The sequence below is a fragment of the Mycetocola sp. Y719 genome, from assembly GCF_056713205.1.
This window is the reverse complement of sequence record NZ_JBWYGY010000004.1, coordinates 56,773-112,788: the sequence shown is the minus strand read 5'-3', so window position 1 is coordinate 112,788 and position 56,016 is coordinate 56,773. Positions and strand designations below refer to the sequence as shown.

The 56,016-nt window shown below is 67.4% G+C and carries 52 protein-coding genes and 1 pseudogene (2 of these 53 cut by a window edge); 20 read left to right on the top strand and 33 right to left on the bottom strand.

Going from position 1 to position 56,016, the window contains the following annotated elements:
* The 3 genes from AC1M0F_RS15000 to AC1M0F_RS14990 all read right to left on the bottom strand — a co-directional run.
* Positions 1-894, bottom strand: partial view of a carbohydrate ABC transporter permease gene (locus AC1M0F_RS15000; protein ID WP_480239064.1) — the 5' portion only. Its footprint begins 87 nt before the window's first position; the window shows 894 of its 981 coding nt (coding positions 1-894); it begins with the start codon at positions 892-894; its stop codon lies off the left edge, out of view.
* A 14-nt stretch (positions 895-908) separates the two neighbouring features.
* Positions 909-2,207: an ABC transporter substrate-binding protein gene (locus AC1M0F_RS14995; RefSeq protein ID WP_480239063.1), complete on the bottom strand. Its 1,299-nt coding sequence runs from the start codon at positions 2,205-2,207 to the stop codon at positions 909-911.
* A 66-nt stretch (positions 2,208-2,273) separates the two neighbouring features.
* Positions 2,274-3,503, bottom strand: a complete 1,230-nt coding sequence (locus AC1M0F_RS14990) for an aminotransferase class V-fold PLP-dependent enzyme (protein WP_480239062.1) — start codon at positions 3,501-3,503, stop codon at positions 2,274-2,276.
* A 243-nt stretch (positions 3,504-3,746) separates the two neighbouring features.
* Here AC1M0F_RS14990 and AC1M0F_RS14985 point away from each other — a divergent pair, with 243 nt between their 5' ends.
* The gene (locus tag AC1M0F_RS14985; protein ID WP_480239061.1) at positions 3,747-4,436 is read left to right on the top strand and encodes a FadR/GntR family transcriptional regulator; all 690 of its coding nucleotides are present in this window, start codon (positions 3,747-3,749) and stop codon (positions 4,434-4,436) included.
* A 93-nt stretch (positions 4,437-4,529) separates the two neighbouring features.
* On the opposite strand, the gene purD is transcribed toward AC1M0F_RS14985, so the two are convergent.
* Entirely contained in the window at positions 4,530-5,819 is a 1,290-nt protein-coding gene (gene purD / locus AC1M0F_RS14980; RefSeq protein ID WP_480239060.1) for a phosphoribosylamine--glycine ligase, read from the bottom strand.
* Between the two features lie 19 nt (positions 5,820-5,838).
* Here purD and AC1M0F_RS14975 point away from each other — a divergent pair, with 19 nt between their 5' ends.
* Positions 5,839-6,207 (top strand): sterol carrier family protein, encoded by a 369-nt coding sequence (locus AC1M0F_RS14975; RefSeq protein ID WP_480239059.1) that lies wholly within the window; start codon positions 5,839-5,841, stop codon positions 6,205-6,207.
* 52 nt (positions 6,208-6,259) lie between these two features.
* Here AC1M0F_RS14975 and AC1M0F_RS14970 read toward each other — a convergent pair whose 3' ends face one another.
* Positions 6,260-7,063: an EI24 domain-containing protein gene (locus AC1M0F_RS14970; protein ID WP_480239058.1), complete on the bottom strand. Its 804-nt coding sequence runs from the start codon at positions 7,061-7,063 to the stop codon at positions 6,260-6,262.
* Between the two features lie 81 nt (positions 7,064-7,144).
* On the opposite strand from AC1M0F_RS14970, the gene AC1M0F_RS14965 reads away from it, so the two are divergent.
* The 5 genes from AC1M0F_RS14965 (at position 7,145) to AC1M0F_RS14945 (ending at position 10,908) form a co-directional block, all read left to right on the top strand.
* Complete coding sequence (locus AC1M0F_RS14965; protein ID WP_480239057.1) at positions 7,145-7,624, top strand: hypothetical protein; 480 nt, start codon at positions 7,145-7,147, stop codon at positions 7,622-7,624.
* Complete coding sequence (purM, locus tag AC1M0F_RS14960) at positions 7,621-8,742, top strand: phosphoribosylformylglycinamidine cyclo-ligase (protein ID WP_480239056.1); 1,122 nt, start codon at positions 7,621-7,623, stop codon at positions 8,740-8,742. Before AC1M0F_RS14965 ends, purM begins: the two co-directional genes overlap by 4 nt.
* A 30-nt stretch (positions 8,743-8,772) precedes the next feature.
* On the top strand, positions 8,773-10,230 hold the full coding sequence (gene purF, locus AC1M0F_RS14955) for an amidophosphoribosyltransferase (RefSeq protein ID WP_480239055.1): 1,458 nt from the start codon (positions 8,773-8,775) through the stop codon (positions 10,228-10,230).
* A 141-nt stretch (positions 10,231-10,371) separates the two neighbouring features.
* Positions 10,372-10,530 carry a hypothetical protein gene (locus AC1M0F_RS14950; protein ID WP_480239054.1) on the top strand — a complete coding sequence of 53 codons (159 nt, stop codon included), beginning with the start codon at positions 10,372-10,374 and terminating at the stop codon, positions 10,528-10,530.
* Between the two features lie 33 nt (positions 10,531-10,563).
* Positions 10,564-10,908 (top strand): TIGR02611 family protein, encoded by a 345-nt coding sequence (locus AC1M0F_RS14945; protein WP_480239053.1) that lies wholly within the window; start codon positions 10,564-10,566, stop codon positions 10,906-10,908.
* Between the two features lie 18 nt (positions 10,909-10,926).
* Here AC1M0F_RS14945 and AC1M0F_RS14940 read toward each other — a convergent pair whose 3' ends face one another.
* The 5 genes from AC1M0F_RS14940 to AC1M0F_RS14920 form a co-directional block, all read right to left on the bottom strand.
* Positions 10,927-11,121, bottom strand: coding sequence for a DUF3073 domain-containing protein (locus tag AC1M0F_RS14940; protein WP_196833165.1), 195 nt, complete (start codon positions 11,119-11,121; stop codon positions 10,927-10,929).
* A gap of 165 nt (positions 11,122-11,286) precedes the next feature.
* Entirely contained in the window at positions 11,287-13,359 is a 2,073-nt protein-coding gene (locus AC1M0F_RS14935) for an APC family permease (protein ID WP_480239052.1), read from the bottom strand.
* Between the two features lie 84 nt (positions 13,360-13,443).
* Positions 13,444-14,070, bottom strand: coding sequence for a PadR family transcriptional regulator (locus tag AC1M0F_RS14930; RefSeq protein WP_480239051.1), 627 nt, complete (start codon positions 14,068-14,070; stop codon positions 13,444-13,446).
* Positions 14,067-14,930, bottom strand: coding sequence for a DUF4097 family beta strand repeat-containing protein (locus AC1M0F_RS14925; protein WP_480239050.1), 864 nt, complete (start codon positions 14,928-14,930; stop codon positions 14,067-14,069). The genes AC1M0F_RS14930 and AC1M0F_RS14925 overlap by 4 nt, the downstream gene beginning before the upstream one ends.
* A gap of 123 nt (positions 14,931-15,053) precedes the next feature.
* A complete protein-coding gene (locus tag AC1M0F_RS14920; RefSeq protein ID WP_480239049.1) occupies positions 15,054-15,353 on the bottom strand; it encodes a rhodanese-like domain-containing protein in 300 nt (99 codons plus the stop codon).
* 143 nt (positions 15,354-15,496) lie between these two features.
* On the opposite strand from AC1M0F_RS14920, the gene AC1M0F_RS14915 reads away from it, so the two are divergent.
* Complete coding sequence (locus tag AC1M0F_RS14915; protein ID WP_480239048.1) at positions 15,497-16,240, top strand: MerR family transcriptional regulator; 744 nt, start codon at positions 15,497-15,499, stop codon at positions 16,238-16,240.
* An 85-nt stretch (positions 16,241-16,325) separates the two neighbouring features.
* On the opposite strand, the gene yczE is transcribed toward AC1M0F_RS14915, so the two are convergent.
* A complete protein-coding gene (gene yczE / locus AC1M0F_RS14910; RefSeq protein WP_480239047.1) occupies positions 16,326-16,979 on the bottom strand; it encodes a membrane protein YczE in 654 nt (217 codons plus the stop codon).
* 62 nt (positions 16,980-17,041) lie between these two features.
* Between yczE and yczR the strand changes: the two genes are divergently transcribed.
* Positions 17,042-18,472: a MocR-like transcription factor YczR gene (yczR, locus tag AC1M0F_RS14905; RefSeq protein ID WP_480239046.1), complete on the top strand. Its 1,431-nt coding sequence runs from the start codon at positions 17,042-17,044 to the stop codon at positions 18,470-18,472.
* 148 nt (positions 18,473-18,620) lie between these two features.
* Positions 18,621-22,085: an efflux RND transporter permease subunit gene (locus AC1M0F_RS14900; protein ID WP_480239045.1), complete on the top strand. Its 3,465-nt coding sequence runs from the start codon at positions 18,621-18,623 to the stop codon at positions 22,083-22,085.
* 112 nt (positions 22,086-22,197) lie between these two features.
* Here AC1M0F_RS14900 and AC1M0F_RS14895 read toward each other — a convergent pair whose 3' ends face one another.
* Together AC1M0F_RS14895 and AC1M0F_RS14890 are read right to left on the bottom strand one after the other, a co-directional pair.
* Entirely contained in the window at positions 22,198-23,685 is a 1,488-nt protein-coding gene (locus AC1M0F_RS14895) for a pyridoxal phosphate-dependent decarboxylase family protein (protein WP_480239044.1), read from the bottom strand.
* Positions 23,682-25,061 (bottom strand): MFS transporter, encoded by a 1,380-nt coding sequence (locus tag AC1M0F_RS14890; protein ID WP_480239043.1) that lies wholly within the window; start codon positions 25,059-25,061, stop codon positions 23,682-23,684. The genes AC1M0F_RS14895 and AC1M0F_RS14890 overlap by 4 nt, the downstream gene beginning before the upstream one ends.
* A 170-nt stretch (positions 25,062-25,231) precedes the next feature.
* Between AC1M0F_RS14890 and AC1M0F_RS14885 the strand changes: the two genes are divergently transcribed.
* Positions 25,232-26,137: an arginase family protein gene (locus AC1M0F_RS14885; protein WP_480239042.1), complete on the top strand. Its 906-nt coding sequence runs from the start codon at positions 25,232-25,234 to the stop codon at positions 26,135-26,137.
* A 95-nt stretch (positions 26,138-26,232) separates the two neighbouring features.
* Here AC1M0F_RS14885 and hutI read toward each other — a convergent pair whose 3' ends face one another.
* From hutI to hutH, 3 genes are read right to left on the bottom strand one after another with little or no spacing between them, the layout of a single operon-like run.
* Positions 26,233-27,399: an imidazolonepropionase gene (hutI, locus tag AC1M0F_RS14880; protein ID WP_480239041.1), complete on the bottom strand. Its 1,167-nt coding sequence runs from the start codon at positions 27,397-27,399 to the stop codon at positions 26,233-26,235.
* Complete coding sequence (gene hutU, locus AC1M0F_RS14875) at positions 27,399-29,054, bottom strand: urocanate hydratase (RefSeq protein ID WP_480239040.1); 1,656 nt, start codon at positions 29,052-29,054, stop codon at positions 27,399-27,401. The genes hutI and hutU overlap by 1 nt, the downstream gene beginning before the upstream one ends.
* A gap of 2 nt (positions 29,055-29,056) precedes the next feature.
* Entirely contained in the window at positions 29,057-30,628 is a 1,572-nt protein-coding gene (hutH, locus tag AC1M0F_RS14870) for a histidine ammonia-lyase (RefSeq protein WP_480239039.1), read from the bottom strand.
* A gap of 181 nt (positions 30,629-30,809) precedes the next feature.
* Here hutH and AC1M0F_RS14865 point away from each other — a divergent pair, with 181 nt between their 5' ends.
* On the top strand, positions 30,810-31,565 hold the full coding sequence (locus AC1M0F_RS14865) for an IclR family transcriptional regulator (protein WP_480239160.1): 756 nt from the start codon (positions 30,810-30,812) through the stop codon (positions 31,563-31,565).
* 134 nt (positions 31,566-31,699) lie between these two features.
* On the opposite strand, the pseudogene AC1M0F_RS14860 reads toward AC1M0F_RS14865, so the two are convergent.
* The 4 genes and pseudogenes from AC1M0F_RS14860 to AC1M0F_RS14845 form a co-directional block, all read right to left on the bottom strand.
* A pseudogene (locus AC1M0F_RS14860) lies at positions 31,700-32,161 on the bottom strand (DedA family protein); the annotation flags it as partial.
* A gap of 120 nt (positions 32,162-32,281) precedes the next feature.
* The gene (locus AC1M0F_RS14855) at positions 32,282-32,782 is read right to left on the bottom strand and encodes a GNAT family N-acetyltransferase (RefSeq protein WP_480239038.1); all 501 of its coding nucleotides are present in this window, start codon (positions 32,780-32,782) and stop codon (positions 32,282-32,284) included.
* Between the two features lie 53 nt (positions 32,783-32,835).
* On the bottom strand, positions 32,836-33,126 hold the full coding sequence (locus tag AC1M0F_RS14850; protein WP_480239037.1) for a hypothetical protein: 291 nt from the start codon (positions 33,124-33,126) through the stop codon (positions 32,836-32,838).
* A gap of 169 nt (positions 33,127-33,295) precedes the next feature.
* Positions 33,296-33,565 carry a GlsB/YeaQ/YmgE family stress response membrane protein gene (locus AC1M0F_RS14845; protein WP_480239036.1) on the bottom strand — a complete coding sequence of 90 codons (270 nt, stop codon included), beginning with the start codon at positions 33,563-33,565 and terminating at the stop codon, positions 33,296-33,298.
* Positions 33,566-33,947: 382 nt separating this feature from the next.
* Here AC1M0F_RS14845 and AC1M0F_RS14840 point away from each other — a divergent pair, with 382 nt between their 5' ends.
* Together AC1M0F_RS14840 and AC1M0F_RS14835 are read left to right on the top strand one after the other, a co-directional pair.
* Entirely contained in the window at positions 33,948-36,044 is a 2,097-nt protein-coding gene (locus AC1M0F_RS14840; protein ID WP_480239035.1) for a DEAD/DEAH box helicase, read from the top strand.
* Between the two features lie 77 nt (positions 36,045-36,121).
* Positions 36,122-36,550 carry a GNAT family acetyltransferase gene (locus AC1M0F_RS14835; RefSeq protein WP_480239034.1) on the top strand — a complete coding sequence of 143 codons (429 nt, stop codon included), beginning with the start codon at positions 36,122-36,124 and terminating at the stop codon, positions 36,548-36,550.
* Here the strand turns inward: AC1M0F_RS14835 and AC1M0F_RS14830 are convergent.
* From AC1M0F_RS14830 to AC1M0F_RS14795, 8 genes are all read right to left on the bottom strand, one after another.
* On the bottom strand, positions 36,537-37,139 hold the full coding sequence (locus tag AC1M0F_RS14830) for an antibiotic biosynthesis monooxygenase (protein WP_480239033.1): 603 nt from the start codon (positions 37,137-37,139) through the stop codon (positions 36,537-36,539). The two genes, AC1M0F_RS14835 and AC1M0F_RS14830, sit on opposite strands and share 14 nt — an antisense overlap.
* A gap of 64 nt (positions 37,140-37,203) precedes the next feature.
* Positions 37,204-38,301 (bottom strand): Rv2578c family radical SAM protein, encoded by a 1,098-nt coding sequence (locus AC1M0F_RS14825; protein WP_480239032.1) that lies wholly within the window; start codon positions 38,299-38,301, stop codon positions 37,204-37,206.
* 187 nt (positions 38,302-38,488) lie between these two features.
* The gene (locus AC1M0F_RS14820; protein ID WP_480239031.1) at positions 38,489-39,289 is read right to left on the bottom strand and encodes an energy-coupling factor transporter transmembrane component T family protein; all 801 of its coding nucleotides are present in this window, start codon (positions 39,287-39,289) and stop codon (positions 38,489-38,491) included.
* The gene (locus AC1M0F_RS14815; RefSeq protein WP_480239030.1) at positions 39,286-40,971 is read right to left on the bottom strand and encodes an ABC transporter ATP-binding protein; all 1,686 of its coding nucleotides are present in this window, start codon (positions 40,969-40,971) and stop codon (positions 39,286-39,288) included. The genes AC1M0F_RS14820 and AC1M0F_RS14815 overlap by 4 nt, the downstream gene beginning before the upstream one ends.
* Positions 40,972-41,023: 52 nt before the next feature.
* Complete coding sequence (locus tag AC1M0F_RS14810; RefSeq protein ID WP_480239029.1) at positions 41,024-41,623, bottom strand: ECF transporter S component; 600 nt, start codon at positions 41,621-41,623, stop codon at positions 41,024-41,026.
* A gap of 92 nt (positions 41,624-41,715) precedes the next feature.
* Positions 41,716-42,672 carry a pirin family protein gene (locus AC1M0F_RS14805; protein ID WP_480239028.1) on the bottom strand — a complete coding sequence of 319 codons (957 nt, stop codon included), beginning with the start codon at positions 42,670-42,672 and terminating at the stop codon, positions 41,716-41,718.
* Positions 42,669-42,989, bottom strand: a complete 321-nt coding sequence (locus AC1M0F_RS14800) for a GNAT family N-acetyltransferase (protein ID WP_480239027.1) — start codon at positions 42,987-42,989, stop codon at positions 42,669-42,671. Before AC1M0F_RS14800 ends, AC1M0F_RS14805 begins: the two co-directional genes overlap by 4 nt.
* Positions 42,990-43,076: 87 nt before the next feature.
* The gene (locus tag AC1M0F_RS14795; protein WP_480239026.1) at positions 43,077-44,009 is read right to left on the bottom strand and encodes an EamA family transporter; all 933 of its coding nucleotides are present in this window, start codon (positions 44,007-44,009) and stop codon (positions 43,077-43,079) included.
* Positions 44,010-44,092: 83 nt separating this feature from the next.
* On the opposite strand from AC1M0F_RS14795, the gene AC1M0F_RS14790 reads away from it, so the two are divergent.
* From AC1M0F_RS14790 to AC1M0F_RS14770, 5 genes are all read left to right on the top strand, one after another.
* Positions 44,093-44,698, top strand: coding sequence for a hypothetical protein (locus AC1M0F_RS14790; protein ID WP_480239025.1), 606 nt, complete (start codon positions 44,093-44,095; stop codon positions 44,696-44,698).
* A 97-nt stretch (positions 44,699-44,795) separates the two neighbouring features.
* On the top strand, positions 44,796-45,566 hold the full coding sequence (locus AC1M0F_RS14785; protein WP_480239024.1) for a YcnI family copper-binding membrane protein: 771 nt from the start codon (positions 44,796-44,798) through the stop codon (positions 45,564-45,566).
* Positions 45,563-46,300 carry a copper resistance CopC family protein gene (locus AC1M0F_RS14780; protein WP_480239023.1) on the top strand — a complete coding sequence of 246 codons (738 nt, stop codon included), beginning with the start codon at positions 45,563-45,565 and terminating at the stop codon, positions 46,298-46,300. Before AC1M0F_RS14785 ends, AC1M0F_RS14780 begins: the two co-directional genes overlap by 4 nt.
* Positions 46,301-46,346: 46 nt before the next feature.
* Complete coding sequence (recQ, locus tag AC1M0F_RS14775; protein ID WP_480239159.1) at positions 46,347-48,284, top strand: DNA helicase RecQ; 1,938 nt, start codon at positions 46,347-46,349, stop codon at positions 48,282-48,284.
* Between the two features lie 485 nt (positions 48,285-48,769).
* A complete protein-coding gene (locus tag AC1M0F_RS14770; protein ID WP_480239022.1) occupies positions 48,770-50,887 on the top strand; it encodes an acyl-CoA dehydrogenase family protein in 2,118 nt (705 codons plus the stop codon).
* Between the two features lie 69 nt (positions 50,888-50,956).
* Here the strand turns inward: AC1M0F_RS14770 and AC1M0F_RS14765 are convergent, their stop codons facing one another.
* Entirely contained in the window at positions 50,957-51,760 is an 804-nt protein-coding gene (locus tag AC1M0F_RS14765) for an ABC transporter permease (RefSeq protein WP_480239021.1), read from the bottom strand.
* The gene (locus tag AC1M0F_RS14760; RefSeq protein WP_480239020.1) at positions 51,757-52,701 is read right to left on the bottom strand and encodes an ATP-binding cassette domain-containing protein; all 945 of its coding nucleotides are present in this window, start codon (positions 52,699-52,701) and stop codon (positions 51,757-51,759) included. The genes AC1M0F_RS14765 and AC1M0F_RS14760 overlap by 4 nt, the downstream gene beginning before the upstream one ends.
* Before the next feature lie 80 nt (positions 52,702-52,781).
* Between AC1M0F_RS14760 and AC1M0F_RS14755 the strand changes: the two genes are divergently transcribed.
* A complete protein-coding gene (locus tag AC1M0F_RS14755) occupies positions 52,782-53,549 on the top strand; it encodes a TetR/AcrR family transcriptional regulator (protein WP_480239019.1) in 768 nt (255 codons plus the stop codon).
* A 98-nt stretch (positions 53,550-53,647) separates the two neighbouring features.
* Here the strand turns inward: AC1M0F_RS14755 and AC1M0F_RS14750 are convergent, their stop codons facing one another.
* The 3 genes in view from AC1M0F_RS14750 to AC1M0F_RS14740 are tightly spaced (at most 33 nt apart) and all read right to left on the bottom strand, a layout consistent with a single transcriptional unit that may run on beyond the window.
* Entirely contained in the window at positions 53,648-54,313 is a 666-nt protein-coding gene (locus AC1M0F_RS14750) for an SDR family oxidoreductase (RefSeq protein WP_480239018.1), read from the bottom strand.
* A gap of 20 nt (positions 54,314-54,333) precedes the next feature.
* On the bottom strand, positions 54,334-55,338 hold the full coding sequence (locus tag AC1M0F_RS14745; protein WP_480239017.1) for an aldo/keto reductase family protein: 1,005 nt from the start codon (positions 55,336-55,338) through the stop codon (positions 54,334-54,336).
* 33 nt (positions 55,339-55,371) lie between these two features.
* Positions 55,372-56,016, bottom strand: partial view of a malate dehydrogenase gene (locus AC1M0F_RS14740; RefSeq protein WP_480239016.1) — the 3' portion only. 342 nt of this gene lie beyond the right edge of the window; 645 of the gene's 987 nt are visible here — the last part of the coding sequence; its start codon lies off the right edge, out of view; the stop codon is at positions 55,372-55,374.

Sequence of the window (56,016 nt, the reverse complement as noted above, 5' to 3'; positions counted from 1 at the left end):
AGCGGATGCCACGCCGTAGTCACCACGCTGCGTGGTGCTGATCATCCACGTCGTCACGATGTGGGTCTGGTTCGCCGGTCCACCGCCGGTCATCGCCCAGATGATGTCGGGGAAGTTGAAGATCCAGATCACCCTCAGCAGGACGGTGAGCGCAAGCGTCGTCCGGATGTACGGGATCATGATCTGGAACAGCATCCGTACCTTGCCTGCACCGTCGAGCGCGGCCGCTTCGAACAGTTCGTCAGGGACGGACTGGAGCGCGGCGAGGATCATGATCGCAAAGAACGTGACGCCGTACCAGACGTTGGCGATCGTCACGGCGAGCATGGCCGTGTTCGGGTCGGCGAGCCACGGGATCGGGGTGTCGATCAGACCGGCCTTCGCGAGGAGGTCGTTGATGACGCCGAACTCGCTGTTGAACATCCAGCGGAACAGGATGCCGATGAGGAATCCCGAGATCGCCCACGGGAAGAAGATGAGGGCCTGGTAGAGCCCGCGGAACGGGAACTTCCGGCGCAGCCACAGCGCGATCGCGAAACCGAGGATGAACTGCGGGATGATCGAGCCGATCACCCAGACGAGGGTGTTGCCGAGAACCGTGTAGAACACCGGGTCGGCGAAGATCTTCTCGAAGTTGCCGAAACCGACCCACGCGGTGTCGGTGAGGTTGTTGAGGTTCCAGTTGCGGAACGCCATCTGCGAACCCTGGATCATCGGATAGTAGATGAAGATCGCGACGAAGATCAGGGCGGGGGAGAGGAACGCGAAGATCGAGAGACCCTTGCGAACCGTGAACGTGCGGCGTGATCCGGCGCGGATGCCGTTCTCCGGCCCCGCGGGAGCGCCCGCCCGGTTCGACGGGCGCTCCACGGTTGTTGTCTGTGATCGAGTCATGTGCGAAAAGCGACCTAGCTGTTCTTCCACTTGTCGGTCCAGTACGCGTCCCAGCTCTCGAGGAGTTCGTCCTCTGTGAGTTCGCCGATGAGCACCTGCTGCACTTCGGAGTCGGACTTCTGGATCCACTCGGTCCACCAGCTGGAGTCACGAGGCTGGACCGCGGAGATCCAGGTCTCCGGGTCCTCGTTCATCGTGACGTAGCTCGCCCAGGCGCCGGTCTTGTAGAAGTCGCTCTCGGCGGCATCCTTGAGGATCGGAACCAGGCTGTTCTTCTCGGCGAACGTCGTCGCCGCGTCGCCCTCTGACAGGAAGGAGATCAGCTTCGCTGCCTCTTCCTTGTGCTCGCTGGACTCAGCCGTTCCCCAGCCCGCTGTCGCCATCGGCTGGATGGCCTTGCCGGACGGGCCGACGAGGAGGGGAGCCGTCGACCACTGGTCGGCCGTGATGGCGTCCGACTGCTCGACGGTCGCGATGACCTCGGGGTCCTGCAGCAGGAAGCCGGTCGACCCGTTCGAGAATCCCTCGACCATTTCGGGGTAACCCCAGGCGACGGATGACGGCGGGGATGCCTCTTCGAAGAGATCGAAGTAGGTCTCGAGTGCGTCCTTCGCCTCGGGCGCGGAGAAGATGGTGTCGCCGTTGGTGAGCTTGAACGCGTTCTCCTCGTCGATCTGGTCGGCCACGTAGGCCTCGATCGCCACGACGACGTTGGAGTTGGCATTTGTGCCGCCACGGAACGCGTAGCCGAACTGGTTCTTCGACGGGTCCTGCAGCGCGGTGGCCTGCTCGAGGAGGTCATCCCAGCTGGCCGGTGGGCCGTCGAAGCCGGCTTCCTCGATGAGGTCGGTGCGGTAGAACAGGCTCAGGCCGTAGAAACCGTACGGCACGTAGAAGGTTTCGCCGTCGGCGTTCTTCGCGTACTTGGTCGCGTTCTCGGTGAGGTTGTCCCAGCCGTCCCAGTCCTCGAGCTCGCCGGACATGTCCGAGAGCCAGCCGTTGGTGGAGAACGGTCCCACGGTGATGTCGCGCACTTCGACGACATCCACTCCGCTGCCCGCCTGGAGCATCTGCTGGATCTTCTGGTCGGCCTGGTCGGTGGGAGGCGACACCAGCTCGACGTTGATATCCGGGTTCTCCTCCTCGAAGTTGGCGATAAGTCCCTTGAGGACCTCGGTCCGTGCCGGGTTCGTCAGGGACTCGACCATCTGCAGGGTGACGGAACCGTCTCCCGCGTCTGCGGAGCATCCGGACAGTGCGAGTGCGGCGGTCAGACCGAGCCCGAGCCCGGCGAATGACTTTCGAATAGCCACAGCTTTCCTCTTTTCATGGTTTTTCATGGTGGGGTGGTGCGGAATGTGATGGAACGGTGGTGCGTATTACGGCGCGGTTCTCGCCTCCCGCGCCCACTCGAGGAGCGCGGGAACAGCACGCTCAGCGAAGATGTCGAAATCTGCGGCGGTGTTGTAAACGTGCGTCGACAGTCGGTAATAGCCCACGCCGTCGAAGCTCGTGAACGCGCCTTCGATCCCCAGCTCGTCGACGACGCGGTCGCGCAGGGCGTCTGCCGTCGGGTGGGTGGCCGCGATTCCGTCAGGCAGCCGGACGAGCCGAAGCGCGTTCACCGGCATGCCGACGTCGACGAGGTGGTCCTCGCCGGTGACGGCGCCGAAGGCGTCGGCGATGCGGTGCTCGGCGTAGTCGGCGAGGTCGGACATGTATCCGCGTGCCGTGTCCCAGCCCCAGGTCTGCTCGATGAACTCGAGCGAGCGGGGCGCGGCCAGGTAGCTGGTGAGGTCGAGCGTGCCCTGCGTGTCGAAGCGCTCGGGGAACGCGTACGGGGCGCCCCACGAGTCGATGAGCGGATACAGTTCGTCGGCGAGGTCGCCCTGGGCGACGAGCACAGCCGTCCCGCGCGGTGCGCAGGCGAACTTGTGCAGGTTGCCGACCCAGAAGTCGCAGTCGATCCCCGCCGTCGGATTCGCGTAGAGCCCAGGCACGTGGGCGGCATCGACGAGGACGGGGATGCCGCGGCGCTTCGCTTCTGCGGAGATCGACCCGACGGGGAGCACCCGGGCGGTCGGCGAGGTGATCTGGTCGATGACGACGAGGGCGGTCCGGTCGCTGAACTCGGCGACGATCGCGTCGTGGGCTTCGGCGGCGGTGGCCGCGAGCGGCACGTGGGCGGTGCGCACGGTTCCACCCCACCGGCGTGCGAGGCGTTCGGCGCCCATCGTGACGGCGCCGTAGCCGTGGTCGGTCACGACGATCTCGAGGCCGCGCGTCACCGGGAGGCTGGAGTACACGACACTCGCTCCCGCTGATGCGTTCGGCACGAGCGCGGTGCGGCCGGGGTCGACGTCGAGGAAGTCTGCGATCGACGTGCGCGCCTCCTTGACCAGACCGGCCAGTGCGGGGAACCAGGCGACGGGGGCGGCATCCATCTCGGCGCGGAGCGCGTTCTGCAGGTCCTGCGTGACGCGGGGCACGGCACCGAACGATCCGTGGTTGATGTGGACGGACGTCTCATCGAGAGTCCACGCGTTCGCCGCGGCACCGCCGTCGGGCAGGCGCAGTGAAGCCGGTGCGGCGAGAAGCGGGGAATTCATGGTGCCTGGGGTCTCCTTGTCGTCGGATGTCGTGGGGTCGACTCTACGAAGACATTAGATGACTTGGATTACATCTTTGTTTCCGGGCCGTGAATATGCAGCATAGGACGAATTTGCCGTAAAGTCATCTAATGACTTAGAGATTTATCTGCGGAACGCGATGTGAGCGTCGATCCGCGGTCCACGGTGCGGGTCCACTAGCCTGTCCACAGGCCACCGCCTCGAGGCAGAGAGGAACGAGACATGTCAGCCGTCGACGATGCGTTCCACGGGCTGCGGCACATGATCGCCTCCGGGCGTCTCGCCGCCAGTCAGAAGTTCCCGCCTGAGGCAGAGCTGTGCGAAGAGCTCGGGGTCTCCCGCGGCTCACTCCGCGAGGCCGTCCGGATGCTTTCGGCGCTCGGTGTCATCGAGTCCAGGCACGGCTCAGGCACCTATGTGTCGCAGCTGAGGCCGGAGGAGATCGTCGGAAGCCTCGCGCTGACCGTCGACCTGCTTCCCCTCTCAGGGCTGCTCGACATGTACGAGCTGAGGCGCGTCCTGGAGGCACACGCCGCCGCACAGGCTGCCGCACGCATCACGCCGGATGAGCAGGAGGAGCTCCTCGGCCTCATCGAGGCCATGGAGGCGACAGCTGACCCGGATCTCGCCTCCTCTCTCGACGCCCAGTTCCATGCGGCGATCGCCTCGACGGGCGGGAATCCGACTCTCATGGCGCTGCTCGGGGTCTTCCGCTCGCGCTCGCGGGCGTATCAGGTCTTCGAGCTGCCCGACGGCCCGGAGTTGAAGCGGATCAGCGACCAGGGCCACCGGGCGATCGCCGAGGCCATCGTCTCGCGGGACCCGATCGCGGCGTCTGTCGCGGCCGCCGCCCACGTTGCGCAGACCGAGGTCTGGCTGCGCCTGTACCAGCCGCCGGTCTCCGAGCGCTGACCTCGCGGCTCCGTCGCGGCGAGATCGCAGTTACGCACCCAAGGCCCGGGTCTACGGACGTTTTGAGGGCTCAACTGCACTCTCGTGCGGACCTCAGTCGGCGACGCGCGCCGCGATGTCCGTCCTGAACTGTGCTCCGTCGAGCGAGATGAGACCGAGAGCCTCATAGGCGCGCGAGCGGGCCTGGGCGAACGTCGTCCCCGTTCCGACGACGCTGAGCACGCGGCCACCTGTCGACACGAGGTCGTCGCCATCGATTCCGGTCGCGGCGTGCGCGATGTGGACGCCGTCGACGGCATCCGCTTCGGCCAGTCCGGTGATCGGGCGACCGGTGAGCGGAGTGCCCGGGTAGTTCTCGCTGGCCAGCACGACGGTCACCGCGCTCGCCTCGGCGAAGGCCGGCAGGACATGGCCCGCAAGCGTGCCCGTCGCCGCGGCGAAGAGCAGGGCGGACAGCGGGGTCACCAGGCGAGGAAGCACGACCTGCGTCTCCGGGTCGCCGAAGCGTGCGTTGAATTCGATCACCCGGATGCCGCGATCGGCCTTGCTGTCACGGCGGGAGGTGAGGATGAGGCCGGCGTAGAGCAGGCCGATGAACGGTGTCTGTTCCGTGGCCAGTTGCGCGATGACCGGCTTGGCGATGGTCTCGAGCACCTCGTCGACGAAGGCCTCCTCGCCGCCGAAGTCCTTGTCGAGCCAGGGCAGCGGTGAGTACGCACCCATGCCGCCCGTGTTCGGCCCGGCGTCGCCGTCGCCGAGGCGCTTGTAGTCCTGGGCGGGGGAGAGCGGGACGACCGTGTGTCCGTCGCTCACGAAGAACAGCGACACCTCCTGGCCGTCGAGGAACTCCTCGACGAGCACGCTGCCCTGCTCGAGGTAGGCCTTCGCGTGGCCGAGTGCTGCGGCGCGGTCGGTGGTGACGAGGACGCCCTTCCCCGCGGCGAGGCCGTCCGCCTTGACGACGTATGGGGCACCGAACTGATCCAGGGCCTTCTCTGCATCGGCGAGCGTCGCGGCCCTGTGGGCACGTCCGGTGGGGACCCCAGCCGTGTCCATGATGCGCTTGGCGAAGGTCTTGGATCCCTCGAGCTCGGCGGCGGCCTTCCCCGGTCCGAAGACGGGGATGCCCTGTTCGCGCAGCTCGTCGGCGACGCCGGCGACGAGGGGGGCTTCCGGTCCGATGACGACGAGGTCGACGGCGGATGCGATGGCGTGATTCGCGACGGCGACGGGGTCGTTCGGATCGAGGTCGACGGTCCTGACGACCTGCGCGATTCCGGCGTTCCCCGGGGCCGCGACGATCTCGTGGTCAGTCTCCTCGCCGAGGAGAGACAGGATGATGGCGTGTTCGCGCGCGCCCGAACCGAGGACAAGGATCTTCACGAGGACTAGCCTAGAGCGCATGGCACGTGCCCGTATTCCGGATGACGTTGGGCGCGAAGCGGTCGACAGGGCCGTTCGCGAGGCGGCGTCGCGCGACGAGATCGCCGCGGCCGTCCGGTACACCCTGCAGCTCCTGTCCGAACGCTCCTCAGGCAACACACTCGAGGTCCGCGTTCCTCCGTTCGGGGCCGTGCAGTGCGTCGAAGGCCCCAGACACACGCGAGGCACGCCGCCGAATGTCGTCGAGACGGATGCCGAGACCTGGCTCGCCCTCGCGACCGGGCGGTTGTCGTGGACGGATGCCGTGGCATCCGGAACCGTGCTGGCGTCCGGTGCGCGCGCCGACCTGTCCGGGCACATCCCGGTGATCCGCGGCGCGGGCGCATAACTCCGTCCATTCGCGGTCGATACGACCGGGCGGCGGCGAAAAGCCGCGGGAGTTACGCGCGGGGGAGCGGTGCGATGGCCGGCAGGCGGTCGGTCTCGCCGAGCGCACGCCGGGCGAGCAGCGTCGCCCCTGCAGCCGCGGCCGGCATGGTGACGAGGGCGCCGAGCGGCAGGAGGAACAGCAGGAACACGGCGACCCCGAACCCGAGCGTCGTCGGCCGTTGCGCGCGGAGCATCCTGCGCCTGTCGTCGAGTCGCAGCCCGCGGCGTTCGAACGGCACGGTGGTGAGTTCGAGCGCGAGGAACCAGCCTCCGGTGAATGCCCCGACGACCGCGGCGCAGATCGGACCGATCACCGGGATGAACCCGAGCACGAGCAGGCAGAGCCCGACGCCAAGCGTGATCGCGAGGACGCGCAGCGCCTCCAGGGTGCCGCGACCGATGGACGGCCAGAACGGCACGTCGACGGCGGAGGGGACACCGCCGAGTGAGTCCTCGACGCGTTCGGAGATCTTCTCGAAGAACGGTTGGCCGATCAGCAGGGTCACGGCGGCGAACAGGTAGACGAGCAGCAGTGTCTCCCCGGCGATGAGGGCGACGGCGACGAGCAGGCGGATGGCCGAACGGAGGGTCTCGTCCCAGCCTTCGGCAAACGGGGTGAGGGTTCTCGCGAGGTTCTCGAGGTTGAGGGCGAGGATCACGACGGCCAGGGTGAACAGCGCCAGCGTGACGAGGCCGGGGATCGCGCCGATGAGCATCAGCCGAGGTGACGTCCCCCAGAGCCGGAACCCGCGCCCGAGCAGCCGGACTCCCATCAGGAACCCGGCCACGAACCCGCTCTTCGTCTCGCCCGTCATCCTGACAGGCTAGCCGTCACCCGCCTCGATCAGTCCAGCCTCTCGGAGCCGGCGTTCGGATTCATGAGGGACAATAGAGGTATGAACACTGAGCCAGCCCGCTCTGAGCCAGACTCCCCCTCCGTATCGCCTGCCCCATCCGGCCAGCCTGCCAGCAGGCAGAGTGTGCGCGTGCGCCGCACCCCGAAGTTCGCCAACTTCGTCCTGCTCGGGGCGCTGTTCGGCGCCATCGCGGCCTTCGTGCTCACCGTGGCGATCCCGCCGGACGCCGAGTACGCCCGCGCGAACGGTTTCGCTGAGTACTCGCAGCTCCAGATTTTCGGCTTCTTGCTGCTGATCGGGCTCGTTGTCGGAATCGCCATCGCACTCACCGTCGCCATCCTGCTCGACCGCAGGAACAGCCGCAGAAGCACGGTGGTCGAAGCAGATAGGGTGGACGTGCGCGAGGTCCCCGAGGTCCTGGAGACCGTCGAGACGGATGCCTTCGAAGCGTCATCCGCGTCGGCCATCGAGCAGAATCCCCCGCAGACAACCCACACCACGAACGAGGGCAACGCGTGAGCACACACTCCCCGGCCGAGGACTCCTCCACGAGTTATCGGCAGGCCGGTGTCGACACTGCCGCAGGAGATCTCGCGGTCTCGCTGATGAAATCGGCTGTCGCGAACACGCACGGCCCCGAGGTCCTCGGCGGCGTCGGTGGATTCGCCGGACTGTTCGACGTGTCCTTCCTCACCTCGTACACCCGGCCGCTGCTCGCGACATCGACCGACGGCGTCGGCACGAAGGTGGCCATCGCGCAGGCGATCGACAAGCACGACACCATCGGCCAGGACCTCGTCGGCATGGTCGTCGACGACATCGTCGTCGTCGGTGCCAAGCCCCTGTTCATGACCGACTACATCGCGTGCGGCAAGGTCGTCCCCCAGCGCATCGCCGACATCGTGGCCGGAATCGCCCGGGCCTGCTCGGCCACGGGAACGGCCCTCGTCGGAGGAGAGACGGCCGAACACCCCGGTCTTCTGGGCCCTGACGACTACGACGTTGCCGGCGCAGCCACCGGCGTCATCGAGGCGGACGCACTGCTCGGTGCCCACCTCGTCGAGGACGGTGACGCGGTCATCGCGCTCGAATCCTCCGGTCTCCATTCGAACGGTTACTCGCTCGTGCGTCACATCCTGGCGCAGCGCGGAATCGGGTTCACCGACACGTCCGCTGAACTCGGCGGGGTCGTCGGCGAAGTGCTCCTCGAGCCGACCCGCCTGTACACCTCTCCGCTGCTCGACCTCATCGGCAGGCACCCCGGCGCCGTCCACTCGCTCTCGCACGTCACCGGCGGTGGCATCGCGGCGAACCTCGCCCGCGTCCTCCCGACCGGGAGCTGGGTCGAGGTCGACCGCACCACGTGGTCGCCTGCGCCAGTCTTCCGCACGCTGAGCGACCTCGCCTCCTCGACGCTGGAGAGCGCCGAAGGCACCTGGAACCTCGGGATCGGCTTCTTCGCGGTCGTCAGGGCGGATGCCGCTTCTGCGATCACCGCCGACCTCACCGCAGGAGGCATCCCCGCCTGGCAGGTCGGAACCGTTCACACCGGAGCCCGTGACCTCACCGGTTTCGAGCAGGGCGCTAAGGGTGTCGACGGCGGCGCCGTCCGCCTGGTCGGAAGCTACTCCCATTAACACCACCGCAACGCAAGGAGCCCGCTAGGTATGTGCGGCATCGTCGGCATCGTCTCACCCGAGCCCGTCAACCAGCAGGTCTACGACGCGCTGCTGCTGTTGCAGCACAGGGGCCAGGACTCAACGGGCATCGCCACCGCTGACGGCCCGACGTTCCACATCCACAAGGCCAAGGGCCAGGTCCGCGAAGCCTTCAGGACGCGTGACATGCGTTCGCTCCTCGGAAAGATGGGCCTCGGCCATGTTCGGTACGCCACCAAGGGCGTCGCGGACAACGAGCAGGAAGCCCAGCCGTTCTACGTCAACGCGCCGTACGGCATCATCCTCGTGCACAACGGCAACCTCACGAACACCCGTGAACTCGCGGACGATCTCTTCCACATCGACCGTAGGCACGTGAACTCGACGAGCGACACCGAGATGCTGCTGAACGTTCTGGCCACCGAGCTGCAGTCGCAGATCACCGGGCTCGAACTCGACCCTGACCAGGTCTTCACCGCTGTGTCACAGGTCCACGAGCGCGTCGAAGGCTCATACGCCGCGATCGCCATGATCGCCGGGCACGGCCTGCTGGCGTTCCGCGACCCGTACGGCATCCGCCCCCTCATTCTCGGGCACCGCTCGGCCGGCCTCGTCGGCGACGAGTGGATCGTCACCTCCGAGTCTCTCGTCCTGGAGAGCGCCGGCTACGAGGTCGTCCGCGAGGTCGCGCCAGGCGAGGCCATCTTCATCACCACGTCCGGTGAGATGTACTCGCGCCAGTGCGCGAAGAACCCGCGGCTGGTTCCGTGCTCGTTCGAATACGTCTACCTCGCCCGCCCTGACTCGGTCATGAACGGCATCTCGGTCTACGAGGCCCGGCTGCGGCTCGGTGACCGTCTCGCCGGCACGATCGCCGAGCACACGCCGATGGGGGACATCGACGTCGTCATGCCGATCCCCGATTCGTCCCGCCCTGCGGCGATGCAGGTGGCGCAGAAGCTCGGCATCGAATACCGCGAGGGCTTCTACAAGAACCGCTACGTCGGCCGCACATTCATCATGCCGGGGCAGGCGCAGCGCAAGAAGAGCGTCAGGCAGAAGCTCAACGCGATGTCGACCGAGTTCAAGGGCAAGAACATTCTCATCGTCGATGACTCGATCGTGCGGGGGACGACCTCGAAGGAGATCGTCGACATGGCTCGGGCCGCAGGTGCCAACAAGGTCACGTTCACCTCGGCGGCACCTCCCGTCCGTTACCCGCACGTCTACGGCATCAACATGCCCTCGCGATCAGAACTTGTGGCGCACAACCGCAAGATTCCCGAGATCGGCCGCGAGCTCGGCGCCGACCGCCTGATCTACCAGGAGGTCGAAGACATGAAGCAGGCGATCATCCAGGGGTCGAACGTGACCGACCTCGAGATGAGCTGCTTCACCGGCGAGTACGTCACCGGCACGGTCACCCCCGAATACCTCGAGTGGGTCGAGCGCAACCAGCTCTCCTAGCCAGAGCAGAACACGGTGTGGTGGCTCGCTCGGCGTGCCTGAGGCCACTCGAGCGAGCCGTATCCCACGCGAGTGCCGTTGTCAATGCTCCGGTGAACGCCGCGCCTTCGTGGCACAGTCGAACTCGAAGAGAGGTCGAGAATGAGCGCGCTATCGCGACACAACGAACGGCGCGCGAGCGCGTTCAGCGAGGTCCGCCAGCGAGCCAGGGATGAGCTGCTGATGGCCGTGGCCGGCGGCACCGGCGTCCTCGCCGTCGCCAGCGCGATCATCGTGGTCGTCCTCGCCACCGCCTCGTAGGAAAAACCCAGACTCGCGATATAACGTGACCTCATGGTCACCGAAGGAGAGCTGAGCCGCGAGATCGCCGAGGGTGAGAACCCCGACCGGCCGATTCGCCGGATGCTCAGGGCCGCCCGCGCGTGGGTCGAGAAGCGGCCGGGGTTACGGACCGCATACCGGTTCGCCGTCGGCACCATCGGAGGCGGCATCGCCGTGGTCGGCCTTCTGCTGGTCCCGCTTCCAGGGCCCGGCTGGTTGATCGTGTTCCTCGGCCTCGCCATCCTCGGCACTGAGTTCAGCTGGGCGCGCCGCTCGGCCGGAGCCCTCAAGCGGATGCTGGCGCGCTTCTGGGCATGGTGGAACGCCCGTAAAGCGAAGTCGGCTGAGTCTGCCTAGCGGAGGGAGAACCCGAGGTCAGGCCCGCTTGGGTTCGCCTGCCGGATAGTCGTCGGTGTACTCCGACCATTTCGCGGCCTCGTCGCTGTAGGCGTCGTCGTGCGAATGACCCGTGAGCTCGCGCTCAAGAGCGTCGTAGTTCACATCAGGACTAAACGACTTCAGCTCACGCGCGATCTTGGTGTGCTTTGCCTTCTGACGGCCACGCCCCATGCGAGACCCCCTTACGAATTAGTAGCGGGGCGGTGAAGATCCGCCCTATGGTTTTCACCCACCAGGGAACGATAAAGACTAGCCTCGATCTTAGCATGGCGCCCCGAGCGGAACGGCCGACGACGCGGGTGAAGGCGATCGTCGCTGGCTCGCTCGCCTGCTCCGTTACTTCGGGCCGCTGCGGTCGCTCGTTGCTTCGCCGGCAGACGGATGCGGAGACCGTTTCACCGGCCGGACGGGCTCACCGCGGCGTTCCTGCCCTGGCAGCGGACGTGAGCGCCTGCCGTAGATCAGTTCGGACGAGTCGAGCAGCCACGGCACGAGCGCGATGGCCACACCGTGCACAAGCATGAGCTGGTTGCGTACTCGCTTGGCCCGCCGGTTGTGGAGGAGCGATTCCCACCAGTGGCCGACGATGTACTGCGGCAGGTAGACGGTGAAGACTGTCGGACCATGCTCGTCGCGGTACTTCTTGATGTATTTGATGATCGGAACGGCGTAGTCGCGGTAGGGCGAGTCGAGGATGACGAGCGGAACCTGGATGTCCTGCTCGGCCCACTTCTGCTCCAGCAGCCGCGTGGAATCCTCGTCCGTGGAGACGTGCACGGCCGCGATCGACTCGTGCCTGGCGGCGATGGCGTAGTCCAGCGCCTTGAGGGCGGGTTTCTGCATCTTGCCGATCAGCACGATGGCGTGGTCGCCGTCGGCGCCGAACGTGGTCGTGGCGTCGACCTCGATCTCCTTGTCGACATCGCGGTAGTACCGGTTCACGCCGAGCATGAGGGTGTACAGCACCGGCATGAGCACGAAGACGAGCCACGCACCGTGCGTGAACTTCGTCACGGTGACCACGATCAGGACCACGGCGGTGAGCAGCGCTCCTCCTGCATTGATGGTGAGCCCTCGCCAGATCTCTGAACGTTTCCCTTCGCCGGCTCGAAGCATCCTGATCCAGTGCCTCACCATGCCGGTCTGGCCCAGGGTGAAGGAGACGAAGACGCCGATGATGTAGAGCTGGATCAGCTGGGTGAGGCTGGCCTGGTAGACGATGAGGATGGCGCATGCGGCCAGCCCGAGCAGGATCATCCCGTTCGAGAAGACGAGCCGGTCGCCGCGGGTGTTCAGGGATTTCGGTGCGTAACCGTCCCGCGCGAGGACTGCGCCCAGCAGCGGGAACCCGTTGAACGCCGTGTTGGCGGCCAGGAGGAGAACGCACGCCGTCGCCGCCTGGATCACGAAGAAGAGGATGCTGCCCTGGCCGAAGACGCCGGCAGCGACCTGCGCCATGAGGCTCGGCTGCGGCGCGGTCTCGCAGTTCGCGAAGCCGACGAGGTCGCAGGCGTTTTCGGCGTAGTGCACCTGCGCGATGAGAGCGACGGCGGTGAGCCCGGCGAAGAGGACGATGGCCGTCCCTCCCATGAGGACCAGTGTCGACTGTGCGTTGCGGATCTTGGGTTTGCGGAACGCGGGCACTCCGTTCGACACGGCCTCGACGCCGGTCAAAGCGCTACAGCCGCTGGAGAAGGCACGGAGCAACAGCAGGACGAAGGCGGCTCGGCTGAGATCCTCGCCCTCGACGGTGAACCCCGCGCTCGAGGCGACGGGTGCGTCCCCCAGCAGCGTGCGACCGAGGCCGACCACGATCATCACGAAGACGCTGCCGATGAACAGGTATGTCGGCACAGCGAAGGCCTTGGACGACTCCCTGACGCCGCGGAGGTTGACCGCCATGAGCAGCAGGACGAAGCCGACGGCGAGTTCGATTCGCCACGGGTTCAATTCCGGGAGGGCCGAGATGATGTTGTCGACACCGGATGCCACGGAGACGGCGACGGTGAGGACGTAGTCGACGAGCAGCGCTGAGGCGACGACCAGGCCGGCCTTCTCGCCCAGGTTCTTGTGCGCGACCTCGTAGTCCCCGCCGCCCGATGGGTACGCCTTGATCAGCTGCCGGTAGCTGGCGACGACGACGACGAGGAGGATCACCACGCACGCGGCGACCCAGGGCGCGAAGCTCAGGAACGCCAGCCCGCCGAGCATCAGGATCATCAAAAGTTCCTGCGGCGCGTAGGCCACGCTCGAGAGTGCGTCGCTGGCGAAGATGGGGAGGGCGAGCCGCTTGGGGAGCAGTTGTCCTTCGAGTTTGTCTGTGGGGAGTGGTTCGCCGAGGAGAAGGCGTTTCGCCGTTCGGCTGTCAGACCCGGGTTCTTTACCCTCATTAGTCACGAGCGAGAACATTACTCTTTCGCCGCGCGCTGTCAAGCGAGGGAGTCCAACCCTGGTGCGGGCGGCCGCTGCAGGCCGCCCACACCAGGGGGGACGTCACTCCGTGGTCGTGCCGAATGTCGCCCGGATGCCGTCTCTCACGCGGTCGAGGTCGTCGCGCAGCTGACGGACGGTGGCGTCGGTCAGGGCCCCGGCCAGCACCTGCGTCCTGAGGTCGGCGCGGAGCTGCTGCCGGAACGTGGAGATGACCACATCGGCGTCGTGGAGGGCGATGCGACTCGTCGTCCGGGGGTCTGGGGCTTCGGTGGAGACGAACGGAGCGCTCGACGAGCCCTGCTTCGCCTGGCGTGCCGCAGACGCGAGGTCGGCCTTGAGGCTGCGCATGGCATCCGTGACCCCTGTGCGCACCTCGTCGGCCAGTCGGCGGACCGAATCGGTGAGTTCGAGTTCGATCGCGTCGAGGTCGCCCTGGCGGTCTGCCAGTTCACGGCGCCCGGCATCGGTGATCGAGTACACGGTCTTCCTGCCGTCGCTCTCCTTGGTGACGAGTCCCTCGTCCTCCAGCTTGCCCAGTCGGGGGTAGATCGTTCCCGCGCTCGGAGAGTAGGTCCCGCCGAAGCGGTCGGACAGCGACTGGATCAACTCGTAGCCGTGTTTGGGCCCTTCGGCCAGAAGGCTGAGCAAGTAGAGGCGGAGGCTCCCGTGGCTGAAGACGGGGGTCATGCCAGGCCACCTGTGCTGAAGGCGGCGTCGGCGTCGTCGTCCGCCGGGGCGTCGTCTGAGCGGCGAATCACTGTGACGTTCCCCGAGACCGAGTTGGCGATGACATCGGAGTAGAAGTTGCCATCTCCTTCCGTCGTGCTCTTGAAGCCGCGGCCCCTCGTTCCCTTGATCACGGAGTTGTCGAGTTGAAGGGTCCCTGAGACCGTGTTGACGACGTACCTCGTACCGACATCCGCGGCGAGGCGCGCGGTGAGGTTGCCTGACACCGTGTTTGTGGAGATCCGGTCGGTGTGGCCGAGTGCATCGATGAAGACATCGCCAGAGACACCATCGCTCGAGAGCGATGTGATGTTGCCTGAAGCGGTGATGTCGCCAGATACGGTGTGAGCGTTGATCGCCCCGGTGTGCGACTGCACGCTGATCTCGCCTGAGACGCTCTTGAGATCGAGGTCGCCTGTCACGCCCTCCACCTGGAGCTCTCCCGTCACCGTCGACAGGCTGGCACTCGTCTCGAGCCCTGAGATGAGGGCGCTCGCCGAGACCATGCCGAAGGTCAGGGCGACACTGCGAGGAACGAGAACGCTGATCTCCGCCTTCGCGGAGTTCTGCCCGAACGACTTGAAGACGTCGAGGAAGTTCTCCCAGCCGAGCTGCGGGTGGTCGATCTCGAGGACGTCTCCGTCGATCGAGATCTTCAAATCCTTCCCGGATACGCTGTGAACTTCGACGCGCGCGGACTGCTCATCGTGACCGATGATGTCGATCTGGCCGCCGATGAGGCCGACCTTGAGTTTGCGGACCAGCTCGATGTCGATGACACGTGACTCCCCGGGGAGCACGATCCATTTTTCCAGTGCCATTGCTCTTCCTTCTCCTGCCGGTCGGAGACCGGTCGCGGATCACGATATATCGCGATTTCTCAAATTCACGATATATCGCGTTTGGAAGAAGAGCAAGACCCTCTCGAGGAACGCTCAGGAAACTCAGCCCTCGCTGATGGGCAGTCCGGCATCCCGCCAGGCGTATGTGCCGCCTTCGACGTTCACTGCGCGGTAGTCCCGGCCTCCGAGGTAGCCGACGACACTCGCGCTCCTGACCCCTGACGCGCAGATGATGTAGAGCGTCTGGTCCGCAGGCAGCTCGTCGACGCGGTCGACGAACTGGCTCATCGGGATGCTGACGGCGCCGACGGCTCGGAGAAGGCTGAACTCGTCCGGCTCGCGCACGTCGATGATCGCGGCGTCGGGGAGCTGGGCGAGGTCGGCGACGGTGATGGTGTCCATTGCGGTCCAATCGGAGAGCGGAAGCGTGTGGGAGCGATTATTCGGCACAGCAACGGCATCCGCAATTCGAGGCTGGATCTCTACTTGACATTGACGCAGCGTCAACCTTTAGCGTGGGATCACACCCCGAGGAAGGAGGCCGCATGGACTGGTCCATTCAGGAGATCGCCCGTCACGCAGGCACGACGAGCCGCGCGTTGCGGCACTACGGCGATGTCGGGCTGCTCGAGCCGTCGAGGATCGGTCCAAACGGCTACCGCTATTACGACGCAGACGCACTGGTGCGTCTGCAGAGAATCCTCCTGCTGCGGGACCTCGGGCTCGGCCTCCCCGCCATCGCCGATGTGCTGGCCCAGTCAGCCGACCAGACGGGCGCGTTACGCACCCACCTCGACTGGCTGCGACGGGAACAGGACCGCCTCACGCTGCAGATCGCTGCGGTGGAGGACACCCTCAACAAACTGGAAGGAGGTGAACAACTGATGGCAGAGAACATGTTCGATGGTTTCGACCACACGCAGTACAAGGACGAGGTCGAGGAACGCTGGGGCAAGGACGCCTACGCCAGGAGCGACTCCTGGTGGCGTTCGATGACCGATTCCGAGAAGGCCGAGTGGAAGGCGCGAGCCTCGACGCTCGGCACCGACTGGATCTCGGCAGCAGAATCCGGAATCGCCCCCGAGAGTGACGAGGCGCAGGCGATCGCCAGGCGCCACGTCGAGTGGCTGGCGGCGATCCCCGGAACCCCAGGCGCTGTGAAGGAATATGTCACAGGGCTCGGCGAGATGTACGTGGCTGACGAGCGTTTCGGAGCGAACTATGGCGGCCTCAAGGGCGCTGAGTTCGTGCGCGACACCCTCGCGGTGTACGCCGAACGAAACCTCTAGTCCGGTGTCGCGGCATCCGTCCTCAGGGGCGGATGCCGCGACTGTCGCCTCGCAGGTCGGCGTCGCCGAGAACTCGCCCGTCAGGCTAGTTGGCGGGGGAGTCCACGAGAGGTTCGCTCGGTTCGACCGACCCTTCGAGGCGGTCATCTGTGACGACGTCACCCGGCAGCGTGATCCGGAACCACGGGATCGTGATGTTGCAGAGTGGCCCGACGAGGAGGGCGAAGAGCACGGTGCCGACTCCGACGTTCCCACCGAGGATCCATCCGGCCGCGAGCACCACGAGTTCGACGCCCGTGCGTCCGACCCAGATCGGCCAGCCGGTGCGTTCGTGGATGCCGGTCATCAGCCCGTCACGAGGGCCGGGTCCGAAACGCGCCCCGATGTAGAGGCCGGTGGCGAGGGCGAGCACGAACAGGCCGGCCGGGAACAGCAGGATCCGCACCCACAGGTCGAGGTCTGCCGGGATGAGCCAGAGCCCCAGGTCCGCGGCGGGACCGACGAGCAGCACGTTCAGGACGGTGCCGACGCCCGGCTTCTGCTTGAGCGGGATCCAGAACAGGAGGACGACGGCGCCGACGACGATCGTGATCACACCGAAGCCCCAGCCGGTCTTCAGCGAGACGCCCTGGGTGAGCACGTCCCACGGGGCAACGCCGATGGCGGCGCGGACGATCAGGGCGAGCGCGACGCCGTAAAGCAGGAGGCCAATCAACAATTGGACGGTGCGGCGAATCATATGTCCAATCCAATTTGATAATTGGCCTTCTATCAAGAGGCCAATCTGCCTATAGTGGCCTCATGGCAGAGGTCCACATCACGGCTCGCGCGCTCGCGGCGCTCCTCGGTCGCTGGCGCACAGACGACGCCGCCTACCGGAGCCTGGCCGATCGCATCCGCCTGCTCATCCTCGACGGTCGCATCCCTGCCGACACCAGACTGCCGGCCGAACGCGACCTCGCCGAGCGTCTCGACGTCAGCCGGACGACCGTCACCGCCGCATACCGGGAACTGCGGGACAGCGACTACCTCGAGAGTGTCCGCGGGTCTGGCAGCGTCGCCCAGCTTCCCGGTGTGCGCCCCGGCCCCGGCCCGGCGACGAGCCCCGGCTACCTCGACTTCAGCAAGGCGGCCCTCCCCGCGGTTCCACAGGTGACCGAAGCCGCCCAGCGCGCCGCCGCCAGGCTCATCCACTACGTCGACGGGTTCGACTACGACACCATCGGCCTGCCAGAGCTCCGGGCGGCGATCGCCGACCGGTACATCGACGCCGGGCTGCCCACCTCGCCGGACGAGATCATGGTGACGCTGGGAGCGCAGCACGCCATCGGGGTGATCGCGCGAACGCATCTCTCCCGCGGGGACCGGGCCGTGATCGAGCATCCGACGTACCCCCACGCCCACGACGCGCTGCGTTCGGCCGGAGCGCGTCTCGTTCCTGTCGCCGTCACCGCCGAAGACGGCTGGAACACCGACGACCTCGAGCAGGCGATCGACCGGTCGTCGCCGACGATCGCCTATCTGATGCCCGACTTCCACAACCCGACCGGCGCCACGATGTCCGTCGACGCCCGCAGGCGCGTCTGCCGGGCGGCCGCGAGGCAGGGCACCGTGCTCGTCATCGACGAGACCACGGCAGAACTCGACATCGACAGCGGAACACCGTTCCTCCCGTTCGCGGCGTCGGATGACGCCGGGGCGAAGATCCTCACGGTGGGGTCCGTGGGCAAGACCGCGTGGGGCGGGCTGCGGCTGGGCTGGATCCGCGCCGACCGCGGCGTCATCCGCAAACTCGTCGCGGCGCGATCGGTCGGAGACCTCGGCACTCCCGTGCTCGAGCAGCTCACCGTGCTGGAGCTCCTGCCCGAGATGGCCGACATCCTCAGTACCCGGCGTGAACAGCTCGGCGCCACACGGGATCGTGTCGAACGGCTCCTGGCGGAGCGACTGCCCCACTGGGAGGTGCCGCACGTCTCCGGCGGACTCGCGGCCTGGGTGGGACTCGGCGCCCCGGTCAGTTCACAACTCGCCCTCGCGGCCCGCAGCCAGGGTCTGCTCATCGCCGCCGGGCCGAGATTCGGCATCGACGGGGCGTTCGAGCGGTTTATCCGCATCCCGATCACCTACCCGGTGGCAGACACCGAAGCGGCCATCGATGCGCTCGCGACCGCGTGGCAATCGATCATGCGAGCGCCCGTCCCTGACTCCGCATTGCTCGCCGGAGTCGTCTGATAGCTGCCCCTTCATCTGAGGCTGGAGTTTCGCCGCGAATCCGTGCCTGAGAGCGGTGGGACTGTGACAGAATTTCACTGGTTGAGCGGCGCAGATCCGTCTCGCTCGTCGCGCTCGCGGCATCCATCGCATCGTCTTCAGGAGACCCGTGCACGCTCTCGCCGTCCTCAGCATGAGAAACCGGGCGCTCATCGCCCTTGTCACGATCGTCGCAGCGGTGTTCGGCGGGATCGCGCTGGTCAGCCTCAAGCAGGAGCTCGCCCCGAGCGTGCAGTTCCCGCAGCTGGCGATCGTGACCAACTACCCCGGTGCAGCGCCGGAGGTCGTCAACGACGACGTCTCCACGCCCATCGAAACCGCGATCCAGGGTGTCGCCGGTCTCGAATCGACGAGCGCGACATCCTCGACCGACCTGAGCCTCATCTCGGCGACCTTCACCTACGGCACCAACCTGGCCACGGCCGAGCAGAAGATCAACCAGGCCATCAACAGGATCAAGTCGCAGCTTCCTGCGGACGTCGACCCGCAGGTTCTCTCAGGAAGCCTCGACGACCTCCCGGTCCTGCAGATCGCCGCCACCGGTAGCGGCGACGACACCGACGCCCTCTCCGAGGCGCTCAGCCGGACCGCCGTCCCTGACATCGAGGACGTGGACGGCGTGCGCGAAGCCGCTCTCGTCGGCGACGTCGGCCAGAGGGTCACCATCACCCCTGATGACTCCCGGCTTCAGGATGCCGGTCTCACCTCGACGGCGATCAGCCGGACCCTTCAGCAGAACGGCGTGCTGCTCCCAGCCGGGCAGATCACCGAGGACGACAGCACCTTCGCCGTGCAGACGGGATCCAAACTCGGTTCGGTCGACGACATCGCCGCGCTGCCCCTCGTCGGACAGACGGAACCGGGCGAGGTCGTCGTCATCGGCGACGTGGCAGCCGTCGCGTTGACCGACAACCCGGTGACGAGCATCTCCCGCGTCAACGGCGAGCCGGCACTGACCATCGCCGTGACCAAGCTTCCTGCCGCGAACACCGTGGAGGTCTCGAACGGCGTCCGCGCGCTCATCCCGGACCTCGAAGAGGCCCTCGGTTCCGACGTCGAGCTGGTGGTCGTCTTCGACCAGGCTCCGTACATCGAGGAATCGATCGAGTCGCTCGCCACAGAGGGGCTGCTCGGCCTCGCGTTCGCCGTGCTCATCATCCTGATCTTCCTGCTCGACATCCGCGCCACCCTCGTGACGGCCATCTCGATCCCGACATCGGTGCTCATCACGTTCATCGGGCTGCAGGCGACCGGGTACACGCTCAACATCCTCACCCTCGGCGCGCTCACCATCGCGATCGGCCGGGTCGTCGACGACTCCATCGTCGTCATCGAGAACATCAAGCGGCACATGACCGCGGCCCGTGACAGGAGCCCGGACGGGCGCGCCTTCTCCATCATCACCGCTGTGCGTGAGGTCGCCGGGGCGATCACCGCATCCACGATCACCACTGTGGCCGTGTTCCTGCCGCTGGCCTTCGTCGGCGACATGACCGGCGAGCTGTTCCGGCCGTTCGCGCTCACCGTGACGATCGCGCTGGTCGCCTCCCTCTTCGTCTCGCTGACGATCGTCCCCGTGCTGGCGTACTGGTTCCTCCGAGCCAAGGCGGCAAAGGCAGCGACGGCTCCGGCGGATGTACGCCCGGCGGATGTACGCCCGGCGAAGGTGTCCCGAGCAGACGCCAGGAAGGCGGCTAGGGCTGATGCCGCTGCCGCACGGGCTGCCGCTGCGACGCCGGTCGACGTCGCCGACGAACCGGAGAGCATCCCGGTTCCTGAACGCACACTGCCAGCTGGCGTCTCGGCATCCCCTGCGATCGTCGACGCGAAGTACCTGGTCGCCCCCGAGCGTCCTGAGCGCGCTGAGGCCGCTGTGCTCGTCGCGGATCAGGCTCCCGCCGAGCCGGCTGCCGCCCCCGCCGAAGCCCCCGTCGTCGCGGCGGTCGCCGCACCGGGCACCAGGCGGGCGCGCAAGACGGGCATGGAGGACGAGGATGAGCTCGAGCACCCCACCCGGCTGCAGAAGGGCTACCTCCCGGTCATCAACTGGACCCTCAAGCACTCCGTCGTGACGATCCTGCTCGCCGTTCTCGTGCTCGCGGGCACGGTCGCGCTCGTGCCGTTCATGAAGACCAACTTCCTCGGCGACTCCGGGCAGAACACGCTCACCGTGTCACAGAAGCTCCCGGTCGGCACCAGCCTCGAAGCCCAGGATGCCGCAGCAACGCAGGTGGAGGATGTCCTCCGCGACATCGACGGCATCGAGATCGTCCAGCTGTCCATCGGATCGTCTGGCAGCGCGCTGCGTGACGCCTTCGTCGGTGGCGGTTCAGGGAGCATCACCTACTCGATCACGACCGATGAGAACGCCGACCAGGAAGCCCTGCAGGCGGAGGTGCGCACCGAACTCGCCGACATCGAAGGCGCAGGCGAGATCGAGGTCGCCTCTGCCGGAGGCTTCGGAGCGTCGAGCGACATCGACATCGACATCACCGCACCGACGCAGGAGATCCTGCGCGAGGCGACGGATGCCGTGACAGAGGCCGCAGAGGACCTCGGGAGCATGCGCCAGGTCACCAACAACCTCAGCGAGTCGCGGCCGTACATCGCGGTCGAGGTCGACAGGCTGGACGCCGCTGAGGCTGGCTACTCCGAGGTCGCCCTCGGAAGCCTCGTGTCCGCGGCCATGCAGCCGGCCACAGCGGGCACGATCGTCATCGACGAGACCACGGTGACGATCTACATCGCCGCCGAGACCCCGCCGACGACGATCGCCGAACTCGCGGCGCTCACCGTGCCCACCGTGCTCGGACCGGTCCGTCTGGACTCGCTCGCCACGGTCAGCGAGGTCGACGGCCCGTCGTCGATCACCACCGTCCGCGGCCAGCGTTCGGCCACCGTGTCGATCACGCCGTCCAGCGACAACATCGGCACCGCAAGCGCCGAGGTGTCAGAGGCCGTCGCCTCGCTCGACCTACCTGGCGGAGCGACCGCGAGCCTGGGCGGCGTCACTGCCGACCAGTCCACGGCGTTCCAGCAGCTCGGACTGGCCATGCTCGCCGCCATCCTCATCGTCTACGTCGTGATGGTGGCGACCTTCAGGTCGCTCCGTCAGCCTCTGCTCCTCCTCGTGTCCATCCCGTTCGCGGCGACGGGTGCGATCGGGCTGCAGGTGATCACGGGCGTCCCGCTCGGTGTGGCATCCCTCATCGGTGTGCTGATGCTCATCGGCATCGTCGTGACGAACGCCATCGTGCTCGTCGACCTCGTCAACCAGTACCGCGACCGCGGCATGAGCGTCGTCGAGGCGGTGAGGCACGGGTCGAGTCGCAGGCTCCGCCCGATCCTCATGACCGCGCTCGCCACGATCTTCGCGCTCGTGCCGATGGCCGTCGGGCTCACAGGAAGTGGCGGGTTCATCTCGCAGCCGCTCGCGATCGTCGTGATCGGCGGACTCGTGTCGTCGACCTTCCTCACCCTGATCGTGCTTCCGACGCTGTACAACCTCGTCGAGGGCGCCCGCGAGCGCAGACTCGCCCGCCGGGCGGCGCGGGACGCCGCGGTCGAGGCCTAGCGACAGCATCCGTTCCGGTGTCGCCACCCGTTCCACGGTCCACTCACCCGTTCCGGACGCACTCACCCGGCGTACCTGGTGAGTGCGTCCGGAACAGGTGAGTACGTGACGGCTACGGGTCGACGAGCCCGGCCAGCAGCTCGATCAACAGGCGCTCGGTCAGCGGAGCGGGCAGCGACTCGATCAGCGCGAGCAGCGGAGCCATCTGCTCGGGCAGCACCGATCCTCCGGAGCCGATCCCGAGCCCGGCCAGCAGGGCGGATGCCTCAGCGGACGTGAGCGGATCGGTGCGGTCAGCGAGCCCGGAGACCGCTTCCGCGAACCCGCCGGGGAGCGCGGCGACGACCTGGGTGGCTGTTGCGGCCGGAACCCCGCGGACCTCATCTGCACCCGCCTCGAGGGCGGCGAGCAGCGCAGGGAGCACGGACTCGGTGACCGGCGTGATCGTGAGGTGGGTGGTGTGCGGCAGCGGCACTCCGTCCTGCTGCGCGAGGCCCGGCTGCATCTGCAGCAGCCAGCCGTGCCCGCGCACCCGGTCCGCCCAGTGGTGCGGGTCGACGCGGCGCTCGGCCGGTACCGAATCGTCCGTCGCGACGGCGCACAGCGGTCCGACCGGGTCGCCGACCACACGGAGTCCGTCGATGGCGCCGATCGCTGCGACGACGGCATCCGTCGACCGCCGACAGGATGCGGCGAGCTCGGCGAACCCTGACTCGCCCAGCCGTTCGACGATCGCCCATGCAGCGGCAAGCGCTCCGGCAGACTTCGAGCCGAGCATGGTGGCGTTCACTACCGGGTATCCGGGCCAGCGGCGGGTGGCGAAGTACTGGGAACGCTGGCGGTCGCGGCCGCGCTGGAGGAGCACGGATGCTCCCTTCGGCGCGTAGCCGAACTTGTGCAGGTCGGCCGAGATGCTCGTCACACCGGGCACGGCGAAGTCCCATGGCCCAAGAGGACCCCACCACGGAAGCACCCACCCGCCGATGCAGGCATCCACGTGACAGGCGATTCCAGCTTCGGATGCCGCGGCTGCGACTGCCGCCACCGGGTCGAGGGACGCGTGCGGATACGCGGGAGCGGAGACCACGACGAGGGCCACGTCTGCGGCGAAGCGCTCTGTCATGAGTCCTGCGTCGACCTGTCCGTCCGCGTCGACGGGAACGAGATCGAGCTCGACACCGAAGTAGTGGGCAGCCTTCGAGAACGCAGCGTGAACCGTGACAGGTGCGACCATGCGCGGCGTGCCGGTCCCGCCGGCCGAGCGCCAGACATCCCGAGCCGTCTTCACGGCGAGCAGGCAGCTCTCGGTGCCACCGGAGGTCACGGTGCCGACCACGTCGTCGTCGCCGTGCAGCATCCGACGGGCGAAACGGACGATGTCGCGTTCCATCGCGGCCACGGACGGGAAGGTCGTCGGGTCGAGACCGTTGACGGGCTGCATGATGCGGATCGCTTCGGCGGCGAGTTCATCGAGCTCCGCCAGTCCGGAGTCGTACACGTAGGACAGCACTCGGCCGCCGTGCGTGGGGGCATCCGCCTGCCGCAGGGCCGACAACCGGCCGAGGATGTCGCGGGATGTGTCGGTGAGGGCGGATGTCACGCGGTGGCCTTCCGGTTGATGCCTGGCTGGCGGGGGATGTCGATGTCGACCTTCCTGAGGTGGTAGCCCCGGAGGGTGAAGAGGCTCACGATCATGAGCACGGCGGGGACGACGCTGAAGCTGAGGACGATGCCGGCGACGGCGATCGGTGACTGTTCGACGGTCTGGCCTGCGATGCGTTCCGTATAGCCGGTCAGGGCCAGGACCACCGTGAGGGCTGTCGCACCGAGCGCCATCCCTGTGGTCTCTCCCGCCGTCCACACCCCGCCGAATATCCCCGCGTGACCCTCGCCGTTCGTGCGGGCGTCGTGCGAGATGACGTCGGGCAGCATGGCCATGGGGAGTGCCTGCATTCCGGCGTACGCTCCGCCGGCGATGGCGACTGGCACGTACACCCAGGCACCGGGAACCCAGAGAAGGCCGAGCAGGGAGAGTGCAGCGACCGCGAACATGACGCTGGCGAGAAGGAACGCGCGTTCCTTGCCGACCCGCCCGGCGAAGCGTCCCCAGGCCGGAGCGAGCACGAGTGCCGGGGCGATGAGGGCGAGGAACAGCAAGGTGACCGCACCTTCCGACCGCAGCACCCAGGTCGCCACGTACTGGGCACCAGCGAGCATCATTCCTGTGGCGAGTCCCTGCAACAGGAAGGTGAGGAGGAGCGCCCGGAACGGCGCACTGCGCCTGAGGACGCTGAGGCCAGCCCGGTAGCCTGCTGCGGGGGAGGCGGCGGGCGCTCGCCGGGCGATCGGCTTGTCTCGCGGGGCGATGGTTGCTGAGACGAGCATCCCTGCTCCGATGACGAGGCCAGCCACGACCGCCATCAGCAGATAGCCGAGTCTGGGGTCATCTGCGAGGCCGCGCAGCAGCGGCCCGCCTGCACCGAACAGCAGGATGGCGAGCGTGAGCACGACGACCCGCCAGGTGAGCAGCCTGGTCCTGTCGTTGTAACCTGCGGTGAGCTCAGCGGGCAGGGCGATGTACGGCACCTGGAACAGGCTGAACGCGGTCGCGCAGGCGAGGAACGCGAGAAGCACCCAGGCGCCCGAGCCCCACGAGTGCAGTGCAGGCGGCACCGCGAAGGTCAGCACGAAGAACACGGGTAGCGTCAACCCGCCGATCAGCATGAACCGTCGCCTGGAGCCGGTCGTCGCAAGACTGTGGTCGCTGCGGCTGCCGATGACCGGGTCGATGATCACATCCCAGATCTTCGCCAGGGTGACCAGGAGTCCGGCCGCGAGTGCCGCGATCCCGAGGGTGTCGGTGAGGTAGTAGACGAGAACGAGCCCCGGCAGCGTGGCGAAGCCGCCCGTCCCCAACGAACCGATCGCGTATCTGACGAGGGTCCTTCGATCCACCGACCGCACCGTTGCATCCATGGTCGCGAGCATAGAGCCTCGGATCACGCGCGGCACAGCATTCGATCGGCAGGTCCGCGTCGTTTCTGTCCGGGTTTCCAGCCTGTGGCCCGCCAGCTGTGTCCGGGATCGCAGACGGTTCGGCGACCGGATGCTGTCGCTCCTGGCAGCGCGCTTGCTAACGTTCCCCCATGTCGACATCCCCGCTCGCCCAGGATCCGCTCTGGCCCCGCGCAGGGGACTGGCCATCGGACGTCGCCGGGCCGATCGACCTCGCTCTCGTCGGCATCCCCACCTGGCGCACGTCGCTCTCGCCGACGTCGGCACATGCCACGCCCGCAGCGGTGCGGACGGCGCTTCGACGGTTCGCACCGTTCGCGGCCTCCCTCGACGGCCGCAACCTCGACGACCTCGTCTTCGCCGATTTCGGCGACGCCGTCGAACCGGACGGGCCAGACGGCGAACCGGTCGCCAAAGCGCTCATGGCGGATGCCGTTCGGCGCTCGAGAGTGACCGTCGCGCTGGGTGGAGACAACGCCGCGACGGTGCCTGCTGCGCTCGGCGCGTGGGGCAGCGAGCTTCCACAGGCCGGGCTGGTCACCCTCGACGCCCACCACGACCTCAGGGACGGTATCTCGAACGGTTCCCCGGTGCGCCGCCTCGTGGAGGCAGGACTCGACGGACGCCGCATCGTTCAGATCGGGATCGCGGACTTCGCCAACTCGAAGGGCTACACCGAACGTGCGCGGGAACTCGGGATCACCGTGATCCCGCGCGACGCCCTCCACGCCAGGCCGATGGCGGACGTCATGGCTGAGGCGTTCGAGATCGCGGGGGCTGACGGAGGCCCGATCCACGTCGACCTTGACGTCGACGTGTGCGATCGCTCTGTCGCGCCGGCGTGCCCTGCGTCCGTCCCCGGCGGGATCGCCGCCCACGAGTTGCGGGCAGCGGCGCGGGCCGCAGGGTCCGACCGCCGGGTCCGTTCGGTGGACATCACCGAGATCGACGCGCTCACAGACGCCCCTGACGGGCGCACCGTGCGCCTTGCCGCGCTCTGTGTGCTCGAGGTCGCTGCCGGCCTCGCGTCGCGCTGACCGCCGCGCGGGTCTTCCGGCGTCGCGCGGGTGTTTTTTCACCCGCGCGGGGCCGAACCGCCCGCGCGAGTCGTCGGCCCTGCCTGTTGCACCGCTCAGCCGACGACGAGCGCGCCGTCCTTCCACACCCGGTCGACGAGCGGGACACCGGGCCGGTACGCGAGGTGCACGATGCCTGGGGCGCGCAGCTGGAGAAGATCGGCCCGCGCGCCGGCGACGATCCGGCCGACGTCGGTGCGCCGTAGCGCTGCTGCCCCTCCGGCCGTCGCAGCCCATACGGCCTCCGCAGGTGTCATCCCCATGTCGCGCACGGCGACGGCGATGCAGAACGCCATCGACGAGGTGAAGCTCGACCCCGGGTTGCAGTCGCTGGCCAGGGCAACGGTGACGCCGGCGTCGATCAGTCGCCGAGCATCCGGATACGGCTGCCTGGTCGAGAATTCGACTCCCGGCAGGAGGGTGCAGACGGTGTCGGATGCCGCGAGTGCGGCCACGTCGTCGTCGCTGAGCACGGTGCAGTGATCGACGCTCGCCGCCCCGAGCTCGACGGCCAGCCGAACACCGTCGCCCGCTCCGAGCTGGTTCGCGTGGAGACGGATGCCGAGCCCGCGTGCCGCTCCCGCCTCGAGGACGCGCCGCGACTGTTCGACGGTGAACGCGCCGGTCTCACAGAACACGTCCACCCAGCGCGCATGAGGAAGACACGCGTCGAGCATGGCGCCCGTGACGAGGTCGACGTAGTCGTCGCCCCTGCCGCTGAACTCCGCCGGCACGACATGGGCGCCGAGGAAAGTCACCTCAGGCGTCACCTCGGCGGCGAGCCGGACGAGGCGTTCCTCATCGGCGACGCTGAGCCCGTAACCGCTCTTGATCTCCACCGTCGTCGTGCCCTGTGCGAGCAGCTCGTCGATGAAACCGGCCAGGCGGGACCGGAGTTCGTTGTCCGTTGCCGTCCTCGTCGCGCCCACCGTGCTGCGGATGCCGCCGGCCGAGTACGGCCGGCCGGTCATCCTGGACTCGAATTCGGCCGCCCGGTCGCCGCCGAACACGAGGTGGGAGTGGCTGTCGACGTAACCGGGGAGTACGGCGGAGCCGCCGGCATCCGTCGCGCTGTCTGCTGCGGGTGCCTGTGCGGCTCGTCCCACCCACGCGATGCGACCGTTGTCGATCACGACGGCCGCGTCGTCCACGATGCCGAGCAGTGTGTCACGGGTTGGGTCGTTGGTGACGAGCTGGCCGATGTTCGTGATCAGGTGGGACATCAGGATTCCAGCATCGGCACACGCAGGCCGCGTTCGCGGGCGACCTCGGCCGCACGGTCGTATCCGGCGTCGACGTGGCGCATGACCCCTGTGCCCGGGTCGTTGACGAGCACGCGGGCGATCTTCTCGGCGGCGAGCGGGGTGCCGTCGGCGACGATCACCTGCCCGGCGTGGATCGAACGGCCGATGCCGACGCCGCCTCCGTGGTGGATCGACACCCAGGTGGCCCCTGAGGCGGTATTGAGCAGCGCATTCAGCAGGGGCCAGTCGGCGATGGCATCCGATCCGTCAGCCATGCCCTCCGTCTCGCGGTACGGGGAGGCAACCGATCCGGAGTCGAGGTGGTCGCGGCCGATCACGAGGGGTGCACTGAGTTCGCCAGACGCGACCATCTCGTTGAACCTCAGGCCTGCCAGGTGCCGTTCCTGGTAGCCGAGCCAGCAGATCCGGGCCGGCAGCCCCTCGAACTGCACCTTGTCCTGTGCTTTGGTGATCCACCGGTGCAGGTGCTCGTCATCGGGGAACAGTTCGAGGATCGCGCGATCGGTCGCCGCGATGTCGGCCGGGTCTCCGGAGAGTGCTGCCCACCGGAACGGCCCCTTGCCCTCGGCGAACAGGGGGCGGATGTATGCAGGCACGAAACCGGGGAAGTCGAAGGCCCGCTCGCAGCCGCCGAGCTGCGCCTCGGCGCGGATGGAGTTGCCATAGTCGAAGACCTCGGCACCGGCGTCCTGGAAGCCGACCATGGCATCCACCTGCTTCGCCATCGACGCGCGAGCACGATGTGTGAACCCCTCCGGGTCCAGCCTCGCGAGCTCGTGCCAGTCATCGACGGACACGCCCTCCGGCAGATAAGAGAGTGGATCGTGTGCGCTGGTCTGGTCTGTGACGATGTCGATGGCGACGCCTCGCGCGAGCAGGTCGGCGAACACCGTCGCCGCATTGCCGACGACGCCGACGGACAACGCCCGCCTGTCGGCCTTCGCGGCGAGCACCCTCTCGAGCGCGGCGTCGAGCGAGGGGGAGAGCTCGTCGAGGTACCCGTGGTCGACGCGGCGCTGCAACCGCGTGGCGTCGACGTCGACAATGAGCACGACGCCGTCGTTCATCGTCACGGCGAGCGGCTGGGCTCCGCCCATTCCGCCTGCGCCACCGGTGAGGGTGAGCGTTCCGGCGAGGGTCCCGCCGAACCGCTTCGCCGCCACGGCCGCAAACGTCTCGTAGGTCCCCTGCAGGATGCCCTGCGTGCCGATGTAGATCCACGAGCCGGCGGTCATCTGCCCGTACATGGTGAGCCCGAGCGACTCGAGCCGGCGGAATTCGGGCCAGGTGGCCCAGTCTCCGACGAGGTTCGAGTTGGCGATGAGCACCCGGGGAGCCCATTCGTGGGTGCGGAACACCCCGACCGGTTTTCCGGACTGCACGAGGAGGGTCTCGTCAGACTCGAGCGACTCGAGGGTGCGCACGATGGCGTCGAACGACTCCCAGTTGCGCGCCGCCTTGCCCGTGCCGCCGTACACGACGAGGTCGTCCGGGCGTTCGGCCACGTCGGGGTCGAGGTTGTTCATGAGCATGCGCAGGGGGCCCTCGGTCTGCCAGCTCTTCGCAGTGAGGGTGGTGCCGCGGGCGGCACGGACGGGGCGTGGCTCGCTCATGGTCAGTTCAGTCCTTTCGTGACGGATGCCGCGGCATCCGCGATCGCGCCGGAGCGCACGAGTTCGTACACGGCCTCGATCTCTGGCGAGAGGTACCGGTCTGGGCCTGGGCCGTCCGCGACGGTGCGCACGAGAGCATGCACTGCGCCAGTGGCCGGAGCGGGCCGCAGAGGGGCGCGCAGGTCGAGAGACCGCGCGGCGGTGAGGATCTCGATGCCGAGCACGCGCGCGAGCCCGTCGATGGACTTCCGCAGTTTGCGCGCAGCGGCCCAGCCCATCGACACGTGGTCCTCCTGCATGGCGGAGGACGGAATGGAGTCGACCGACGCGGGCGCGGCGAGGCGCTTCAGCTCGGACACGATTCCGGCCGCCGTGTACTGGGCGATCATCAGACCCGAGTCGACGCCGACCTCTGAGGCGAGGAACGGGGGGAGCCCCTTGTTGCGTGAGACGTCGAGATGCCGGTCCGTCCGACGTTCGGACATCGAGGCGACGTCGGCGGCGGCGATCGCCAGGAAGTCGAGCACATACCCGATCGGTGCACCGTGGAAGTTTCCGTTCGACTCGACGCGACCGTCGATGGTGACGACGGGATTGTCGATGGCGCTCGCCAGTTCCCGGCCTGCCACGCGGCCGGCATGGTCGGCGGTGTCGCGCGCTGCGCCGTGCACCTGTGGGCTGCACCGGAGCGAGTAGGCGTCCTGGACCGACGTGCACTCGGGGCCGGCGTGCGACGCGGTGATGGCGGAACCCGACAGGAGGGCCCGCAGGTTGGCGGCGGAGTCGGCCTGGCCCAGCTGCGGACGCAGGGCATGGAGGTCGGCCGCGAAGACGGCATCCGTCCCGAGGAGCGCTTCGACGCTCATGGCTGCGGCGACATCAGCCGTCGCGAGGAGCATCCGCAGGTCGGTCAACGCGAGGACGAGCATCCCGAGCATCCCGTCTGTGCCGTTGATGAGGGCGAGGCCCTCCTTCTCGGCGAGGTGGACGGGTTCGAGACCGGCCGCGCGGAGGGCGTCCGCAGCCGGCAGCGCAGCGCCCGTCGCATCGCGAACGTCGCCTTCCCCCATGACGGCGAGGGCGCAGTGCGCGAGCGGTGCGAGGTCGCCCGAGCAGCCGAGCGACCCGTACTCGCGCACGATGGGGGTGATCCCGGCGTCGAGCATCCTGGCGTAGGCCTCGGCGGTCTGAGAACGGACCCCTGTGCGCCCGGTCATCAGGGTGGAGAGCCGCAGCAGCATCAGTGCACGGACGACTTCACGCTCCACCTCCGGGCCCGAACCAGCGGCGTGGGAGCGGATCAGGCTCTGCTGCAGTTGGCTGCGCCGGTCGGAGTCGATGAAGGTCGTGGCGAGGGCGCCGAAACCGGTCGAGATGCCGTAGTGCCCCGCGGTGTCTGAGGCGAGGTCGTCGATGATCCGCCGGGTCGCGCGAACCTCGTCCAATGCCGTGGGGTCGAGCTCGATCCGGGCGTCGAAGCGGGCGACGGCGACGATGTCGTCGAAGGTCACGCCGGCACGGCCGACGGTCACGACACCCGCCGAGATGACAGAAGGGGGAGCTGTGGTGTTCATAGGTCGAGTCGACCATCCGCACAGCCGGACGGCAACGGCCGTACACTCGGATCCGTCCGGAATCCCAGACAGGGCGCTGTCCCGAACCGCGGAGAATCTCCGCGATTCGGTGCATGCGGTCGCTCGCGACGACGATTCGGAGACGATCTCCGCAGTTGTGAACATCACCCGAGAGGCAGGCATGGCCGACTCCAAAGTTCCCGCAGCCGATGCGACGCTCCGGATACTCACGCATCTCGCCTCCCAGCGGGGGCCGGTGGCCGCCGCGACGATCGCCGCGGCACTCGAGCTCCCGAGATCGACCGTCTACCACCTGCTCGCCGTGCTCCAGGAACGGGGCTTCGTCATGCACCTGCCCGAAGCGAGGCGCTACGGGCTCGGCGTCGCCGCATTCGAGCTCTCCGGCGGATTCGCGAGGCAGCAACCGCTGAGCCGGCTCGGCCATCCCCTCCTCGCCGACCTCGTCGACCGCGTCGGTGAGAGTGCACACCTCGCGGTCATGCACGGCCGGGACGTGTTGTATATCGTCGAAGAGCGAGCGCCGCGTCGGCCGCACCTCGTCACAGACGTCGGCGTCCGGCTGCCGGCGCACCTCACGGCATCCGGTCGGGCGATGCTGGCGCATCTGCCGAAGGAGCAGGTACGTGCCCTGTTCCCGGATGCAGCCGCTTTCGTCGATCGCACGGGCATCGGTCCTGCGCGCTACCGCGAACTCCGTGTCCTGCTCGACACTGTGACGTCAGGGGGCTTTGCCACCGAGGATGGCGAAGTCACGACGGGGATGGCATCCGTCGCCGTCGCCGTCACCGACCACGTCGGTTGGCCTGCGGCCGCAGTGGCCGTGACGTTCCCGACGGGCACGGCCCCGGCCGGCCTGGTGGACGAGGTCTCGTCCACGGCCGGCGAGCTGTCGCGGCGCATCCGTGGGCGTGCCTGAGAACGCCGCCGGGACACGGCCTGCGTCGCGCGATCGATGGCGAGACCCAGGGCGACCGCGATGACGATGCCGATGGCCGCACCGAGGAGCGGCTGGTCCTTGACCCAGTGCCCGGCGAGCATCCCGATCGAGACGGAATAGACCGCCCACGACGCTCCGGCGAGAACGGTGAGCGGCAAGAACCTGCGGTGTGGGAAGCTCGTGGCCCCTGCGGTCATGTTGACGGCGATCCGACCGACCGGGATGTACCTGGCGGTCAGGATGAGCGCAGCCGGGCGACGGCGGATGCCGCTTGCGGCGGCGCCGAATGCCCTCGCGGTTCGCGGATGCCTCATCCAGCGGAAACGCTCGATGCCGATGCTCCGCCCGATGAGGTAGGCGATGTTATCGCCCAGTGCGGCGCCGAGAGCGGCGACCAGGATGATCAGCAGCAGATTCGGCGACCCCGCCGACACGGCGATGGCCGCGGCGGCGACCACGACGGTCTCGCTCGGGACCGGCGGGAAGAAGCCGTCGATGACGACCGCCAGGAACACGACCGCGTAGACCCATGGCGAGGTAACCGTGGCGAGCAGGGCGTCGGAGAGGAAGTCCATGGCGTCCGTTCGATCGCGGCACGCAGAATTGCGGCACGATCTCGACGCTAGGGAACGGGCGGCATCCTGGCGTCCACCGCAGGTATCGTCGGGGTCAGACCAGAGGACGACATCGGGCGGTCAGTGCGAGAGCATCTTGGCCATGCAGTAGCTGTGCTTCTCGCCGATGTACTGACCGAACTGCGGGATCGGCGAGTAGCCGCACCGCGTGTAGAGTGCCTGGGCCGCCGCGTGGAGCGTGCCGGTTTCGAGCACGATCTGCCGGAGGCCGGCCGCCCTGGCATCCGACTCCATCGTGTCGAGCAGGCGGGAACCGACTCCGCGACCGCGAGCGTCCGGATGGACGAACATCCGCTTGAGTTCGGTGACCGCCATGCCCCACGGGACGAGGGCGGCCATGCCGATGGCGTGACCGCCCTGGTCCCTGGCGACGTAGACCGAGACGCCAGGGCGTTCGAGTTCGTCGACATCCAGGAGGAAGTTGCTCTCCGGGGGATACAGCGATTGGGCGAAAGCCGTGCCGAGGCTGAGAAGCGCGAGAACCTCGTCCTGGCGTGGGCTCTCCACGGAGACCGTCACGAGGCCGGGTTCACTGGTGTCGGTCTGGCGTGCGCTTGTCATGACGCCAGTCAACCGTGGATCTGTTTCGCCGCGGTTACGAGAGGTTTAACTCTCTATGCGGGGGTCTGCTCGCCGATCGCGAATCGGACAGCGCCCGCCTCGTCCACTTCGGCGTCGAGGATCTTGTCTGCGAGAACGGCTGCGGCGTTCTCCTCGAGGAACACCCGTGCGCCTGCGACCTCGACGACGGCGTCCTGCGGTTCCGGAGCGCCGGCGACGGCGACCGAGAGGTCTGCGCTTTCGGCTGCGGGGCTGGTGATGCGGAGCCCGCCTTGTTCCGTGCCGGTCGTCTGCACGGTGATGGTCTTGACGATGGTGCTTGCGTTTTCGGTGAGGGTGAGCATGCTCTTCCTTCCGTAGGCGAATAGAAGTGTCCCACCCTTCCCCACCTCGTCGGCGATCTCAACATCTCGCCGGGGTTCGGAGGCCATTCACATGTAGGGGAGGCCGCCTCAACGACGGATGCCTCCCCGCCGGGTGGCGAGGAGGCATCCGAAGATCCGCGAGCCGAGGTTATGCGGCCTTGCGCGAGTTACGAGTGAACAATCCGTAGAGGAGCAGGACGACGATGGACCCCACGATGGCGACGAGCCAGGTCTGGATGCTCCAGAACTCCTGCAGGTCGACACCGAAGAGCAGCCCGCCAAGCCAGCCGCCCAGGAGTGCGCCAACAACGCCGAGAAGCAGCGTGATGAACCAGCCACCGCCCTGTTTTCCAGGAAGGATGGCCTTTGCGATCGCACCAGCGATCAGACCGAGTAGAAGAAACGCGAGGAAGCTCAAGGCTCCACCTCCATTTGTTCGGTTCGTCCCGAGCCCGGGACTCGGGTTCGCCGCCGGGTTAGGCGGGTGTAACCGAATAGTACTCCGAGGAACGCGCTATCTGGGGATTTGCCGCGAATATGTGATCACACGCCTCTTTATTGAATTCGTGCGTGACACGGCGCCATGATTCCGGTAATGTTGCGGGGTCGGCTCTGGACACCGCGGGATGTACCGCGGAAGGGTTTTGTAAGTCTGGTGGGCCGGTTGTACGACGCGATCACGCGTTCGTACTCACACGATGTGAAACGGTCCCGGCCATCGACTGCTCGGGTATGAGAATGCCGCAGTTTCTGCTGCGCGCGCTTGCGATTCATGCATGAACACAAACCCGGAAAGTACTATGCCCAAGAACAACAAACCGGCCGGCGGGCGACCCGCCAAGAACTTCGACCCCGGCTACGCCCGTAAGAGCGGCGGCCCGGCAGGCTCGACCACAGGGAGCCGCAGCCCCGGCCACCGCGGCTACCGCGCAGCCGATGGCGACGCACCCAAGAAGGCCCGCTGGAATGCCGACGAGCGTGCCGCCCGCCGTCACTCTGACGAGCCGCGCGAACAGCGCGCCCCTCGAGACGAGCGCTACGACCGTGACGCCCAGGCGCCGCGCAGCAGCGAGCGCCCGACGTATACCCGAGGCGAGCGGGCTCCCCGCACCAACGAGCGTCCTGCGTACAACCGTGGTGAGAACCGTGGTGAGCGGACTGAGCGTCCCGCGTACAACCGTGGTGAGAACCGGACCGAGCGTCCCGCGTACAACCGTGGTGAGAACCGGACTGAGCGTCCCGCGTACAACCGTGGTGAGAACCGGACCGAGCGTCCTGCCTATAACCGCGGTGAGAATCGTGGCGAGCGGACTGAGCGTCCTGCGTACAACCGTGGTGAGAACCGGACCGAGCGTCCTGCGTATAACCGCGGTGAGAATCGTGGCGAGCGGACTGAGCGTCCCGCGTACAACCGTGGTGAGAACCGGACTGAGCGTCCCGCATACAACCGTGGCGAGCGGACCGAGCGTCCTGCGTACAACCGCGACGACCGCCAGCAGCGTTCGTACGGCGACCGCCCCGAGCGCGGCTCGTACAACCGTGACGACCGCGGTCCCCGCAAGGACTTCGGCAACGACCGTCCTCGTCGTGACGCCGGAGCAGAGAAGAACTTCTACCCGAACCGCGACGCCAAGGGCAACTTCACGCCCGAGGACGACGTCGTGCTCGAGCGCCTCGAGGCCCAGGCCACGCTGGCAACCGACGTCGAAGGCGTGACCTTCTCCGACCTCGGCCTCGGCGGCAACATCGTCGCCGCTCTCGCGGAGCTCGGAGCTGCGAGCCCCTTCCCGATCCAGGCAGCGACCATCCCCGACGTCATCGCCGGTCGCGACGTTCTCGGCCGTGGCCGCACCGGCTCAGGCAAGACCATCGCCTTCGGTGCCCCGCTCGTCGAGAAGCTGATGGAGAACGGCGGAGGCAAGAAGCGCGCCATGGGCCGCAAGCCCCGTGCCCTCATCCTCGCGCCGACCCGTGAGCTCGCCCTGCAAATCGACCGCACCGTGCAGCCGATCGCACGCAGCGTCGGCCTGTTCACCACCCAGATCTACGGCGGCGTGCCGCAGGGTCGCCAGGTCGGTGCGCTTCAGCGCGGCGTCGACATCATCGTCGGAACCCCCGGCCGCATCGAGGACCTCATCGAGCAGGGTCGTCTCGACCTCTCCGAGGTCACCGTCACGGTCCTCGACGAGGCCGACCACATGTGCGACCTCGGCTTCCTCGAGCCGGTCCAGCGGATCCTGCGCCTGACCGCCCCCGGCGGACAGAAGCTGCTCTTCTCGGCCACGCTCGACAAGGGTGTTGCCTCGCTCGTCAAGGAGTTCCTGCCCAAGCCGTCCGTCCACGAGGTCGCCGGTGAAGACCAGGCCTCCGCGACGATCGACCACCGCGTCCTCGTGGTCGAGCACCGCGACAAGGACCGCCTCATCGAGGAACTCGCCAACCGCAACGAGAAGACCCTGATCTTCTCGCGCACCCGTGCATACGCCGAGCGTCTCGCTGACCAGCTGGAGGATGCAGGCATCCGCGCTGTGTCGCTTCATGGTGACCTCAACCAGGCCCGCCGTACCCGCAACCTCGCGCAGCTCACCTCCGGGAGAGTCAACGTGCTGGTCGCGACGGACGTCGCCGCCCGTGGCATCCACGTCGACGACATCACCCTGGTCATCCAGGCAGACGCGCCGGACGAGTACAAGACCTACCTCCACCGTTCGGGCCGCACCGGCCGGGCCGGCAAGGTCGGAACCGTCGTGACGATCATCCCGAAGGCACGCCAGCGCCGGATGACCGACCTCCTCGGCCGCGCCGAGATCGAAGCCGACTACGTCAACGCCCGTCCCGGTGACGAGATCATCGAAGAGCTCGCCGGTCGGATGACCAACGCGAAGCTCACGCGATAACAGCTGCGAAACGCCAGGCGGCGGATCGGACCTCCAGGTCCGGTCCGCCGCTTCGTCGTTAACGCCAGAATGAACGGATGCGCATTCGCCCGTTCACCAGGAACGACCAGACCGACGACACCGAAGCCGTCGTCGCGCTCTGGCATCAGTGTGGCCTCACCCGGCCGTGGAATGATCCGTACGCGGACATCGACAGGAAACTGACCACCCAGCCGGAGCTGTTCCTCGTCGGGGAGACGGATGCCGGGGTGACGGCAACCGCCATGGTCGGCTTCGACGGCCACCGCGGCTGGGTCTACTACCTGGCCGTGCAGCCCGGGCTCAGGGGAGCAGGTGCCGGGCGGGCACTCATGGTCGAGGCCGAGCGCCTGCTGGTGGAGCGCGGATGCCCCAAGATCATGCTCATGGTGCGGTCGACGAACGACGACGTGGTGGCGTTCTATCACTCGCTCGGCTACACCGCTGATGACGTGGTCGTCCTCGGCAAACGCCTCATCGAGGACTGAGTTCGGGAACAGCCAGTCGTTGCGGGCCGGCATACAGCCAGCCCCTGATCAGACGGGTGACGAACGGGAGCACCCAGAACGTCATGATCGGAGCGAGCGTGAGTGTCGAGATGAGCACGTGCCAGAACACACCGAGCTGCTCCCAGCCGGGAACGAAGGTCGTGACGAGCAGGGTGAACGCCAGGTTGACGGGGAAGAAGCCGAGCCAGATGCTCGCGGCCTGCTTCCAGCGAGGCGGCGTTGCAGGAAGGCCGGCATTATCCGCCTGTTGCCCCGATGGGGCGTCGAACCAGCCCTCGATCCCTGTCCGTTTCTCGACCCGAGACTGTTCCATGAACTCGCGACCCTCGTCGAGCCAGCCGACACGCTGCGATGAGCCCTCCCATGCGTCGAGCGTCGACTCGTCGGTGAACCGGTAGAGCATGTGCCAGGTGTCGGATGCCGCACCGGCGCGCACCCAGCCGGAGCCGAGGAATCCGGGGAATGTCCCTGCCATCCGGATTCCGGACTGGACCCATGTGGTGGCCTCGTCGATCCGTTCGGGGTTCACCCGGCGTTCGATCGAGACGGTGATTGGTTGGTGTTCCATGACCCCAGCCAAGCGCAGCTCTGTTTCCGCGACGTAACAGGCGGCACCGGATCCGCTGTCGATCTCAGAACAACATCGGTTGTTCCGTCGCCGCCAGGATCGTGGCACCTGTCGACCCGTCGTCGCTCGCGAACGCGACGCGCTCACCTGCGTCGTTACGGAGCATCCCCAGCGCCGCCGATCGGACGCCGCCTGTCGACGGGTCCTCACGCCCGCGCTCGAGCCCGTGGGCGCGGATGAGCGGCGAAATGCGTGCGGCGAGCCACTTCCGATACTCCTTCGGTGCGTACGACCCCTTCGCGTAGAGGTCACGGTACTTCGGGACCAGCTCCGGATGCTGTCGCTCCAGCCAGTGCAGGAACCACGGCTTCACGCCGGGCTTCAGATAGAGCGAGCTGAATAGGACGCTCGTGCCGCCGGCGTTCGCGACCCGCCTGAGCGCCTCATCGAGGTGCGCTTTCGTGTCAGTCAGGTACGGCAGGATCGGCATGAGGAAGACGCTGCAGTCGAGCCCGGCCTCGCGCACGCCCGTGACGGTCGCGAGGCGGGCCTTCGCCGATGGTGTGCCAGGCTCGATCGACTTCTGCAGTTCATCGTCATAGATGGCGATCGACATGGCCAGATCGACCGGGACCGTTTTCGCGACCTCGGCGAGAAGCGGAAGGTCGCGCCGGAGCAGCGTGCCTTTCGTGAGGATCGACAGCGCCGTGCCGGATCTCGCCAGCGTCTCGATGATGCCTGGCATGAGGGCATAGCGGCCCTCCGCGCGCTGATAAGGGTCGGTGTTGGTGCCGAGCGCGACCGGGTATTTGCCCCAGCTCGGCTTCGACACCTCTGTGTCGAGAACATCGGCCACGTTGATCTTCACGACTACCTGGTTGTCGAAATCGGCACCGGCGTTGAAGTCGAGGTACGTGTGGGTCGGTCGGGCGAAGCAGTAGACACACGCATGACTGCATCCACGGTACGGATTGATCGTCCAGCCGAACGGCATCTGCGACTGACGTGGAACGCGGTTGAGCGCGGACTTGGCGAGCACCTCGTGAAACGTCACGCCGGCGAACTCGGGCGTCTGCACGCTCCGCACCAGGTTGTTGAGTTTTGCGAGCCCCGGCAAAGCCGACGGCTCCTCTGCGCCGAGTTGTTGCCCGTCCCATCTCATCTCTTCATTAGAACATAGATTCGAAGAATCGACGGTAGGAAACGACCGGTGTGGACAACAGCGTGACCCCTTGAATTTCGGCGGAGTCGGCGTACCCTTTTTCTCAAGAAGCGCATCGAGGAACAAGGGCCCCGCAGGATGTCACACGAGATCCTGCGGGGCCTTTCGCATCCGTCGGTGAAACGCGTCAGCTGAGCCCGGCGGCGACGACCAGGAGAAGGATCCCGATTCCCCAGAACGCGGCCACGAACACGGCGTCGCGAGCCCTGAGCGGCACGAGATGGCGTTCCGTCCTGGTGGCGTGTGCGCCGAAAGCCCGCGAGTCCATCGCGAACGACACCCGCTCGGCGTGCCGGATCGCGCCGGCCAGCAGCGGGATCACATAGCCGAATGAACGGCGGATGCCGGCGACAGGACCGCGTCCGCCGACGACCCCGCGCACGCGGTGTGCCTGGCGGATCAGGTCGAGGTCATGCCGGAACCGCGGAACGAACCGGTACGCGGCAAGAGCGGTGTACCCGACCCGGTACGGCAGGCGGAGGTGCTGCACCATCGACCGCACGAGATCCGGACCGTTCGTCGTCAGACCGGGGATCAGCGCGAGAGCGAGGACGGCCGCGAGCCGCAGGGCCGTTGCCAGCCCGATCAGCCACGCGCCCTGGAAGAAGCGGTACTCACCGACCTGGAAGACCAGCGGCGTCGTGTCGACGCGCGAGGCATCAGTCCACAGGCCGAAGCTCAGCGACAGGACGAGGACGACGGCGGGAAGGCCGACTAGAAGCGCCACCCTCCATCGGGCACTGAGCCGCGCGCCGATGAGGATCGTCGCGAGGGCGAAGCCGAGGAAGAGCAGGGGGGTCCAGATGTCGCGCACGACGAGGAGATACGCCATGAACGGCAGCGGAGCGGCCAGCTTGGACAGCGGATTCAACCGGTGAAGGAAGAAGCGGGGCGGCGCGTCGATCGCGGCGTATGGGTCGGGTGTCACGGAGCGCCACCGGGAAGGTCTGCGATACGCGTGACCGAACGCCAGTCGGGGTGCGCCGTGACGCGTCGCATCGCCCTGGCCAGCGGTGGCAGGCGCAGTCCTGCTCGCTCGATGAGATCGGTGTCGGCGAGGATGGTCGCCGTCGGGCCGAACGCGAGAAGCTCGCCGTCCGACAGCACAGCGACATGGCTGGAGTGTTCGGCGACGAGCTGCAGGTCGTGAGTGGCCGCAACGATCGTCGTGCCGGTCCGGTTCAGCCCGGAGAGCAGGGCGAGGAGTTCGTCCGCCCGCTCCCGGTCCTGGCCGAAGGTCGGTTCGTCGAGCACGAGGACGGGGGCGCCGGCGATCAACGCCGTGCCTACAGAGAGCCGGCGCTTCTGCCCGCCGGAGAGCAGGAACGGGTGCACGTGCCCCAGGTCCTCCAGCCCGAACCGGTCGAGCATCGCTGTCACCAGGGCGTCGATCTCCGTCGCTGTCGGGCGATCGCGTTCGCGACCGATGCGGAGGCCGTGGGCCAGCTCGTCGAAGACTGTGTTCTCGATGAACTGGTGCTCCGGGTTCTGGAACACGAATCCGACGTGCGTGGCCAGGGCGCGGATGTCTCCGGTCGCCGCGTCCAGGTCGCCGATCCGAACGTGTCCCTTCGGCGGTGCGGTCACCCCGGCGATCGCCTGGACGAGAGTGGTCTTCCCTGCGCCGTTCGTCCCGATCACGGCGAGGAAGTCGCCGCCATCGATGTCGAGTGAGACGTCGCGCAGCAGTGTGCGACCGCCGCGGGACACCGTGAGGCCGCTGACCCGGATCCCGGATCCCGTCCGCGCTCGGTCCCGCTTCGGTGAGACGCCGGGGGAGGGAAGCGACAGGATGCCGTCGAGCGATGCGGCCAGTTCGGCCCCGGTCAATGGGAGAGGGGCAAGTTCAACGCCCGCACGACGGAGCCGCAGCGCCGCCAGCGTGGCCACGGGCAGCCAGACACCGAGCCGCGCCACGTCTTCGGCGTGGTCGGCGAGGACCTCGCGGGTCGGTCCATCGAAGGCGACCCGGCCGCTGCGGTCGAGGACGACGACCCGGTCGACGAGGTCGATGGACGCGTCGAGGTTGTGCTCGATCAGGAGGATGGCGTTCTCGCCAGTGGCGACGAGGTCGCGCAGCACGGTGTAGACCTCATCGATGCCCGCCGGGTCCAGGTTGGCGGTCGGCTCATCGAGGACGAGCAGGGGGGTCTCCATGGCGATGGCGCAGGCAATGCCCAGGCGCTGGCGGCCGCCGCCAGACAGGACGTCGGGGTTCTCGGTGCGGCGCTCCCAGAGCCCGACGGCACGGAGCGCCGCTTCAGACCGGCTGAGGATCGTCTCGACGTCGAGACCGAGGTTCTCCGGCCCGAAGCACACCTCGTCGAGAACGGTGCCGGTGACGATCTGGGCGTCTGGGTCCTGAAAGACCATCGCGACCTCCTGCGACAGTCGTGCCACCGTGGCATCCGCCGTGTCGACACCCCCGGTGAGCACCGATCCGCTGAGGTGGGCGGGCACAGCGTGAGGGACCAGCCCGTTCACGGAGAGGGCGAGGGTCGACTTGCCGCAGCCCGACGGACCGAGGAGCAGAACGACCTCACCAGGGGAGATCGTGAACGACACGTCGTCGGGTGTGTTGGTCGTGCGGTCGTCGTGCCTGATGCTCACGGCGCGCACGCTGAGCGGCAGGCCGGACTGTCCTCCCATGGCGCTCAGCGGTTCACGCCGCGACCATCAGCACATTCGTGAAATCTGTGCGTCCGGTGCGTCTGTCGATCTCGTGCTGCAGGCCCCTGGCCACTCCGGTCTTGTCGAGGCGGTCAGCGATGACGCGGCCGAGCCAGGTCACGGCGATCGGGCTCAGGACGAAGAGGCTGAAGTAGATGAGGTTTGCCCAACCGGTGAAGTGGCTGAGGCCCACAGCGACGAAGACGCCGAGCCCGAAGACGAGGCCGGCGATCGCGGCGGCGAGGTAGAAGATCCACGCCTTCCAGTACCGATAGCGGGTGACGACGAACGGCAGTTCCTGGAGCAGCCCGATGGCGATGCCGGCACCGAGGTAGCGGAAGAACCATTGCGGGCTGAAAGCCGCAGCCACGAGGCCGGCGAAGAGCCCGGTGAGCAGGGCGACGCCTCCGCGGCGCAGCAGCGATTGCGCGATCACCCCAGGAAGGAAGTACACCCCGATCAGCGATCCGTAGAGGATCGGGATCGTCGCAGCCATGAGCCCCTGGATGTATCCGCTCACGACGAAGACGAGCCCGCCACCGACGCCGATGGCCGCGCACGTGAGCAGGAGCCGGGTGCTGCTGTTTCGCATGGGCACTCTCACTAGGGTTCTGTCGGGTCTCAGGCTGACCCGGGTACCAATTTAGCTGAGGCTAGCCTAAATTCACAACGGAGCCCGACGGCTCACACCCACCGTTTCCTGGGTGTGAGGCGCACCGAAGGAAGAGGCGGAGCGGGGATGCGTTCGCCGTCGTGCCCGTCGACGTGACCGAACCGGATCGCGGACTGTTCCCAGTCCTCTCTGGCCGCCACGATCTCCTCATGGCTGCGCCCGACGAAGTTCCACCACATGATGATCTCGTCTCCGAACGGCACCCCTCCCAGCAGGACGAACCGGGCACCGTCTTCGCTCGAGATCCGGAGTTCCTCGCGTTCGGTGCCCAGATACAGGAGCGGGCCGGAGATGAGCGACATCCCGGCGACGTTCAGTGTGCCGCTGAGAACCATCACGGCGTATTCGAAGTGCGACTCGAGCGGGAGGGACGCAGTGGCTCCCGCGTCGAGGACGGCGTCGGCACCGACGAGGGGGGTGAAGACGGTGGCATCCGACGCGATCCCGCCGAGCTGCCCGACGAGCACGGTGGCCGTGAGGCCGCCGGTCTCGAACACAGGCAGTTCGGTGTACCGCTCGAAGAACGGATCGATTGCGGCCATCTCGCGTGGCAGGGCCACCCAGAGCTGCAGCCCGCGCATGGGGCCGTTCTCCTCACCGACCGAGAACTCGGAGTGTGAGATGCCGTAGCCGCTCGTCATGATGTTGAGTTCCCCTGGCTTCACCTCGACGTCGGAGGCGACACTGTCGCGGTGACGGATCACGCCCTCGATCGGCCACGTGACGGTCTGCAGTCCGATGTGAGGGTGAGGGAGCACCCGCATCCGGGTCTCCTCGTCGTCGAACCGGTCGAGGAAGCACCACGCGCCCACCATGGGCAGTTCACGTTGGGGCAGGGAGCGGTGGACGAGGATGCCGCGGATACCGCCGAGCGGCACTTCCCGCGGCTCCAGCAGGCGGACGGTGGGACCGGACTGGTCGACCCGAGAACTGGTCGACTCGGTGACGGTCGCATCCCACCTGGTCACGGGGACACCGGAGCCGGCAGGTCGACGTACTCGTCGAACTCGTGGTGAGAACGCAGGTACTCCTTGATGAACGGGCAGCGCGGGACGATGCGCTTGCCGCGGTCGACGGTGTCGCGGAGCACGAACGCGGCAAGCCTGCTGCCGAGCCCCCTTCCGCCGAACGCCTCATCGACGATGGTGTGGATGAAGGTCACCCTGGTGTCGGTCTCCCGGTAGGTCGCGACGCCCGCGCGGGTCTCACCGACCCACAGCTCGTAGCGCGACGCTGCGTCGTTGCGCACGATGCGCACGTCCTCACCGGATTGGCTGTCCGTCATTCCCGCTCCCGTCGCATCGATCATCACCCTCATCTGAAGCCAACCTACGCCCGGCCTGTTTTATTCGCGAGCATGGATCTGGCCCGATCACGGCACGGCCAGCAGCCCGGCTGCGACGAGGGCGAGAGCGAGCCCGACCCACTGCACGGGCGCGATCCGCTCCTTCAGAACGACGGCGGCGAGCAGGATCGTGCCAGCAGGGTACATCGCGGTCAGCACACTCATCACGCTGAGGTCACCCAATCGGATGCCGATGAGCAGCAGCATGTTCGCGAAAGCGTCGACGAGTCCGCAGGCGATCGCGAGGGTCAGCCCCGGCCGCCACCCTGTGGTGCTCGGTGCCGCTTCGTGCGGAGTCGCCTGGTGCAGCACCTGCGCAGCATCCTGTTCGACCGTTTCCTTCACGCGGGTACTGGCGGCGTGCCGGCCGACGAGCCAGAGCACGAAGACCGTTGTGAACATGAGGGTGGCGCTGACGGCCCGGTTCAGAACGAGGGGGACGACGCCCGAGTCGTCCGGCGTCTGGGCGATGAGGATCATGAACGCGCCGATCATCGCTCCCGATCCAACGGCCATCAGGATTCCCGTGAGGCTCGGCCGCACCGCGCCCTTCTCCGGAACGAACCCGACGAGAACCACGGCGACGAGAGCCAGTCCGAGAGCAAGGTAGCCGACGAGGCCGAGGCGTTCCCCTCCGAGAAGTCCCCATGTCATCGGAACGATCGCCGAGACAACCGCTGTGAGAGGCGAGAGGATGCTCATCGGCCCGATGGCGAGGCAGGCATAGAGGAGGGAGATGGCGAGGGCGCCGGTCACTCCGGAGAGTGCTCCCCACAGCGCGGCTTCCATCGACCAGGTCCCGAAGCCGAAGGCGAGCACGAGCAGGAGACCGGCGAGCCCGGATGCCGCGGCGACGGCCGTCACGCGGATCGGGCTGATGCGCTTGGAGGCCAGTCCGCCGAGGAAGTCTGCCGCCCCGAAAATGAGCGCGCCGGTGAGTCCGATGATGGCCGTGAGCATGCTGTCGAGCGTAGTGCTGGGTCACGGAGGAAACCGGACAGCCGTCGGCTCCGAAGTAGAGTTGAATCGACAGGGAGACGACCATGCAGGCCAGGCACGCACGAGTGACACGCGGGGTACTCGCCGCCGCCGTGTCCACGTTCGCCGCTGCTTTCTCCCACGGTGTCGCCGCATCGCAGGCCCCCAGCGTGATGGCGCTCGCCGCGGCATCCGTTCTCGCGGTCTTCGTCTGCATCGCCTTCTCCGGCCGGGTGACGCAGCTCAGGCTCGCCGCCTCCGTCATCATCAGCCAGGCCGGATTCCACGCCCTCTTCACCGTCGTGCCCGCCACCGCCGGATCGGCCGCCTCATCGCATGGCCACCATGGCATGGTCACCCTCACGACGGATGCCGCCGCTCACGTCCACGGCTCCGTCGGCTCCGGCATGTGGCTGGGGCACGCGGCGGCCGCGCTCGTCACCATCCTCGCGCTGCGTCACGGAGAGCGGGCATTCCTCGCCATCGCGGACACGCTTCTCCTGACGATCCGCGCCCTCATCGGCGCACTCACGGTCATGCCCGTTATGGCCCCGGCATCCGCCGCGCCTGCCTGGCTCCCGATTCCCTCGCTGACGACCGCCTCGCTGGCGTCGTCGGTGCGCAGGCGTGGTCCGCCGGCCGGGGGCCGCACGGTCGCCTGCTTCGCCTGAGCGGCCCCGTTCCCAGCGGCATCCAGCGTTCCCCGGTCAGGGCTGCCTTTCGCGCGCCCGGCCGTCCGACTCTTTCTTACCTGCTAAAGGACTTTCCATGTCTCAGACCACCCGCCGTTCCGCCTTCCGCCCGACCCGTTCCGTCCCGATCGCCGTCGGCGTCCTCGCCGGCGCCGCCCTGGCCGTCGGCGCTCCGCTCGCTGCGATCGCCCACGTCAACGTCACCCCCACGACCACGGCAGCGGGGTCGACAAGCCAGCTGACGTTCGGCGTCGGGCACGGCTGCGACGGGTCGCCGACAACCGCACTCACCTTCACCATCCCCGAGGACTTCGTCTCGGTCACTCCGAACGTCAACCCCAACTGGACTGTCGAGAAGATCATGGTCGACCTGGCCGAGCCGATCACGGATGCCCACGGCAATTCCCTCGTCCAGCGTGTCGGGCAGGTCGTCTACACCGCGAAGACGCCGCTTGCAGACGGGTACCGCGACACCCTCACCCTCCAGGTCACCCTGCCTGAGGACGCGGACGGCACGGAGATCGCCTTCCCCGTGCTGCAGAGCTGCGAGGTCGGAGAGACGGACTGGAGCGAACTCGCTGAGGACGGACAGGACCCGCACGAGCTCGAGCACCCTGCGCCGACCGTCGCTGTGACCGCCGCCGAAGCCGCAGTCGACACCGTCACAGGCGCCGACCTGGTCGCGAGCAGCACCGAAGCGGCCGCCCCGGTACAGTCGGAGCCTGACCTCGTCGCCCGTGGCCTCGGCCTTGCCGGACTGGTCGTCGGAGCGGCCGGGATCATCTTCGCCGTCGTCACGCGGCGTCGTACCGCTTCCGTCACCCCGTCGAAAGGCCAGAACTCATGAGACTCCGTCGACTGATCGGTCTCGGCGGCATCGCCGGCATCGCCATGGTTGCGATGCTCGGCCTCGCGCCCGCCCAGGCGCACAACGCCCTCGTCTCCTCCAACCCCGTTGCGGGGTCCGTCGTCACCGAGCAGGTCGGCACCTTCGTGATCACCACGAGTGATGTTCTTCTCGACTCGGGAGCGGACAGCCCGACCACGTTCATCCAGGTGCGTGGCCCTGGCGAGGCGGGGCTGTACTACGGTGACGGGTGCGCGACCGTCGAAGGCGCAAGCGTGACCATGCCGGCCGAACTCGGCGAAGCCGGGGAATACACCGTGTACTGGGGCGTCGTCTCCACCGACGGGCACCCGATCACCGGGGACTTCACGTTCACCTGGCAGCCGGCAGACGGCCAGGGGCTCAGCGAGGGTTTCGCAGACGCCCCGAGCTGCGGCGTGACACCTCCGGCTTCCGAGACCCCGGCGCCGGAAACCGCGGCACCTGTGGTCCCCACCGACACCGCCACCACGACGCCGTCGGCAGACCAGGAGGACACCGCAGCAGCAGCATCCGACATCCTCTGGATCGGGGCCGCGCTCGGCGTGCTCCTTCTCGCCGCGGTCATCGTGCTCGTCGTCGTCCGTACCCGGGGCCGGTCAACGGAGCAGGCCGGCACGGGGCAGGCAGGCACCGAACAGACCGGCACCGAGCAGACCGGCACCGACCCGACCGACCCGCCCGCCGGATCCTGATCACCCCGGCGGGACGGCCGAGTCGTCCCGCCGGGAACTCACGGCGATCCCGGGTGCCACCGTCGACGCCGCGGATTCGGCCCGCGACCGGATTAGCCCGTTGTCGGGGGCTCAGGCTATCGTTCGTCAGGTGACAACCGCCCCGACCGACAGCCCCACCGCGATCGCCTCGACGTCCGTCCGTCCGACGGCGGGCGAGGTCCTGCACCGCGTCTTCGGATTCGACTCGTTCCGCGGCGACCAGCAGGCCATCGTCGACCAGGTCGTCTCAGGGGGCGACGCGGTCGTCCTGATGCCGACTGGCGGGGGCAAGAGTCTCTGTTACCAGGTGCCATCCATCGTCCGCGAGGGCACGGGCGTCGTCGTCTCGCCGTTGATCGCCCTCATGCAGGATCAGGTCGACGCGTTGCTGGCCGTCGGCGTGAACGCGGCCTTCCTCAATTCGACGCAGTCACCAGCCGAGCGCGACCGCGTCGAGCGTGCCTACCTCGCCGGCGAACTCGACCTCCTCTATGTCGCCCCCGAGCGGCTGAACTCCGAATCGACCAAGCGGTTCCTCGCCAACGGCACTATCGCTCTCTTCGCCATCGATGAGGCACACTGTGTGTCCCAGTGGGGTCATGATTTCCGCCCCGACTACCTGAGCCTCGGAGACCTCGCCGAACGCTGGCCGGACGTCCCGCGTATCGCCCTGACCGCGACAGCGACGGATGTCACGCACGACGAGATCACGAGACGGCTGCACCTGCAGAACGCCAGGCACTTCGTCGCCAGCTTCGATCGCCCCAACATCCAGTACCGGATCGTGCCGAAGAACGAGCCCCGCAAGCAGCTCGTCGATTTCATCACCAAAGAGGGCAAGGGCCAGGCCGGCATCGTCTACGCGCTCAGCCGCAACACGGTGGAGAAGACGGCGGCGCACCTGCAGGCGAACGGTATCAACGCCCTGCCGTACCACGCCGGGCTCGACGGGGCAGTGCGCCAGGCGACCCAGTCCCGTTTCCTCCGCGAAGACGGCATCGTCATCGTCGCGACCATCGCGTTCGGCATGGGCATAGACAAACCGGACGTCAGGTTCGTGGCGCACATCGATCTGCCCAAGAGCGTGGAGGGCTACTACCAGGAGACCGGTCGTGCCGGGCGCGACGGAGAACCCTCCGTGGCCTGGCTGGCCTACGGGCTGCAGGACGTCGTGCAGTTGCGACGGATGATCGATGACTCCCCAGGCGACCTCGCGCACCGCAGGCGGATGTCTGCGCACCTCGACGCCATGCTCGCGTTGTGCGAGACCGTCGAGTGCCGCAGGCGAAACCTGCTCAGCTACTTCGGCCAGCCGTCAGACCCCTGCGGGAACTGCGACACCTGCCTCGACCCCCCTGAGGTCTGGGACGGCACCGTCCCGGCGCAGAAGCTTCTCTCGACCGTCGTGCGGCTCAAGCGGGAACGCAACCAGGAGTTCGGCGCCGGGCACCTCATCGACATCCTCAGGGGCAAGACGACCGCTCGTACCACGCAGTGGACCCACGACACGATCGCGACCTGGGGGATCGGCGCCGACCTCAGCGAGCAGCAGTGGCGCGGTGTCGTGCGGCAGTTGCTCGCCAAACGCCTCCTGGCCACGAGAGGCGAATACGGCACGCTCGGCCTCACCGACGGCAGCGCCGCTGTGCTCTCCGGTGAGCTCACGGTGCCGATGCGGAACGAGCCAGAGCGCCGAGCCTCCGTCGGTGCGGCGAGGCGGGCGGCGGTCGCCGATCTTGCTCCGGCAGACGCCGGGCTGTTCGAAGCGCTCCGCGCCTGGCGTGCGGCCGAGGCGAAGGAGCAGGGCGTTCCCGCGTACATCGTCTTCGGCGATGCGACGCTCCGTGCCATCGCGACGGCACGACCGCGATCGGTGGACGACCTCGCCGGGATCAGCGGCATCGGCGAGAAGAAGCGCGCCAGCTATGGCGACGCCCTCATCGGCGTCGTCGCGGCCGGCTGAGATGCCACAGGTGACACAGGCTGAGACAGAAACGCTGCGCCGACCCTGAGGTCGGCGCAGCGTCGAAAATCTGCTGAGGGTTAGCCCTTGCGGGCTTTGTCCTCGCCCTTGGCCTTCTTGTCGGCCCGCTTCTCCTTCAGCGACTTCGCTGGTTCCTTCTTCGCAGAGTTCTTCTGAGGTGACTTACTGGGCATCCGTGACTCCTTATGACCTGCCAGCCATGCCGGCTGCGTTCCCTCGACCATACGCTGTTATCCCGGTGAACGGCACCGCGCGAGCGCCGCAATTCCTTCCGTCGTCGAGGGCGACGAACGGTTTGTGGAGACTGTCTGTAAATAGTGCCCCCTGACTGTAGCTTTCCTCAGCCGGGTCGCGCGGCTGCGCCCTCCGGTTTGTAGCCCAATGACGGGGTATTTCACGCCGTACCCGAACGCTCGTACCGTGGAGGAAGACGTACTTCAGCGATGAAAGACAAAGGAACTCCCATGGTTGACACATCAATCCGGCCGGCAACGAATGACAGCGAGGCTGTCACCGACGAGGCGACCCGGGCCGCAGAGGCGGGCAGGATCGACGTGGCCGAGCTCAGCGCGAAGCTCCTCGGCTCCTGGCCGGACGCACGCAGTGCAGCCCGACGGCTCACCGCCCGCCCCGAATTCCACCGGATCGAGGGGCAGACCCTCACCGAACACCGCGATACCGTCTTCGGCCAGCTCAAGCTCCTCGTCGAAAACGGCCAGGTCCACCGCGCGTTCCCGAAGCACCTCGGCGGCATGGAAGACCACGGCGGCAACATCGCCGGTTTCGAGGAGCTCGTCACGGCCGACCCGTCGCTCCAGATCAAGTCGGGCGTGCAGTGGGGCCTGTTCGGCTCCGCCGTCCTCCACCTCGGCACGCGGGAGCACCACGAGAAGTTCCTGCCAGGCATCATGAGCCTCGACGTGCCCGGCGCGTTTGCCATGACCGAGATCGGCCACGGTTCGGATGTCGCCTCGATCGCGACGACGGCCACATACGACCCCGACACCGAAGAGTTCGTCATCGACACCCCGTTCCGTGCTGCGTGGAAGGACTACCTCGGCAACGCCGCTGTCCACGGCAAGGCGGCCACCCTGTTCGCCCAGCTCATCACCAACGGCGTGAACCACGGTGTGCACTGCTTCTATGTTCCGATCCGCGACGACGAGGGCAACTTCCTCCCGGGCATCGGAGGCGAGGACGACGGCATCAAGGGCGGTCTCAACGGCATCGACAACGGCAAGCTCCACTTCACCGACGTGCGGATCCCGCGCACGAACCTGCTCAACCGCTACGGCGACGTCGCCGCGGACGGCACATACACGTCACCGATCTCCAGCCCGGGGCGCCGCTTCTTCACCATGCTCGGCACTCTCGTCCAGGGGCGCGTGTCCCTCGACGGAGCGGCCGCCGCTGCATCCGCCGTCGCCCTGCAGATCGCGATCACCTACGGCAGCCAGCGTCGCCAGTTCAACGCGGCCAGCGACGTGCAGGAAGAAGTGATCCTCGACTACCAGCGTCACCAGCGTCGCCTGCTGCCGAAGCTCGCAACGACATACGCCACCTATTTCGCCCACGACCAGCTGCTGGTGAAGTTCGACGGCGTCTTCAGCGGGAAGCGTGACACCGAAGACGACCGCCAGGACCTCGAGACCCTGGCCGCTGCGCTCAAGTCTCTCTCCACGTGGCACGTGCTCGAGACGCTGCAGGAGGCTCGTGAGGCCTGTGGAGGGGCCGGGTTCATGGTCGGCAACAGGCTGACCAGCCTCCGCGCCGACCTCGACGTCTACGTCACCTTCGAGGGTGACAACAACGTGCTCCTCCAGCTCGTGGGCAAACGCCTCCTCGGCGATTACGGCAAGCGGTTCAAAGGCGCGGATGCGACGACGCTCGCCCGGTTCGCGGCTGAGCAGGCCAGGGGCAAGGTCGTCCACGGCACCGGACTGCGTTCCCTCGCCCAGACAGTGGCCGACTTCGGATCGACGGCGCGTTCGGTCGGGCACCTGCAGACGGAGGAGAACCAGCGTGAGCTGCTCACCGACCGCGTGGAGAGCATGATCGCCGCGATCGCCGGGCGTCTCCGTTCGGCGAGCAAGCTGTCAAAGGTCGAGGCAGCTGCCCTGTTCAACGACAACCAGAACGAGCTCATCGAAGCAGCCATCGCGCACGCCGAACTGCTGCAGTGGGAGGCGTTCACCGAGGCCCTCGCAACGGTGTCCGACCCGACGACGAAGACCGTCCTCACCTGGCTGCGCGACCTCTTCGGCCTCGGGCTGATCGAGAAGCACGTGGCCTGGTACCTCATCAACGGCAGGCTGTCCGCTCAGCGCGCACAAGCCGTCACCGCGTACATCGACCGGCTGCTCGCACGCCTGCGCCCGCACGCCGTGGATCTCGCTGACGCGTTCGGTTACACGCAGGACCACCTCAGGGCGCCGATCGCCTCGGGGATCGAGGCCGAGCGCCAGGAGGAGGCAGCCGCATACTTTGCCGACCTCCGCGCCTCTGGCAAGGCCCCCGTCGATGAGAAATCAGCGAAGTCGTCGTTCGACGCGCTGAACCACCCGAAGAAGAAGTCGAAGTAGCAGACAACCTGTCGGCGGCGGTTCCTGGAAGGGAGCCGCCGCCGTCGTCTGTGGCGGCCCGATCGATGCCTACCGGCGCAGCCTGCGGTAGGCGCGAGCGGACAGCGGCAGGAACACGAGCGTGATCACGAGCGGCCACGCAACGGCAAGCAGCAGCGCACTGTCGGCCATCCAGCCCGACGTCACGCCGGTCGGGTTGCCGAACAACTGCCGCGTCGCCGTCGCCGTCGCCGAGATCGGATTCCACGCCGCGACGGCACCCAGCCACCCGGGCATGGTCTCGGGCGAGACGAAGATGTTCGACAGGAATCCGATCGGCCAGATGAGCACCTGAACGGCCATCGTCGCCGCTGGGCTCTTGAAGATGAGGCCGAGGAAGATGCCGATCCAGAGCAGCGAGAAGCGCAGCCACAGGAGGAGGAGGACGGCGACGGATGCCGACGCCAGGTCGGTGGTGATCCGCCAGCCGATGAGCGCGCCACCGATGAGCAGGACGGCCAGGTTGAGGATGGACGACGCCATGTCCGCGCCGCACCTGCCGAGCGCGACGGCCGAGCTGCCGATCGGCATCGAGCGGAACCGGTCGGTGATGCCCTTCGCAGCATCCGTCGACATCGCCTGCAGCGTGCCCTCGAGACCGAACAGCATCGTGAGAGTGAACATGCCGGGGAGCAGGAAGTTGATGTAATCGCCGCCGCCGGGCACCTCGATGGCGCCCCCGAAGAGGAAGGCGAACATCAGCAGGAGCATGACCGAGAACAGCAGGCCGAAGATCGGCAGGGCGGGCTGCCTCACCCAGTGCATCAGCTCGCGCTGGGTCAGGATCCAGGCGTTGCGCAGGGTGGACGAGCGGAGGGGGGCGGTGGTGGTCATCGGGAGTTCTCCTTCGCGGTGATCGTCAGGAAGACTTCATCGAGGGTCGGACGCCGGAGCGCGACGTCATCGATGTCGACGCCGGCGGCATCCAGCGCACGTATGGCGGCGAGGAGTCCGGCGGTTCCTGTCGGCGACTCGACCGTCAGTGTGCGGGACTCGGCATCGAGGACCGGATCGGAACCGAATCCGATCGAGGAGGCGGCGTGCGTCAGGTCTCCGGTCTCGGCGACGGTCACGACGATCCGGTCGGCGCCCAGGCGGGACTTCAGCTCGTCCGGCGTCCCGGTCTCCACGACGCGCCCTGCGTTCATCACCGAGATCGTGTCCGCGAGCTGGTCCGCCTCGTCGAGGTACTGCGTCGTCAGCAGCACCGTGGTTCCTCCGGCAGCGATCCGCCGCACGGCCTGCCAGACCTCGTTGCGTCCGCGGGGATCGAGCCCGGTCGTCGGTTCGTCGAGGAACAGGATGGCCGGGGTGAGGATGAGGCTGGCCGCGATGTCGAGTCGGCGCCGCATCCCGCCCGAATAGCCGGACACCGGTCGCTCTGCGGCATCAGCGAGATCGAACTGGTCCAGGAGCTGGTCTGCACGCTCGCGCGCTGCCGGTGCGCGCAGGCCGAACAACCGGCCGAACATCACGAGGTTCTGGCGTCCGCCGAGGATCTCGTCGACGGCCGGGGACTGGCCGACGAGCCCGATGCTTCTTCTGACCAGCGCACCTTCGCTCCGCAGGTCGTGCCCTGCGACGCGCGCCTCGCCCGCGTCGACGTCGATGAGCGTGGTGAAGGCGCGTACCGCTGTGCTCTTGCCTGCTCCGTTCGGACCGAGCAGGCCGTGGATAGATCCGGCGCTGATCGCGAGGTCGAAGCCTGCGAGGGCGTCCACGTCGCCGTAGCGTTTGCGGAGCCCCTCCGCTGTGAGTGAGTGGGAATCGGACACGGTTTTCCTTAATTTCGTACTCTGTACGGAGTTGTGTGAAAAATCAGCGTACACCATACGAAGTACATAGACTAGGGCTCATGGCCACCAACGAACCGACGGGCGCAGGCGACCCGGATCGCACGCTCGCCCTGCTCTGGCGCCACAAACTCGGCGAGCAGGCCGGCTCGAGAGGTCCCAAGCAGAAGACGACGGTCGATGCGGTCATCGCGTGCGGAATCGGGCTGGCTGACGAAGAAGGACTCGACGCATTCTCGATGCGGAAAGTGGCCGAGCGGCTCGGCATCGGGGTGATGTCCCTCTACACCTACGTGCCCGGCAGGGAAGAGCTGATCGGCCTCATGGTCGACGAGGTGATCGGTGAGGTGCCACATCCGCCGCTCGATGGCGACCTGCGGAGTCGACTGGATGCCGTCGCACGCCACCTCTGGGACGAGTACAGGCGGCATCCGTGGCTGCTGCAGGTCGACACGTCGAGGCCGTGGCTCGGTCCCCACGTGTCCGACCGCTACGAGTGGGAACTCTCAGCCGTCGAGGGAATCGGAATCGGCGACATCGACATGGATCAGGTCGTCACCCTCATCGCCGGCTTCGTGTCGAGCGCCGCTCGTGCGGCGAGGGATGCCGAGCTCACCGAACGCCGATCGGGGATGAGCGACGCCGAATGGTGGGAGATCAATGCTCCCGTGCTGGAGAAGGTGATGGACGGTGCCCAGTACCCCATCGCCGGCCGTGTCGGCCAGGCCTTCGGCGACGAGTACCAGGCGGCGAGCAACCCAGCGCTCGCGTTCGAATTCGGGCTCGCCCGTGTTCTCGACGGCATCCTCGCGTTCGTCGCGCGGGCGTAGCGGAACCACCGCGCTGGTCGGTCCCGAACGGTCGCTCAGACGTGTGCTGAGCGCCCATTCGGGACCGATCGCAGGACGGAACGACCGTTCCGGACCGATCAGTCGGCGGAGACGGCCGCCGCGACCGCTGCCGGGATGGGGGACTCGCCGGAAACGACGTCCCAGGAGTGTCCGGCCGTGTCGGGGAAGCTGAGTACAGCCGCGATGACGGCCGCGACGTCCGCACGAGGGATGGAGCCGCGAGGGGTGTCGGCCGCAAGGGTGACGAGACCGGTCGGCTCGTGATCGGTCAGGGCACCGGGGCGGAGGATCGTCCAGGCCAGGCTCGATCGCCTGAGGGCGGCGTCCGCGTCCCGCTTGGCTTCGACGTAGGCGTTCCACACCTCGTCTGTGCCCGGCTCGACATCCTCGTCGACGCCGATCGCCGAGATCTGGACGAACCGGGGGACTCCGGCGTTCTCGGCCGCTTCCGCCGCCTTCACCGAGCCGTCGTAGTCGACCGTGCGCTTGCGGGCGGCACCGGAACCGGGACCAGCCCCTGCGGCGAACACGACGGCATCCGCTCCGGTCAGAGCAGGCACGAGGTCAGATGCGGATGCCGCCTCGATGTCGCAGACGACGGCCTCCGCCCCCAGCGCCTCGATCTCGGCGCTGTGGGCGGGGTTGCGGAAGACACTGACGACCTCGTCGTCGCGCTCCACCAGCAGTTCGGTCAGCAGGCGGGCGATCGAGCCATGCCCGCCGATGATCACAATTCGGCTCATCAGGATGCCTTTCGGATGGATCAGGACGGACGCTGTTCAGGCGACACCGTCTTGCGGGGGTCTGTTTCGGGGAGCGAACCGAGCACGGCGTCGATTCGGGCGAGCGTGTCAGACGAGAGCGAAACGCCTGCAGCCTTCACGTTGTCGCGGACCTGGTCGGGGCGGGATGCGCCGATGATGGCCGAGGCCACGTTCTCGTTCGACAGCACCCACGCGATCGCGAGCTGCGCGAGCGTGAGGTCCTGTTCGTCGGCGATCGGCTTGAGCTCCTGCACGGCGGTGAGCACATCGTCTGTGAGGAACCGTTTGACGGCGTCGGCGCCGCCCTTGTCGTCCGTGGCCCTGCTGCCTGCCGGGAGTGGCTGGCCCGGGAGGTACTTTCCGGTGAGGACACCCTGCGCAACGGGAGACCAGACGATCTGCGAGATGCCGAGCTCTTTCGACGCCGGGACGACTTCCTCTTCGATGACCCGCCAGAGCATCGAGTACTGCGGCTGGTTGGAGATGAGCGAGATACCCAGGTCCTTCGCGAGGGCGGAGCCGCGACGCAACTGGTCGGCGTCCCACTCGGACACGCCGATGTAGAGCGCCTTGCCCTGCCTGACCACGTCGGCGAACGCCTGCATGGTCTCCTCGAGCGGGGTCTCGGCGTCGTAGCGGTGTGCCTGGTAGAGGTCGACGTAGTCGGTGCCGAGGCGAGAGAGCGACCCGTTGATCGATTCCATGATGTGCTTTCGGCTGAGGCCGGAATCGTTGGCGCCCATCGGGCCGGTCGGCCAGTAGACCTTCGTGAAGATCTCGAGCGATTCACGACGCTCTGAGGCGAGCGCCTCACCGAGCACCGTCTCCGCGGCGGTGTTGGCGTAGGCATCCGCCGTGTCGAACGTGGTGATGCCGCTGTCGAGGGCGGCAGCCACGCACTCGCGGGCGGCATCGTTCTCGACCTGCGAGCCGTGGGTGAGCCAGTTCCCGTAGGTGATCTCCGTGATTTTGAGGCCTGAGTTTCCGAGGTAGCGATAGTCCATCCGGCAACGCTACGCCCGATCGGGCATCATCCCCTAAACCAGCCCGAGCGATTGCACCTGATCGCGTTCTGTGGCAAGTTCCTCGACGGATGCGTCGATGCGCTCCCGGGAGAACGGGTCGATCTCCAGGTCCTGGACGATACGCCATGCCCCGTCGACGCTCTCGACAGGGAACGAGGAGATCAGGCCTGCTGGCACGCCGTAGCTGCCGTCAGAGGACAGGGCGACGCTCGTCCAGGAGCTGCGCTGTCCTGTGACCCAGTCGTGGACGTGGTCGATCGTCGCGCTGGCCGCCGAGCCCACCGAACTCGACCCGCGGACGTCGATGATCTCAGCGCCCCGGTTGGCTACGCGCGGGATGAAGTCGTCACGGACCCACCCGTCGTCCACGAGCTCGCCGACCGGCCGGCCGGCCGCGGTAGCGTGCGACAGATCCGGGTACTGCGTCGCCGAGTGATTCCCCCAGATCGTCAACCGGTCGAGGTCGCCCGCCTCGGCGCCGATCTTCTCCGCGAGAAGCCCGACGGCACGGTTGTGGTCCAGCCTGGTGAGAGCGGTGAACCGTTCTCGAGGTACATCCGGCGCGTGGGCCGCTGCGATGAATGCGTTGGTGTTCGCCGGGTTGCCGACGACCACGACCCGGATGTCGGATGCCGCCCCTCGGTTGATCGCGGCGCC

Bases quoted from the DNA above. Each gene is read 5' to 3' on its own strand.
- AC1M0F_RS14990 (WP_480239062.1), bottom strand. From the start codon at position 3,503: ATGAATTCCCCGCTTCTCGCCGCACCGGCTTCACTGCGCCTGCCCGAC.
- AC1M0F_RS14985 (WP_480239061.1), top strand. From the start codon at position 3,747: ATGTCAGCCGTCGACGATGCGTTCCACGGGCTGCGGCACATGATCGCC.
- AC1M0F_RS14975 (WP_480239059.1), top strand. From the start codon at position 5,839: ATGGCACGTGCCCGTATTCCGGATGACGTTGGGCGCGAAGCGGTCGAC.
- AC1M0F_RS14970 (WP_480239058.1), bottom strand. From the start codon at position 7,063: ATGACGGGCGAGACGAAGAGCGGGTTCGTGGCCGGGTTCCTGATGGGA.
- AC1M0F_RS14965 (WP_480239057.1), top strand. From the start codon at position 7,145: ATGAACACTGAGCCAGCCCGCTCTGAGCCAGACTCCCCCTCCGTATCG.
- purF (WP_480239055.1), top strand. From the start codon at position 8,773: ATGTGCGGCATCGTCGGCATCGTCTCACCCGAGCCCGTCAACCAGCAG.
- AC1M0F_RS14950 (WP_480239054.1), top strand. From the start codon at position 10,372: ATGAGCGCGCTATCGCGACACAACGAACGGCGCGCGAGCGCGTTCAGC.
- AC1M0F_RS14945 (WP_480239053.1), top strand. From the start codon at position 10,564: ATGGTCACCGAAGGAGAGCTGAGCCGCGAGATCGCCGAGGGTGAGAAC.
- AC1M0F_RS14940 (WP_196833165.1), bottom strand. From the start codon at position 11,121: ATGGGGCGTGGCCGTCAGAAGGCAAAGCACACCAAGATCGCGCGTGAG.
- AC1M0F_RS14935 (WP_480239052.1), bottom strand. From the start codon at position 13,359: ATGTTCTCGCTCGTGACTAATGAGGGTAAAGAACCCGGGTCTGACAGC.
- AC1M0F_RS14930 (WP_480239051.1), bottom strand. From the start codon at position 14,070: ATGACCCCCGTCTTCAGCCACGGGAGCCTCCGCCTCTACTTGCTCAGC.
- AC1M0F_RS14925 (WP_480239050.1), bottom strand. From the start codon at position 14,930: ATGGCACTGGAAAAATGGATCGTGCTCCCCGGGGAGTCACGTGTCATC.
- AC1M0F_RS14920 (WP_480239049.1), bottom strand. From the start codon at position 15,353: ATGGACACCATCACCGTCGCCGACCTCGCCCAGCTCCCCGACGCCGCG.
- AC1M0F_RS14915 (WP_480239048.1), top strand. From the start codon at position 15,497: ATGGACTGGTCCATTCAGGAGATCGCCCGTCACGCAGGCACGACGAGC.
- yczE (WP_480239047.1), bottom strand. From the start codon at position 16,979: ATGATTCGCCGCACCGTCCAATTGTTGATTGGCCTCCTGCTTTACGGC.
- yczR (WP_480239046.1), top strand. From the start codon at position 17,042: ATGGCAGAGGTCCACATCACGGCTCGCGCGCTCGCGGCGCTCCTCGGT.
- AC1M0F_RS14890 (WP_480239043.1), bottom strand. From the start codon at position 25,061: ATGGATGCAACGGTGCGGTCGGTGGATCGAAGGACCCTCGTCAGATAC.
- AC1M0F_RS14885 (WP_480239042.1), top strand. From the start codon at position 25,232: ATGTCGACATCCCCGCTCGCCCAGGATCCGCTCTGGCCCCGCGCAGGG.
- hutI (WP_480239041.1), bottom strand. From the start codon at position 27,399: ATGTCCCACCTGATCACGAACATCGGCCAGCTCGTCACCAACGACCCA.
- hutU (WP_480239040.1), bottom strand. From the start codon at position 29,054: ATGAGCGAGCCACGCCCCGTCCGTGCCGCCCGCGGCACCACCCTCACT.
- hutH (WP_480239039.1), bottom strand. From the start codon at position 30,628: ATGAACACCACAGCTCCCCCTTCTGTCATCTCGGCGGGTGTCGTGACC.
- AC1M0F_RS14865 (WP_480239160.1), top strand. From the start codon at position 30,810: ATGGCCGACTCCAAAGTTCCCGCAGCCGATGCGACGCTCCGGATACTC.
- AC1M0F_RS14855 (WP_480239038.1), bottom strand. From the start codon at position 32,782: ATGACAAGCGCACGCCAGACCGACACCAGTGAACCCGGCCTCGTGACG.
- AC1M0F_RS14850 (WP_480239037.1), bottom strand. From the start codon at position 33,126: ATGCTCACCCTCACCGAAAACGCAAGCACCATCGTCAAGACCATCACC.
- AC1M0F_RS14840 (WP_480239035.1), top strand. From the start codon at position 33,948: ATGCCCAAGAACAACAAACCGGCCGGCGGGCGACCCGCCAAGAACTTC.
- AC1M0F_RS14835 (WP_480239034.1), top strand. From the start codon at position 36,122: ATGCGCATTCGCCCGTTCACCAGGAACGACCAGACCGACGACACCGAA.
- AC1M0F_RS14830 (WP_480239033.1), bottom strand. From the start codon at position 37,139: ATGGAACACCAACCAATCACCGTCTCGATCGAACGCCGGGTGAACCCC.
- AC1M0F_RS14825 (WP_480239032.1), bottom strand. From the start codon at position 38,301: ATGAGATGGGACGGGCAACAACTCGGCGCAGAGGAGCCGTCGGCTTTG.
- AC1M0F_RS14810 (WP_480239029.1), bottom strand. From the start codon at position 41,623: ATGCGAAACAGCAGCACCCGGCTCCTGCTCACGTGCGCGGCCATCGGC.
- AC1M0F_RS14800 (WP_480239027.1), bottom strand. From the start codon at position 42,989: ATGACGGACAGCCAATCCGGTGAGGACGTGCGCATCGTGCGCAACGAC.
- AC1M0F_RS14795 (WP_480239026.1), bottom strand. From the start codon at position 44,009: ATGCTCACGGCCATCATCGGACTCACCGGCGCGCTCATTTTCGGGGCG.
- AC1M0F_RS14790 (WP_480239025.1), top strand. From the start codon at position 44,093: ATGCAGGCCAGGCACGCACGAGTGACACGCGGGGTACTCGCCGCCGCC.
- AC1M0F_RS14785 (WP_480239024.1), top strand. From the start codon at position 44,796: ATGTCTCAGACCACCCGCCGTTCCGCCTTCCGCCCGACCCGTTCCGTC.
- AC1M0F_RS14780 (WP_480239023.1), top strand. From the start codon at position 45,563: ATGAGACTCCGTCGACTGATCGGTCTCGGCGGCATCGCCGGCATCGCC.
- AC1M0F_RS14770 (WP_480239022.1), top strand. From the start codon at position 48,770: ATGGTTGACACATCAATCCGGCCGGCAACGAATGACAGCGAGGCTGTC.
- AC1M0F_RS14765 (WP_480239021.1), bottom strand. From the start codon at position 51,760: ATGACCACCACCGCCCCCCTCCGCTCGTCCACCCTGCGCAACGCCTGG.
- AC1M0F_RS14755 (WP_480239019.1), top strand. From the start codon at position 52,782: ATGGCCACCAACGAACCGACGGGCGCAGGCGACCCGGATCGCACGCTC.
- AC1M0F_RS14750 (WP_480239018.1), bottom strand. From the start codon at position 54,313: ATGAGCCGAATTGTGATCATCGGCGGGCATGGCTCGATCGCCCGCCTG.
- AC1M0F_RS14745 (WP_480239017.1), bottom strand. From the start codon at position 55,338: ATGGACTATCGCTACCTCGGAAACTCAGGCCTCAAAATCACGGAGATC.